Raw genomic sequence first — 57196 nt, forward strand, 5'->3', positions numbered from 1 at the left:
TACGAGCTTCTTGTGAAGCCGGCTTCTCGAATCGGAGGATCTGGGGGCTCGAGATCCTGCGATAAGCCAGAGTATGGGACCGCACCGCAGGTGAGGGCCTTCGCCCACAACCCCTCAGCACCGTCATCGGTTTGTCTAGCTGTCGGGCCCTACGACGTTAAGGTGCGAGGCACCGGAAGGGGATTTGGCCGCGGTGGGCCTCTGAGACGCAGTTGGGCGTGTCACACCCTCCCACAGCCACCTGGAATCCCGCGGAGCACCTCACTCGCTACCTTCGCAAACAGCGCCACGACATCTTCGAGGCCACCCGCTTCAACAGACCCAGGCGACGCTGAGTAGGCAAGAGCGACTCAGCCGGCGTTGAGCCCGATGCGCGCCAGGGCTTTCGCTGCGTCCACCTACGATGCCAGCTGCAAGTGCGACGAGACACGCGCTCGGCAGCGAACGTCATCTATATGCACCGTAGTGCACTCGAAGTGCGACGGTTCACGACTGCGGGGAAGGCCGTAGTGACCCCTACCTATCGCCGCCGAGCCCCATTCGAGGCAACACCTGTTCGTGAACCATCTTTACGACAGACGACTCCGTGTAGCGGCTCATGACCTCCGAGGCGATGCCTCTGTACTCCGCGACAGCAAACGGGTCGAGAGCGCGAAGATCCCGAAGTGCGGCCGCTAGGCTGGCTGGGTCGTGGCTTTCGGCAACGCCCGCGACACCCGTGCTTCTCAAGATAGACAGCGCTTCGTAAGGACCGGCTGATGGCGTCGTTGCGAGTAGGCAACCCTCGGCTAGCGCTTCCAACTGGGCCATCCCGTACGCCTCGTAGCGAGAGGCCGATATATATATGAAGCACCGACTCATCAACTCACGGAAAGCCTCACTCGGCACGAAACCGTGCCAATCGACGTTCGGCGGACAGGCGATGCCGTGGTCGCGAAGGAAACGTAGCCCGTCCGCCTCATCGACTCCGACAACGTGAAGTATGTCTTCCTGTAGTCCGAGCAGGCACCAAGCGCTTACGATCGTATCAAGTCCTTTGGTCCAAGCATGTGGACCGCTCGCATAGCATAAGGCGTCATTGCTCCGCTCACCTCCTGCGCACAACGATGGCTGTATCGCGATCGGCAACGGGGACACCTTGGAGACTGGCAAGTCCTTCCTGCTCACGACATCATGTAGGGATGTAGGAGATAGCATGAGCGCTCGCGAAAGCACTCTTCGCTCAAGTCTTCTTTGAACGAAGTTCCGTAGGCGCGGCCTATTCTCCCGCACTAGTGCGTCGAAGCGCACCGCAGATCGGCTGAGGCGGCTACTAGGCTGCAACAGGGCACTCATCGAGGTAGAAAAGAGGTACACGCGCGGCGAGACGAATCGTAACGACCTGCGGACCGCCCGTGACATGGCGATAACCTGGACATAATCGATTAGAGGATAGGCTATCTCGAACTGTCGTAGGGCGCTGTAGTCCGGCGTTGTTGATGCCACTGAGACTCCTGAAGCGCCGAGCATCTTCTCAAGCTGATCCTCGCAGCGCACCAGGCCCGGAGTGCTAGAGGCGCGGACAAAGAGAACGTCTACCTCCTCGCGCTCCTTCTTACGCATTCGCCTCAACCGTCTCGTCGTACAGACTCTCGAGCGCTTGTGTTTGCGCTTGGACCTCGAACTCGCGAACGACCCGTCTCGCTCCAGCCACGCCAAGCGTCGATCGTGTCTCAGGGTCTGTAAGCAAACGATGCAACGCCTCGGAAAGCGCTCTGATATCCCCTTCCTCTACCAAGATGCCGGTCTCGCCGTTCGCGACCGCCGACCTGACGCCTCCGTGTGCGTAAGAAACAACGGGAAGCTGATGGAGGGCCGCCTCGAGAAAAACAAGCCCAAAACCCTCCGAGTCCCCGGACCTCGCCGTCCTTGAAGGAGCGCAGAACACCGCAGCTTCACTCATGGCTCGCGATACCCCGGCGGAGTCTTGGGAGCCATGGAAGGTGGCATTGACCCCAAGACGGGCTGCCAACACCTCCATCTGGGCTCTCAAGGGGCCATCACCGACGATGTTCACCTCAACGGAGTGGAATGAATCAGGTAGACGAGAAACCGCCATTAGCAGGTCGGCTAGACCCTTCTTCTCCACCAAGCGACCGACGAACAGCACACCCCGCCGGTGAGAAGCTGGTGCGGAGGAGAGGCCGCTCGGTACTCCTATATGCCTAATTGCAATCTTCTCTGGGGGAGCGCCGAGAGCGACCAGCTTCTCCGCCACAAAGTCTGAAACTGCAATCAGCCTACTTGAATACCTGAAAAGCTCACCAATTCGCCGTCTGTAGCTTACCGCTGCTAAGGAGGACTCATAGGGCAATGAGGTCACATCGTAACCGTGGAACGTGACAACCAGAGGAATGCGCTCGCGCGCAACAAACGGACATATCAGGGTCGCGTCGAACCCAAAATGAGCATGTACGAGCTGCGGATCAGACTGGCGAATTAGGCGATCGAGCGTGCCACTCCTTCGGATGAATTTTACGTGAAACTCATGACGCGGGTTGTGATCTCCCAACACCCAGGAAGCAGCTCTCACGTTTAACGGAGCGTCCGTCCTGGATAGGCCACCCAACGTCGGAGTCCAACGCCTCATCGACTCGACCTGATTCTTGATAAAGGTCTCGGACTGAGGCAATAGCTTGGCCCGCCACACCAGGACGCGCGGTCCTGTAACGGTCACGGGACCTGGGCGTGAGAGCTCGCTCGTCCCTCGTCGCCCGCATCGCCCGGTGCAAGAGTGGCAGTGAGAGACTTTGGAAGCCCAAGCCAGCGCTCCCAGAGAATACGGGAGCCCGGGAACAAGGCCCGCATTTCAGTGCCCGACACCAGCTCGATCATAGCTGCCTCTAGCACCGCGTCGCGCTCTGAATCACGAGATCGCCCAGTGGTGTACCCCAACGGCCAACGCTGGACTAGAGTAGCTCTAGTCTTGAGAGGAAGGAATTGCATCCCGGGAAACAAGAAATGGGGCTCGACTGGGAAGTAGCGGTAGGGTGTCTGGACCCAGTGAAACGGAGCCATCGAGCGGGCCGTTAGAGCCAATTTTGACCGTTGGAGCGGCCCACCGACGTGCTCAATGAGCGAGTTCGAGTACACAAGATCGAAGCTTTGTCGTTTTATTGCTGACGGTGGATCACAGGCGTCGCCCTCGTAAGAGGTGACGAAGTGTGGGAGGTCGGTATGCGAAGTATCAAAGGGATTCACGATCGTCACATGGCTTGGGCGAGCCGGCGCAGTTGCCCAGAAGCCCGCGGTTCCACCTAGATCTAGGACTCGCATATCATTGAAATCGGGGAAAGCAGAGGTGAAACGTTCCCACCGCCGCGTTCTAGCTCTCGCAGCAACCGAGTTTGGATTCTTATCGTCGGCCAAGAATCGCGTAAAGCCTCGCGCAAGAGTCACCATTACTCCTCCTTCAGAGAGCAAGTGCTTCATTGGTTGGACGTTCCACATGCTTGGACTTGATCGTGGCCTCGTCGCCTCCTGTTCTCACATGCCCGGCGCCAAGACAAATGACAAGCACAAGCCACGAGAGGCTGTCGTACCTATTCAATCCCAACGCCGACTCCAATACGCCCCCGAATGCGACGAAGCCGAGCAACATTAGGCCGTCGATCCTCGCCGGACCAGGTCGGCGGAGGAGAAGATACGTGAAGACGCTGACAAGGACGAGGCCAAGGAAGCCAGTCGAAACCAGGATATCGAGCCACTGATTGTGCGGCGAGTACGCGCCACCCTCGTAAATCACACCAGCGATGGCCTGGTCCTGCCATCCCGAGTTCCCCCACCCAAAGAGCGGCCGCTCGGCAACCATCTGCTGCGCCGTTGTCCAGAGGGCTCCCCTCGCGGTGTAGTCGTCCGGCTCTACCGTGGTTAGAGGGAGGATTAAGCCAACGCCGACTCCAGTGAGCACCATGGTCCCGGCAAGAAACGTACCGAGTCTCGAGCCTGAAAGTGCCGCCCATGAGCAGGCAGCAATAAGAAGTGCAAGAGACGCGGCGCCAAAGATCGCAGCTCGACTCCCACTCAGGAGGATCGGCACGAAGAGACAAAATATTAGCGCAAGCCGTGCACGCCCTCGAGTCGCAATGGCCACGCACGGAAGTCCAGCTAGTAGAACGAAAGCGAAATTGTTATCCGTCGCGGCAGGCCCTTCCAGGATCAAGCCCGCAACGGAGCACTTGCGTTCCGGACAAGGCGAGACGGTGCCCCCGTAGTTCACCAGCATCACCACAGTCGTCGCCAAGAGGTAACTCGTGACGAACATCGTTGCGCCGAATGCGGCCGAGCGCATTCTCGACTGTCCGAAGGTCGAAGCTGCAACGAGGACCAAGACTAGTGTCGCAGCCGTGACGACACGGCCAACCATCCCGTTCCACAAATCGCCAAGGAGCCCGACAACGCAAATAGACGCGAGCACCAACGGGGCCGGGCTAGATCTCAGCGCTCCCCGCTCCCTTGCGAGCCGCCAGCACAGAAACCCCAAAGCGATAAGGGCACCAACAATTCGCTCGAGTTTTCCTAGCGCGGTCCCGATCGTGCCTAGCTGCACCAAGGTCGTTCCGGACGCATCCGTTGCTGAGGTGAACTCATTGAGAGCCTTCGATGCCACGATTGAGATGTTGGTCGTCCAGGCAATCAAGAATACAAAGATCGCAGGAGACATTGCGAAGGGATCGCTCGAGCGTGGCCGAGCTCCCCAAGTCGCCCAGACCGCCACTACCGAAGCAACGAGGAAGAACGTCGTTATTGGGAGTTGGTACAACGCGGTTCCCTCCCCAGCTCGCCGCCGATTACCAGGCGTTCCTAGCGCGTTGCGCCCGGCCGTTGTGCTCTCCGATCGCTCCTCGTCGCTGAAGTTCGCTCAATAGACTCGTTACTCGGGCCTGCCAGGAGTGCCGGACAATCACCTGCTGTCGAGCATGTGCCCGAGCACCGCGGTCCTCAATGAGCTGAAGCGCGTCCTCTATGGCTGTCTTCAGCGACTGCTCGTCTCCCGGCGTGAACAACGCACCGACACCATTAGCCACCAACTTCTCCGCATCCGGGTAGCGAGACGCGACCAGCGGGATCCCCATAGATTGGTACTCGTACAATTTCTGGGGCGAGTGGTACATCTCGCCGATCTTCATCTTCTGCTGCCCGCTATACGCAAGATCGAACCCCGCAAGAAGAGACGGCACCCGATCCCAGGCGACATGACCTGTGAAGTGGACGGCATCTCCCACACCACATTCTGCGGCTAGCTTGCGGAGCGACGCTAAAGCTGGGCCCTCGCCGACGATTGTGGCCGAGAGCGGGACCGTTTCACGAATGTCCGGCAGCGCTCGAATTAGCGTGTCCAACCCCGCCCATTCGGTCACGTACCCAACGAACCCTATTGTAGGAGCGGGCGCTCGTCGGTCTGCGCTCGCGACCGAAGGGTCGAAGCGAGAGGGGTCTGTGCCATTAGGGATGACGAAGACGTCGTCAGCATCTCGCCCCGTCGCATCGACAATTATCCTCTTCAAAGCCTCACTGACTACGACCACAAGATCGGCGTCTCGATATGCTTTGATCTCACTACGGCGTGCGAGTCGGGTAAGCGCGAGCGACTTGCGTTCCTCGGATGCTTCATACCAAAATGGGCCGTTGCTTTCGATAATCCAAAATGCGCCTTTGCGACGGAAAGGAGCTCCCAAGTTCTGAAAGCTCGCTTGCCGTTCGTAAAGCACGTCCACGGAACCAAGTGCGTTGCGCGCCCGCCTCCTGAACAGAGCCCCTAGCGCGATCCTAGCGAGGTCCTGTGTCGCACGTCGGGCTAAGGAACGACTACGCAGACTTTGGGATTTGACACTCGGCGATCCAAATTTGGGGTCCTCGCCGGCGAGATACGTCCGCGGTTTGATCCCGGCGTGTCGAAGACCATCGAGGAAGCCCACCACATGCGCTCGGGGGCCGATTGAGGTTGAGTCCGGATGAGTCGAAACCCGTAGGGCCCCGCAAACGTATCCGAATCGCATATCGCTCCAGCGGGGGTCAACCTCAACGTCCGCGAACTCCCGTGAGTCGCCGAGCGAGAACGTTTGCTTCGATGCTAACGACTCGTTGGACATGGCGATTACCCCCCTGGCCGGAACAGGCGGCGGCCCAGTATACAGAGGCCAAGCAGTGCGACCCTAGGGCCACCAAGATCCTGACGATCCGTGTGCGGTTCAAATTGTGAGCGACGTGCTGTTGGGGCGACCTCTTTTGCGGCAAGCGCCACACCGGTTCACACCGTCTTCACGAACTCCGGCCGTCCAATCGCCCGTGTGGGAGTCCGCGTGCTGGACATGTCGCGTCTTCGAGGCAATGTATCCGAACACGATCGCCACAAAGATCGCCAAGAAGACGGCGTCCCGCAAGAGGTACCGGCGCCAAAGCCGACGGAAGTCGGTAGCGAGCCGATAGAGCGCCTCGGTCCCAGTCCTCTGGAAGATGCGTGGTGCTCGGGTCTGAGCGCCAGAGAGAAAGTCGATCGTTGCTCCCGCCCCAACAAGGACGGAGCCAGGAAGATCGTTGCGGTGCCGGTCGATCCACAGCTCTTGCTTGGGCGCACCCAAACAAACAATCACGATGTCAGGCCGGAACCCTTGAAGTGACTTTACCAGCCTGTCGTCCTCGTCATCCCCGAGCTTAAATCCCATGAGCGGGCTGTCGACGAAGATGTGAGGAAGGTCTGGGTGTCGTTCGGCTAAGTTCCTAGCTGCTGCAGCACCACGTCCGGGGGCGCCGCCGATCAAGGCCAACTTCAGCCCCTTGACCGCGGCCAGCTCCACCAGAGCCTCAGTAAGGGCGACCCCGGTCACACGGGCGGCATCGGTCGTCCCGGTCCACCTCGAGAGGAGCGCAAGCGGGGCTCCGTCAATCGTGACGACGTCTGCGCGTTCGTATGCGGAACGAAACTCCGGGTTCTTCCTCACCATCATCAGATGGTCGACATTGCAAGTAAAGACGCTAAGTCCGGAACGCGCACCGGCAGCGGTCGCCGTTGCATGCTCCGCGGCCTCGGCCTCTGAAGAGAAGACGTTCAAGTCGAGGTCGAGCAGGTGGTGACTCTTCGGAGCTGCCACCAAGTCAGCGAAGGACCGAGGGGCCGGAACGATGGCCGAGTAGTTGGTGGCGTTCAACTCGCGGAGTGAAGCGTCCATATCCGTTGTCATGAGGGCAGGAGCCACCTGTCGTTCGAGTATTGATTGGGCAGGAGGTCGTGAAATGGATCAGTAGGCGCCGCGGCCGCGGAACACCGCGCCGACCGTCTTCCAGAGGATCGAGATGTCGAGAGCGGCAGACCAGTTCTCGACGTAGCGCAGGTCGAGGCGGACCGACTCTTCCCACGTGAGGTCGGAGCGACCGCTGACCTGCCAGAGGCCGGTGAGGCCCGGGCGGACGTAGAGCTTGCGCAGCGCGTCCTCGGTGTAGGTGGCCACCTCGCGCTGGAGGGCGGGGCGGGGGCCGACCAGCGACATCGAGCCGCCGACCACGTTGAACAGCTGGGGGAGCTCGTCGATCGAGAAGCGGCGCAGCACCCCGCCGATGCGGGTGATGCGCGGGTCGCGCTTCATCTTGAACAGCGGGCCGGCGCCCTCGTTGGCGGCGACGAGCTGGGCGACCTGCTGGTCGGCGTCCACGACCATCGAGCGGAACTTGATCATTCGAAAGGTCCGGCCGGCGCGGCCGACGCGCTCCTGGCGGTAGAACACCGGCCCGCCGTCCTTGCGGATCAGCACGGCGACGGTGAGGAACACCGGAGCGAGGATCAGGAGCAGCGCGGCGGCGGCAGCGCGGTCGAAGAGGTTCTTGGCCATGCGGGCCGGGCCGCCCCAGCGGGGCTCGGTGAGGCGCAGCAGCGGCAGGCCGTCGACCGGGGCGACGTGCAGTCGCGGGCCGGTGATCTCCATGAGGCCCGGGTCGACCACCAGCTCGACGCCGGCGCCCTCGAGGTCCCAGGCGAGGCTGTGCAGGCGCTTCGGCGTCCAGCCGGGCGTCGGGGCGACGGCGACGACCTCGATGCCGAGCTCGTGCACGTGGCGGGCGACGTCGTCGAGGTCACCGACCACCGGCACGCCGGCGATCTCGCCGGCGCCGGTGGAGGTGCAGGCCGCGGTGACGGTCCAGCCGTGGTGCGGCACGCGGCGGGCGCGGGCGACGAGGTCGGCGACCGCGGCCTCGGAACCGACGACCAGCACCGACGACATGCAGCGGGCGTCGCGGCGGGCGCGGTGCAGCACGCGGCGCACGGCGTAGCGGCCGAGCAGCAGGCCGGCGCCGGTGGCGGGAATGACTCCGAAGATCCAGGGGCGGACCGCGTCGATCTTCAGCGCCATCCCGGCCAGCGCCAGGACGACCGCGGCGATCGCGGTGCCGCGGAGCACGCGGTTGAACTCGTCGGCGCCCTGGCCGAGGACCCCGCGGTCCCAGGCCCGGTAGCCGACGAGGCCGCCGAGCACGAGGGCGGCGGCGACGGCGTTGAACTGCGTGGAGGGCCCGAGGCCCCAGCCGCCGATGATCGTGGCGAGGGCCGAGACGAGGGCGATGACCGTGAGGTCGGTCGCGACGACGATGCGGGTGAGCCGGCGCTGCCAGCGTCGCGAGCTCGGGCGGACGGTGACGGAGGCCGTGGGATCGGCGGCGGAGCGAGGACGCGGCACCGATTGCTCAATCGATTCCGTCAATCCGATGGCACTGCTCACTGTGATCCCCCCGGATGTCACGGATGGTGAACGACCATCCGCCCCTCTGACCCCGCGGTATCGGCTGTGTGTGAACCGGCCCGCGTTCTTGTGCCGCTATCGCGTGATCGCTCCCAGGTCGTTACACACGCCCTGCGCCCGTTCCCCGGCGTGTCGCAACGACACGCGCGGTTTGATGACGCGCGTTCACCCGTTCAGCTCTGTGTGGCCTGGATCGCAGCGCCTTTGCGTAACGTTCCGGGCGGCGACGATTCCGGGCGCCCCGGTCGGGCATTCACCCAGCTGGGGCTCGCGCGTCGTGCTTCCGCCGCCCTCGCTTCGGCGTCAGCGGACGCCACTGGGCACGCCACTGCTCCATCCGGGCGAGCAACCGGCATCACCTCACCTTCACGGCGAAAGGTCGGTGAAAGCGGAACCGTGTCTGCTCTGCGTCACGGGCTGGTGAGCCGGCGGCAGGAGGGAGCGACGCGATGTCGATCGCCTCGAGCCGCCGACCCGGGTCCGGGGCCACGGGCTGCGATCCGTCCCGGCCTGACGAGGGGGGTACGTCAGGGCGGCGGGAGCAGTCCGAGCGGACGGGCGTCCGGCGGGGTGGGGGGACCACCCGCCGGGCGCCCCTGCCCCGGCTTGACGTAGCGGACGAAGCCGCGGGCGGCGTCGGCCCAGGGGGCCCAGCCGAGGCCGTCGGCGACGGTCGCGGCCTGACCGAGGAGCCTGCGGGCCTCCGTCCGGTCGCCGAGGACGGCGGCGGCGAGGCCCTGGTACAGCGCGAGCGGGCCGAAGGTGGCCGAGCCGATGCCCACGACGACCAGCGCCCCGGGGTCCGGGGGCAGGTCGCGGCGGACGACCTCGGCGGTCGGGACGTCGCCCAGCGCGAACGCCGCGCAGGCGGCCAGGCAGAGGCCGGGCCGGTCGAAGAGCCGGCCTTCACGCCCCTCCCGCTTGTGGTGCCAGTCGGCGAGGTGCCCGGCCGCGGTGTCGAGGTCCTCGCCGACGGCGGCGTCCACCGCGGCGGCGGCCGACCACGCCGCGACCAGCGGGTACATGGCGGCCGCGCCGGCGGGCAGTCCCTGGAGCGAGGGCAGGGTGCGTCCGAGCAGGTGACGGACCAGCAGGTGCACCCCGTAGGCGCCGACGGCGTCGGGCAGCCCGAGCTCCTGGCCGCGGTGCAGGGCGGCGAGTGCGGCGGCGTCGGCCTCGTCGGTGTCGCCACGGGCCAGGGTGAGACCGGCGTCGAGCAGCGAGACCATCCACATCGTGCGCGGCCGGTGACGGTCGACGGCGAGCGGCTCGAGGGCGCGGCGTGCCGCGACGGCGGCGTCCTGCCGGCCGGTGGCCAGGAGCGCGGCGATGCGCAGCTCCTCGGCCTCGAACCAGAGCGCGTCCGCGCCCTCGGCGTCGGCGAGCGCGGCGGCCTGTTCGCAGACCGCGAGCCGCTGGGCGGCCGGCACGGGCGCGTCGACGAGGTGGTTGGCCTCGAGGACGCGGACGCCGGCGAGCAGGCCCGGGTCGCCGAATCCCGTCGCGGCGAGCTCCAGCAGCTCGGGCAGCGCCGTGGGGTCGTCGACGTCCCCGTGGAGCTGCTCCTCCTCCAGAATCAGGCTGCGCAGCACCTCGGCGCGCTGTCGCTTCGACAGCGGCAGCGCCCGGGCGCGCCGCAGTCGCCGGGCGCGTCGAGGGCGCCCGGCGACGCTGATGCCCATGGCGTCGTGCCCGACGGCGGCGACCACCGCGTCGTCGACCTCGCGTGTGTCCGTCGCGGCAAGGCCCTGCTCGGCGGTGGCGCTGGCGACGGCGTGCTCGACGACCTCGTCGAGCACCTCGTCAGCCTCGTCGTGTCGGCCGAGCGCCTCGAGCACGAGACCGCGGTGCAGCGTCACCGAGCTGGGTCGCGACGAGTCGAGCACCGCGTCGAGCTGGACGAGGGCTTCCTCCATCGCGCCCTGGCGGTACGCCGCGATGCCGGCCCCGAGACGGGCGTCGCCGAGCTCGAGGGTCGGGAGGAGCGGGCCGGCGCCCACGGCGTGGCGCAGCAGAGTGAAGGGTTCCGGCCGGCTCTCGGTGACGAGGACCCGGTAGCGGGCGTGGTGCAGCGCCTGCGCGCTCGCCGGCGGGACGGCGTCGAGCACGGCGTCGCGGGTGAGGGCGTGCCGGAAGGCGAAGCCGTCGCCGGTGGCGGCCAGCAGCCCGCGGTCGACGGCGCTGCGGAGCTGCTTCGACAGCGCCCGCGGGGCGACGTCGAGCAGGGCGCCGAGGTCGGCGAGCGAGAGCGGGGCGAGCACGGCCAAGCCCTCGAGGGCGTCGCGGGCATCGGGCTCGAGGCCGGCGAGCTGGTGGTCGAGCAGGGGCCGCAGGCGCGCGGGGATGACGGTGGCGAGCTCGTCGACCGCCTTGTCCCCGTCCGGAGCGTCCAGGCCGGAGAGCGACTCGATCACCGCGGAGACGTGCAGGGCGTGCCCGCGGGTGCGCTCGTACAGGGCCTCGGCGACGCGCGCGGCGCCATCGGGCGCGAGCCCCGGCAGGTGCCGGACCACCAGCCGGCGCACCGCGGCGGAATCGAGCTCGCTGAGGCGCACGTCGCTGACGCACTCCAGCAGGGCGAGCTCGGCGTGCGTCCCGCCCCAGATCGGGTGAGCCTGCGCGTCGGGCTCGCGGGCGGCGACCAGCAGCGCCACCCCGGCGGGCAGGCCGAGGCGGGCGAGGCCGCGCAGGGCGGCGAGCGTCGCGGAGTCGGCGAGGTGGAGGTCGTCGAGGGTCAGCAGCACCGGACCGGGCCGGGCGGTGAGCCGGTCGAGCAGCGCGCGCCCCGGAGCGGGCTCCCCCGGAGCGACCGGGGGGACGCCGAGGTCGGCGAGCGCCTCGGCCCACGCCGTCCACGGCGGCGCGTCGACGTCACAGGAGCCGCCGCCGACGGCCGCCCCGTTCATCCACGCCTCGCGGCGAGCGGCGCGCAGGAGTGCGGTCTTGCCGATGCCGGCCTCGCCGGTGATCAGGCGGATCGCGCCCGCCTCGGGCGCCTCGAGCAGCGCGCGGACGGCGGCGAGCTCCTCCTCCCGGCCGACGAGCGTGGGTCGCGGCTGGCGGGCCGGGGTGGGGGCGAGCAGCCGGAGCGTGAGGTCCTCGATCTCGGCGCCCGGCTCGACGGCGTAGTCGTCGCGCAGCGCTCGGCGCGTGGCGGTGAGGATCTCGAGGGCCTCGCTCGTGCGGCCCTGGCGGTGCAGGCCGGACGCGGCGATGACGGCGAGCCGCTCGCGGGAGCGGTCGGCGGCGAGGTCGGCGACGACGAGCTCGACGGCCTCCTCCGGGCGGTCGAGGTCGAGCAGGGTGGCGCCCATCCGCTCGATGAGGCGCAGGCGGCGGTCGACGGCGCGCACGCGCTCGACCTCGAGGCGCTGGCCCACCGGCGTCCCGGCGAAAGGCTCGCCGCGCCACGTCGCGAGCGCCCGTGTGCCGCGCTCGAGCACGGTGTCGCGCGAGGCGTCGGCGGCGAGAGCGGCGGCGGCGTCGTCGTGGAAGCGGTGCAGGTCGATGGCATCGCGCGGCAGGTCGAGCCGGTAGGTCTCGCCGATCGGGACGATCGGAAGCCGCGTCCCCTCGTCCGGGGCCTCGCGTCGGAGCCGGCTGACCAGCACCTGCAGCGCACCGTCGGGCCGCTCGGGGAGGTCCTCGGCCCAGATCTCGTCGATCAGCGCCGGCACCGCCACGGTGCCCCGGCACGCCGCGGCGATCAGGGCCAGGAGGGTGCGCAGCCGCCGCCCCGGCCGTCCGATCTCGCCCGATGCGCCCTCGATGGCGACCTCGCCGAGCACACGGATACGGACATCCGAGGACGACGACGGTGACATCGAACCCCCAGGGATACTCACAGTGACGGCGACACAGGACATTACGTCCTTCGAGGTCAGAAGCAAGGACGAGGTCCGGCCCGGAGACCTACTGTTGGTCACACAGATACCCGGTGAGGCCCTCGGCCGACTCATGGAGCGCTTCGACGGCACCGTGCTCTCGCACTCCGGGATCGCCGTGAGCATCGACGAGGACGGACGCCCCCGGCGCGACGGTCCCGCGAACGGCATCGCCAGCGCCCTGGCCGACAACCTCCGGTATGACGTCGGTGGCATCCGGTGGGACAGGTTCGAGGAGTTCTGGCCGAGCCGCGATTTCTACACCATCGCGATGCCGGACGCCCTGCGCGATCGGGCCCTCGACCACCTCGATCGCTTCGAGCCGACGCCGGGCGAGGAAGGGGCCTTCTCGTTCCTCAAGCTCGTCAACGTGGCCGCCGGCCTGCGGTCCGTCGAGCTGTGGGCGACCGACCGCGACCTCAGCGACCGCCTCTACCGCGCCTGCTGTGACGTCGCGACCTCCTGGGCGGCCACCTCCACATCACCGAGCTTCTACTGCGCCGAGCTCGTGGCCACCGCCTACGGACGCACCTTCACCCGCGCCGAGTTCACCCCGCCCCCGGCCCAGGGCCTGCGTCGGGACATCGGGGAGCCGGGGTGGGCGTCGACCGTGATGGACCGTCTGCAGCGTCGCGTCGACGACCTCGAGGACGCCGACGACCGGTCCGCCGCGACCATGCTCGCCCTCCTGTCCTCCGAGGACTGGGACTTCGTCGTCGACGCCTCCACGGCCATCGCCCAGTCCGGCGGCAGGGCGATCGGTGACCTGCTCGACGGGATGGTCGACCGCGTGCGCTCGTGGGTGCGCGGGGACGAGGAGGCCGACCCGGGCGAGGAGCCCCGCGTCCCGGAGGCCCTGCCCGACCCGCGCCCGATGCCGGGCCTGCCCGACCCCGACTCCCCGCTCCCCCACGGCCTCGTGACCCCGCGGATGCTCTGGCAGGTCTTCGGGCGCGACGAGTTGTGCCGCGTCGAGCAGCCCTCGCCCCTGAATCACTGAGTGACCGCGACGCCGTTTGGATCTCGCTCTGCGTGGTCGATCTACCCATTCAGCGTATGAAAGCCTCGTGAAAGCACGATCGGTGACCGTTCATCTGTAACAACGTGTTGCTACCTCCCCGATGAGGTGAACACACCGAACGTCCACGGGCCCCGAGATCGCTGTGCGTTCCCGGGCGACCCGACTCACCTGGGGGGACCAGATGGTCAGAGCCGACCGACGCCGACCGCACACCCGATCGCGAGGTGCCGGCCGACTCGGTGCCGGGGCGCTCGCCGTGGTGGCCTCGGCGGTGCTCGTCGCCGCCACAGCCCCCAGCGCTGTGGCGAGCCCGGGCCCCACGAACAGCAGCGTCATGACCGAACTGCCGACCTGGGCGCAGGCCTCCCGACCGCTCGCCACGGCCTATCCGACGTCGACGCTCACCACCGGCGTCGCGGTCGACCCGGCGACGGGGACCGTCTTCCGGGTCGACCCGTGCGGTGACCAGCTGCTGATCTTCGCTCCCGGGCCCGACGGGAGCATGCGCCAGATCGCGGCCGTGCCCACCGGCTCCGGTCCGGTCTCGGCGGTCTTCGATCCGGGCTCGGGCAACGTCTACACGGCGGACCAGCAGGGTCGGTCGATCACGACGGTTTCCCGGGTGGGCGACGGCTGGAGCGCGACGCACACGACGACCCTGGACTTCGCGCCGAGCACCGTCGCCGTGGACGGCTCCGGCACCGTGCACGCCACGGCAGGGCCGATCCACCGTCCCGATTGTGGCGTCGGCAACGGAGGCACCTCCGGTAGCGAGGGCTCGTCCGGGAGCGGCGGGAACGACGGCGACGTCCAGTCGGTCGAGAGCCGAGCGGGCTCCGAAGGCTCGAGCGAGAACGGGTCCGACTCCGATGGCCCGGACTCGGGCCACCCCGGACCGGGGCACGGCGGACCAGGAGGACCCGACAGCCCGGGAGGACCCGACCACCCCGGAGGACCCGACCACCCCGGAGGACCCGACCACCCCGGAGGACCCGACCACCCCGGAGGACCCGACAACCCCGGCGGACCCGACAACCCCGGCGGACCCGACAACCCCGGCGGACCCGACAACCCCGGCGGACCCGACAACCCCGGCGGACCCGACAACCCCGGCGGACCCGACAACCCTGGCGGACCGACCGACCCGAACGCGCCCGGCCTGACCGAGGCGCAGCGCCTCGCCGCGTTCACCACCCAGGTCCGCGGTTCGGGCTTCGACCAGCGATCCGCGTCGTTCGACCCGGACGACTACGAGATCACCTATGGCGACGGATTCATCCGCGCCAAGGACGCTTCCGGCCAGAACATCGAGTTCTGCTCCGGGACCTGCACGGACGTTGCCGTGGGCGCCGCCGGCGTCAGCGGGGGTGACGGCGAGGACGGCGGCATCGGGTACTGCATCGGCACCTGCACGAACGTCGCCACCGGCGGCCGGGGCGGCAACGCCGTCACCAACGCCGACGGCGTGACGACCTATCCTGCGGCCGCTCGATTCGCGGCGCTGGCTGTGGACGACGAGACGACGACCGCGGGCAACGGCGGCAACGGCGGCACCGCCTACTGCCGCGGGACGTGCACCAACCTCGCCAACGGCGCGGACGGCGGCAACGCCGAGCGGACCGGCGCGAACGGCGCCTCCGGATTCCTGGCGGGCGAGGACGGCACCGACGCCCCGCTGGTGCGCGCCAACGGCGGCAACGGCGGGAGCGGCGGGACCGCTGTGTGCCAGGGCACCTGCACCGGCGTGGCGAACGGCGGCGACGGCGGCGACGCCACCGCGGTCGGCGGCCGGGGCGGCGACGGCAGCGACGTCGCGCTCGTGGCCGTGGACCCGTTCACCGGGGTACGGCTCACCTCGACCTATGGCGATGGGGGCGCGGGCGGCGGCGTCCTGGCCACCGCCGGCCAGGGAGGTGCCGCGGGCAGCGGGACGTGCACCGCCGGATGCGCACCGACGGGCGGGGCCGCGGGGGCCGCCGACGCCACCGGCGGTGAGGGCGGCAACGGCGGCGGTGGCGTCGGAGGCGACATCGTGCTCGGCGGCGAAGGCGGGGACGGCGGCAACGCCACCGCGTACTCCTACGGTCCCGACGTGATCCCGCTCGGCGCGGCCATGGCGTCCGGCGGCGCCGCCGGCGACGGCGGTTCGGTGACCGGCAGCGACGCCTCCTCCGGCGACGGAGGTGGCGGTGGCGGCGCCTTCGCCATCGGCATCAACCCCCTCGCCGTCGGCGGCGACGGCGGGGACGCGGGCACCGCCACGGGCAGCTTCGTGCGAGAGCGTCCCTCCGACGGGGACAACGGCGGCGGCTCCGCCGGGACACGGGGTCCGAACGGCACGGCTCGAGGCGGGGACGGCGGTCAGGCTGCGAACCTCAATGGGGCCGGCACCCCTGAGACGGGCGGCCTCGGCGGCGGCGCGACGGCCGACGGCGACGATTCCACCGCCGAGGGAGGACGCGGCGGGGACGGTGGCGACAACTCGGGAACGGGCGGCGGCAACGGCAGCTCTGGCGGAACCGCCGGCGTCTCGGGTGAACGATCGGAGGCCACGGGCGGGCGCGGCGGAGACGGCGGCGACAGCACCACCGACCAGGGCGGCTACGGCGGCCAGGGCGGCTTCGCCTACAACGAGGACGCCTCGTCCTCCGCGCAGGGAGGCAACGGCGGAGACGGCGGGAACGGCGACAGCAGCCGGGCCGGGTCCGGCGGCGAGACCGACGGTCCCGGCACGAACTCGAACGGCAGCGCCGGTTCCTGACGGGGTGTGATCCCGACGGCCCCGGCCTCCTGGTCCGCCCGGAGGCCGGGGCCGTCGCACGTGTCGATCTTGGGCAGAGCGTGAGGTCGTCGTGGGCCAGTACCTCGGTGGTCCGCTGCGCCCTCCCATTCGGCGTAACCCTTTGGCCTCAACGAGTGCATTCGTAGTCGTTCGAGCCAAGGAACTGTCACCGTCCCCTGATGGGGGGAAACACACAGATCGCGGACCGGGGCGTGCTCGCACGGGTCCGACGTCGGCTCCATCGGCTCAACGACAGGACGCGCGAGAAGAGCGAGCAGGTGATGAGCGCGCTCGGGGTGCACCACAGCGAGGAACGGCTGATCGCCGACGCCGCGAACTACTGGGCCGATCGCAGCGACCCGCGCTGGCTCGACGACTCGCACTGGTGTGGCGGGCGACTGATCGACGAGGGCCGGTTCGACCAGATCGGGACCGACCACCTCGCGCTCTTCGACCAGCTCGCCGCCATGGTCGGCGGACGCCCGCAGCTCGGCCGCGTGCTGGAGTGGGGCGTCGGGGGCGGCGCCAACGCGGTGCGGTTCGCGCCCCGGGCCGACAGCTTCGTCGCGCTCGACATCAATCCCCATTCCACGACCGAGGCCGCGCGCGTCGTCAAGGACCACTGCCACACGCCGGTCACGGAGGTCGTGGTGGACGTCGCGGCGCCGGACGTCGTGCTCGACGAGGTCCCCGCCGGGAGCGTCGACCTCTTCCTCTGTCTCTACGTCCTCGAACTCGTCCCGAGCCCCGAGTACGGCCTGCGCCTGATGCGCCTCGCGGCCGCGATGCTGCGTTCCGGCGCCCTGGCCTTCGTGCAGATCAAGTACAGCACCGGAGCGACGGACACCTGGTCGCCACGGCGCAACTACCGCTTCCACAACGCGAACATGACGACCTACCGCCTCGACCACTTCTGGACCGCGATGGACGACATGGGCCTGCGGCCGGTGGGCATGACGCTGGTGCCCGAGAGCGCGCTCGACCAGCACTACGGGTACGTGCTGATGCGACGCACCTGAGGTGGCTCAGGCGCGCCGGAAGAACCCGTCGAACTGCAGGATCGTCCCGTCGTGGGGGTCGTGGAAGCCCGGCTCGAGCCCGACGAGCTCGAAGCCGAGGCCGGCCAGGACGTCGAGCACCTCGCGCATCACGGGCGCACCGTCGTAGAGCTCGCGGACGCTGAGCTCGGCCTCGATGAGCACGACCCGGTCGAGGAGACCGCGGGTGCCCTCGAGGACCGAGAGCTCGTGGCCCTGGACGTCGAGCTTGAGCATCAGCGGACCGGGCACCGCGGCGATCTCGTCGACCTCGTCGAGGCGGACGAGGTCGACGTCGGCCACGCCCACCATCGTCGCGCCGGGCGCCGCGTGCTCGTGCGCCTCGGCCATCGTGTGCAGGCTCGAGCTCGCCGAGTTGCCCGCGACGTTCAGCGTCGCCGACCCGGAGGTGGCCGAGGCGGCGACGGGGAGGCACGACCACCGACTGTCGGCCGCCGCAGCCGCCTGCAGCTCGGCGAACGCCGCGGGCAGAGGCTCGAACGAGACGATGTGCCCGTCGAACCCCCACTGGCGCAGGGCTGTGGCGTACTGACCGGCGTTGGCTCCGACGTCGAGCACGGTCCGGGCACCGGACGCCTCGATCAGGGCCTGCCGACGCCGCTCCGTCGGGCGGTACCGGGCCACGTCGACGCCGACGCGTCGGAACAGGGACTTGGTGGTGTCGGCGAGGGTCATCGACGAGCCTTTCCGGCGGGGTCTCGGGTCGGCGGGTGCCGGCGGACGACGTGCGCGCGCACGCCGAGGTGGACGACGATCCAGAGCTGACTGACGACGAAGCCCGCAGCCGCCCACACGGGCCCGCCGACGACGGCGAGCCCGTAGGTCGACACGAGGCCCAGGGCCAGCCCGATCGCGACGGCGCGGGCGACGACGCCCTGGTGCCCGCGGTTCTGCAGGACGAGCGCGAGGCCCTGGTTCACGGTCGACACCGCCGCACCGATCGCCAGGACGGCGAAGGTTCCTCCCGACGCCTCGTACTGCGCGCCGAGGATCAGGGGGATCAGTGGCGGGCCCACGAGGGCGGCGACCAGCGGGGCGAGGCAGATGCCGGCGGTCACCCGGCCGATCCGGCGTTCCTCGACGCGCAGATCGGTCTCGTTGTCCCCCGCCCGGGCCAACCAGGGCAGACCCACCAGGGCCAGGGCCGACGAGAGGAACAGCAGCGGCCCGAGGAGCCGACCCGCTCCGGCGTAGATGCCCGCCGCGGCCGGTCCGCCGCCGAGGGCGACGAACGGGGTGTCGAGCTGCTGGCCGATCGAGGCCAGGGCCGCCAGCCCGAACGACACCGACCACCACTGAGCCCGGGCCAGCTCGCTCCACGGGGCGCGGCCGGCGGGGGGCCGCCCGAGGAACAGCCGGTCCACGACGGCCTCGATCGCGAAGCTCGACGCGAGCCCGATCGGCAGCGCCAGCTCGGTGACACCGACCAGGAGGAGCACCACGACGACGACCAGCCCGCCGAGGCGGCCGAGGAGCTGCGCCGTGGCGGCCTGCGCGAAGCGCTCCTGGGCGCGGAGGAGGGCGTTGGCGGACTGCGCCTCCCAGACCAGCGGAGCCACCGCGCCGAGCACGAGCCCGGTCGCGAGGTCCGGGGCGATCATGACGCCCGCTCCCGTGCTGACCAGAGCCAGTGGGAGCAGCACACGTCGTTTCGACCGGTGCACCGCGCGGGCGGCAGCCACGTCGAGGCGGCCTCCGGCGGACTCGCGGACGAGGTAGCTCATGAGGCCGAGGTCGAACACGGTCGCCGAGACGACCGAGATGGCGAAGCACGTCGCCACGATGCCGAGGGCTTCCGGGGTGATCGCCCGGGCCGCGACGACGTAGGTGAGACCGAGGAGGACCTGACCGGCCACGAGCGACCCGGCGACGCCGCCGACGCGACCGACGAGCATCCGGGCGGCCCCGGGGCCGCGACCGGAGACCGTCGACTCGGGCATCACACCATCCTGCAGATCCGGACCGGATCGATCACCGGCCACGGGCGAAGAGCACCTCGTTGATGGTCCGCAGCAGGACCTTGGCGTCGAGCCAGAGCGACCAGTTCTCGATGTAGAAGTTGTCGAAGCGCGCGCGATCCGAGATCGGGGTGTCGGCGCCGCGCAGGCCACTCACCTGGGCCAGACCGGTGAGCCCCGACGGGACGCGGTGGCGATGGCCGTAGCGCGGCAGCTCGGAGGAGAACTTCTCCACGAAGTGCGGGCGCTCCGGGCGGGGCCCGACGAGGGTCATGTCGCCGCGCAGGATGTTCCAGAGCTGGGGGAGCTCGTCGAGCGAGGTGCGGCGCAGGACCCGGCCGACCGGACCGACGCGCTCGTCACCCACGACCGACCACTGCGTGGCGGACTCGCCCTCGTCCGCGGGCCGCATCGACCGGAACTTCAGGCACTCGAAGAGCTTTCCGTCACGTCCCACCCGCGCCTGCCGGAAGATCACGCCCGGCCCGCCCTCGAGGTGGACCGCCAGTGCGCAGATCACCATCACCGGGGCGAGGACGACCAGCACGGTCGCGCTGACGACGACGTCGAAGACCCGCTTGAGCGTCCAGCTGACGCCGTCGAGCGGGGGCGTGCGGATGCGCATGATCGGCACCGAGCCGATGTGGTCGCCGGTGCCGGTCTGCGTCACGAAGGCGGGCAGCCGCGGGACGATCAGCAGGTCGCAGCCGGCGCACTCGGGGCTGCGCACGCGGTCGAGCAGCTCGGCCTCGTCGAACTCGCCGCCCGCGACGAGCACCACCTCGATGCCGTTCTCAGCCACGATCCGCTCGAGATGGGCCAGGGCGCCGACGTGCGGGGCGAACGCCGACGCCGCCGGGTCGTCGCCGTCGTCGAGGTAGCCGGCCACCGACAGGCCGTAGCGCGGGTGGCGTTGGAGCAGCTCGATGACGTCCGCCGCGAGCGGCCCGCCGCCGACCACGAGCGTCCGGTGCGCGACCACGCTGCGCTTGCGGGCGGCGAGGATGAACCGCGTCGTCGCTACCCGCCCGAGCACCACGAGGCCCAGACCCGGCAGGACGATGAGCAGGAACGTCTCGACGCCCTCGCCGTCGTGGCGCAGCGCGAACACCGACGACACGAGGGCCGCGGCCACCAGCAGGCGAGCGATCACGCCCGGGATCTCGTCGAGCACCGAGAGGTGCAGGCGCGCGCGGTAGCGCCCCCCGCCGGAGAGCAGGGCCAGCGCGATGGCCGTCATCGCGAGCACGGCCTTCGCGTACTGCGGGAGCCAGAGCACCGGTGCCGCCAGCAGCACGGCGTCCACCGGGAGCACCAGCATCCAGGCCTGCCAATGCACGGCAGACCGGAAACCGAACAGCGGGCGCGCCTCGGCGGGCGGGCTCGGCGCGTCGTACGTCGTCACCGCTGCGGTTCGATCCGGGATCACCGGCAGGCGGGCTTCCTCGTCCTGCGCGTCGCTCCGGGAGTCGGTGTCGGTCGCTCCTGCAGCCACCGGACTCACCACGTCACCGTCCTCGCGTCACACGGGGTGTCCGGCGGCCGGGGGAACCGTGGATCATCACCCGATTGAGCGAACGGCAATCTACGTGCAGATCCACCAATGGGTGAAGCCACTAGTCAGATCGGTGACAGTGTGCTGAACCTGGCGGCGTAGTCACCCGATCGCGTTGGGTGAGAACTCCTGCTCAGGGATGTACGCCCGGCGAAGCCACTATGACGATCGTCTCCCCCGCGGATCGAGCACCCGGGCCGCGGCACGGTGCACGCGGGAGTCGGGATCGGTGGACGCCGCCATGATCACGTGGTGCCGCAGCCACGTCAGCGGCCACCGCGCGAGCCCCCGGACGACGTCCTCGCGGCGCACCACGTCGGCGTGGTCGCGTCGCACCCCGCGGACGAACGCGCGCTGCGCCCGCAGGTTCCGCCGCCGGGCCGCCCCGCTCTCGGAGCCCGACGCCAGTCGGAACCGGGAGAGCGTCTCGGGCAGCCCGTAGAAGTCGCCGACGGTGGTCAGCCGGACGGCCAGTGCCACGTCGAGCACGAACGGATCGTCGGTCGGGAAGCCCCCGACCTGCTCGAAGGCCGAGCGCCGGAAGAGCATGTTGCCCGGCCCGCCGAGCGGGTTGCCGCCGTGGCGCACGACGCGGCGCACGACCGCCGACCGGTCCTGACGGCCCACGAGGTCGGGCGTCCGGAGGGTGCGGTCGCGGGCGACGACGCGGTCGTGGTCGTCGACGAGGTGGTGCCGGCTCGACACCACGGCCACGTCGGGCTCCGCATCCAGGACGGCCACCTGACGCGCGAGCGCGTCGGGCTCGATGAGGTCGTCGGCCATGAGGACCTTCACCAGCGGGGCGCGCGTGGCGGCGACCGCCGCGGCGAAGTTGGCGATCATCGGCACGGTCTCGGCGTGCCGGACGACGCGGAGCCGGGGGTCGTCGAAGGAGTCGACCACGGCCGAGGAGCCGTCGGTGCTCGCGTTGTCGATGACGACGAGCTCGAAGTCGGTGAAGGTCTGCGCGAGGACGCTGTCGATGGTCCGGCCGACGTAGTCGGCCTTCTGGAAGAGGGGGATACAGACCGACGCGATCGGCGGTGTGATTTCGGCCGAATGTGGTGTCACGCGTTGGTCATTTGTCTTGACATCGGCCTCGTGATCCACACATCTATGGTGCCGACGGTCGCAACAGGGGGCAATCGGCTGCGCCGTCAGTGTGGTCCAGGTTAACTCGGGGGGAGTAATCGGAGCTTCGCAGAGTGCTGATGACGCAGCGGTCGCGCCGCGACGACCCGAGCCGGCTGGACGTGCTGGTCCTGGGCATGCACTACCCACCCGAGCAGACCGGCAACGCCCCCTACACGGCCGGGATGGTGGCTGCTCTCGCCGAGGCCGGACATCGCGTCCGCGTGGTCACCGGTTACCCCCACTACCCGCAGTGGGAGGTCCATGACGGGTACTCCGGCCTCCGCTTCCAGGACGCCGACGGGGGCGTGCCCGTGACGCGGGTGCGCCACCCCGTCCCCCGCGTCCCCAGCGCCGCGCGCCGTGCTGCCATGGACGCCACGTTCACCGCGCACGCGGCGACCGTCGGGCGCCAGGGCGCGCGGCGTCCCGACGTGGTCGTCGCCGTGAGTCCCGTCCTGCTCACCGTGCTCGCCGGGCTGCGGTGGCGTCGCCGTGGCCGGACCGCGCTGGGCGTCGTCACCCAGGACCTGTACAGCCGCGCGGTCAGCGAGACCGGCATCGCCTCCGCCGGCGCGGGCCGCGCCGCCGCAAAGCTCGAGGGCTGGCTGCTCCGCCAGGCGGACGGTGTCGCGGTGGTGCACGAGCAGTTCCGCGACGGTCTCGCAAGCCTCGGCGTCGACCGGGACCGGGTGACGACGATCCGCAACTGGGCGCACGTGGCAGCCGGGTCCGGTGAACGCGCCGCGACCCGTCGGGCGCTCGGGTGGCGTGACGACGAGGTGATCGTCCTGCACGCCGGCAACATGGGGCTCAAGCAGGGCCTCGAGAACGTCGTGGACACCGCCCGACTCGCGGACGAGCGCGGTGCGCCCGTCCGGTTCGTCCTCCTCGGGGACGGCAACCAGCGTGCCGCCCTCGAACAGCAGGGCGCAGGCGTGGGGCGCCTGCAGTTCCGCGATCCGCTGCCCGGCGACCACTTCTCCGACGCGCTCGCGGCCGCCGACGTCCTCCTGGTCAACGAGGCCCCGACCGTCGCGGAGATGTCGGTGCCGAGCAAGCTCACGTCCTACTTCACCGCAGGGCGCCCGGTCGTCGCGGCATCGTGGGAGCGCAGTGCCGCGTCGGCGGAAATCCGCCGATCGGGGGGCGGTGTCCGCGTCGACCCCGGGAGCCCGCAGGATCTGCTCGACGCCGTGCACGGTCTCGCCGGGGACCCCGCGCGCATCGACGCCCTGGCGACGGCCGGTCGCGTCTACGCAGAGGAGCACCTCGGCGCCGCCGCCGCACACCGTGACTACCAGCGCTGGGTGGAGGGCCTCGCCGCCTCCCGGACGCACCAGGGGGAACCGACATGACCGACCCGCTCGCCGACTGGGACATCGGCCGGCCCCTACCGCGCGACGCGCGCGTGTTCGTCGCCGGCTCGTCGGGGCTCGTCGGCTCCGCCGTCGCGCGCCACCTGCGCGCCGCGGGCTTCACCGACGTCGTCGGGGTGCGCTCGGCGCGGGTCGACCTGCGCGACGCCGACGCCACCGCCCGCTTCCTCGACGAGACGCGGCCCGCCGTCGTGGTCGACGCCGCCGCACGCGTCGGGGGGATCGCGGCGAACGCGGCCGAGCCCGTCGAGTTCCTCCACGACAACCTGCGCATCCAGGCCAACCTGCTCGACGCCGCGCACCGCGTGGGCGTCGGCCGCCTGCTGCTGCTCGGCTCGTCGTGCATCTACCCGAAGTTCGCCGACCAGCCGATCCGCGAGGACTCGCTGCTCACCGGCGCGCTCGAGCCCACCAACGACGCCTACGCGATCGCGAAGATCGCCGGGATCATGGGCGTGCAGTCCTACCGCCGCGAGTACGGCCGGTCGTGGATCTCCGCGATGCCCACGAACCTCTACGGGCCGGGCGACAACTTCGACCTCGAGAAGTCGCACGTGCTGCCCGCGCTCATGCGCAAGTTCCACGAGGCCCGCGTGTCCGGGGCGCCGACCGTGACCGTCTGGGGCACGGGAACGCCGCGCCGCGAGTTCCTCCACACCGACGACCTCGCCGCCGCGTGCCTGCACCTGCTCGAGCACTACGACGACCCGTCGCCCATCAACGTCGGCGTCGGCGAGGACGTCCCGATCGCCGACCTCGCGTCGCTCGTCGCCGACACCGTCGCCTTCACCGGCGACATCGTCTACGACACCTCCCGCCCCGACGGCACGCCGCGCAAGCTGCTCGACGTCTCGCGCCTGCTGTCGCTGGGCTGGAAGCCGACCATCGGGCTCGCCGAGGGCCTGGCCTCGACCTATCAGTGGTTCCTCGACCAGCAGGGGGCGCAGCGGTGAAGCGTGCGTTGATCACGGGGATCACGGGGCAGGACGGGTCGTACCTGACCGAGTTGTTGATCTCGAAGGGTTATCAGGTGCACGGGATCATCCGTCGCTCCTCGACGTTCAACACCGGCCGGATCGATCACTTGTACCAGGATCCGCATGAGCGCGATCAGCGGCTGGTGCTGCACTACGGGGACCTGACCGACTCGTCGCGGTTGGTGACGTTGATCGAGAAGATCCGTCCCGACGAGGTGTACCACCTGGCGGCGCAGTCGCATGTGCGGGTGTCGTTCGACGAGCCGGAGTACACCGGCAACACCACCGGGGTCGGCACGACCAGGTTGCTCGAGGCGATCCGGATGGTGGGGGTCGACACGAGGTATTACCAGGCGTCGTCGTCGGAGATGTTCGGGGCGACCCCGCCGCCGCAGAACGAGGACACCCCGTTCTACCCGCGCAGCCCGTACGGGGCGGCGAAGGTCTACGGCTACTGGATGGCGCGGAACTATCGCGAGGCCCACGGCCTGTTCGCCGTGAACGGGATCCTGTTCAACCACGAGTCCCCGCGGCGTGGGGAGACGTTCGTGACCCGCAAGATTGCGCGCGCCGCGGCCCGGATCGCCGCGGGGGTCGAGGAGAACGTGTATCTCGGCAATCTGGACGCCGTCCGCGACTGGGGCTACGCCGAGGAGTACGTCGAGGGCATGTGGCGCATGCTGCAAGCCCCGGAGCCGGCGGACTACGTCCTGGCCACCGGCACCGCCACCACCGTCCGCGAGTTCACCCAGTACTGCTTCGAGCGGGTCGGGCTCGACTGGGAGAAGCACGTCAAGTTCGACGAGACCTACCTGCGGCCCACCGAGGTCGACGCCCTCATCGGGGATGCCTCCAAGGCCCAGACCGAGCTCGGCTGGAAAGCCCAGACCATGCCCGAACAACTCGCCCACCTCATGACCGACGCCGAGACGGCCGCCCTCGGGTCGTGACGGGCTGAGCTCCGGGACGGGGCAGGTCGTCCCTGCGAGGGGTCAGCTCCCCGACCCGGACCCGTTCGATCCCGACGGGGTGTGACCGTTCGTCGACGGCACCGCCGTGGTGTGACCGTTGCCGCCGGCCGTGCTGCCGGCCGATGCGCCCGCGGCGGCGACCTCGCCCCCCGTGGTCGTGCTGTCCTCGACAGGGCCGGCCGTGGTCGTGGCCCGCGTGGCGCGGCGGCGGGGGCGCGGAGCCGGGGGCTCGGTCGTGGACGGGTCGTCGGCGTTCTCGCCGGTCGTCCCGTCGGCGTCCGGGGTCGGATCCGGGGCGGCGGTGATGCGCTTCGCCGTGGTGCGCTTGGCGGGCGTCTTCTTGGCCGTCGTGGTGCCGTCGGCGGCGGACTCCGCGGGCGTCTTGCGGCTGCGCACGCGGACCGTCGGGTGGTCGGTCTGCGCCGCGTCGCCCGTCGCGGCCTCGCCGGTGCTCGACGCGGTGGTCGACGCGGTGGTGCGGGTCCGACTGGTGGTCGAGCGGGCGCGGGAGGGACGCTTCGACGCGGAGGGCGCACCCTCGGCATCGGAGGCGATCGCGGTGGTCCGGCGCGGCCGCCTGGGCTTCGGGGCGGGGTCCGACGTGGGCCCGGTCTCGGGCGTCGGCTCCGGCTCGGGCGTCGTCTCCTCGACCACCGGGGCGGGCTCCGCCGCCGGAGCCGGCGTGCTCGGCGGCCCGGCGGGCAGGGCCAGCACGGGGCGGCGGCCGCCGGGGGCGTCGCGGACGTCGACGGCCCAGGTCAGGACCGCTCCGAGCACGACGGCGCCGGCGAGACCGAGCGCGGAGGCCGCCACGTCGATGTCGTCGGGCCGCGTGCTCCCGCGGCGGCAGACGAGCACCACGCCGTCGGCGTGACGGGCGATGTCGACGGCGTCCGCCGCGTCGGTGACCGGCGGGGTGTCGACGAGCACGTGGTCGTAGCGCTCGCGCAGCGTCTGCAGCAGCGACACCAGGCGCGGGCCCACGACGAGCTCGCTGGGACGCGACCCGGGTGAGCCGGCGGTGACGACGTCGAAGCCACCCCGCGACCAGCGCTGGATCGCCGCCGCGGGCTCGAGGCGCTGCTCGAGGACCTCGCGGAGCCCCACCTGCCCGTCGAGGGACAGCGTGGTGGCGAGCGACGGGCTGCGCAGGTCGGCGTCGACGACCACCACCGAGTCGCCGGACGCGGCGAACGCCACGGCGAGGTCGACGGCCGTCGTCGAGGTGCCCTGGTCGGACCCGGTGCCGGTGAGCACGAGGCAGCGGCGCTCGCCGGCCACCGAGCGCAGGCTCGCGCGGGTCCGCCGGTAGGACTCGGCGCGGGCACGCTGGCGGCGGGCGCGGCGGCCACCGGCGCCGACCGACGGCTCGGAGAGCAGCGCGGGGTGCTTCGGGGGGCGGCGGAGGGCGGGGACGGTGCCGAGCACGGGCGCGCCGAGCCGCTCGCTGAGCGTCTCCGAGGAGTCGATGGCGTCCCGCAGCGCTCGACGCGCCAGCGCCACGCCGATGCCGACGACGAGGCCCACGAGCAGCGCGACCGCGAAGAGGATCGTCGTCCGCGGGCCGGACGGCTCGTCGGGCGTGGTGGGCGGGAGGATCACCTCGGCCGTGGCGATCGGCCGGTTCACCGCTCCCCCGGTCGACTCGATGGCGCCGACCAGCCGCGTGAACGCCGTGGCCACCGCGCCGGCCACGAGCCGGGCCTGGTCGGGCGAGCGCTCGGTGACGTCGAGGGACAGCACCACGGTCTCGGTGACCGAGCTCGCGCTGATCGCGCCCTGGATCTCGTCGGGGGCCGGGCTGCCGCCGAGCAGCGCGGACGCGTCGATCGCGACCCGCTGCCCCTGCAGCAGCTCGGTGTAGGACTTCACGCGCTCGGTGGAGAGCTGGGCGCCCGAGTAGGCGTCCGTGGACGACGACTCCTGCTGCGCCGACGCCACGTAGAACACGGCGGACGACGTGTAGGTCCGGGGCAGGAGGAGGTCGAGCAGCACCGCGCCGAGCAGGCACAGCACCAGCACACCGGCGATGAGCTTCCGGTCCTCGCGCAGGACGGTCCAGTACTCGCGGGCGCTCATGGTCGGTCTCCTCCGAGGGCCGCCACGGGTTCGGGCGGGATGGTGGATGCAGGTTCAGGGCCCGTCGGTGCCGGACGACCGGCCCACCAGCGGTGCCATCGGGCGAGGGCGGGCGCACCGGGCTCGGCGCGTTCGGCGGCGGTGAGGCCCTCGGCCGCACAAGCGAGGGCGACGAGCGCGAACGCCCAGGTCGACGCGGCCGCGGGCTGGGAGAGCAGGAGCGTCAGGAAGACGACGAGGGCGACGGGCACCGCCCGGCCGACGGGCTGCGCACCACGGCCGGGGGCGATGAACGCGGGGACGAGGACCGCCAGCGACACCAGGACGACGAACGGGAGGCCGTTGACGGCGACGTCGGAGACGAGGTTGATGCCGGCCTGCTTCTCGCTGCCCAGCCCGCCCAGCGGCGACTCGGTCAGCGCGCGGATCCCGGCGTCGGTGGCGTCCTGGCGCTCCGCGAGCGAGGTCTCGTTCGACGTCTGCTTCGCGCTCAGCCCGAGCACGGGCGCGTAGAGCGCCACCCAGGCGGCGCCCGCGATCGCGCCCAGCCCGCCGATCTGGCGCAGGAAGCCGCTCAGGGCGACGCCGCCGCGCGGACGCAGGAACACGTCGAGGGCGAGCACCACGACGAAGACGCCGAACCCGGCGGTGGACAGCGTGCCGGCGAGCCCCGCGAGGAGGAGCACCTTGACCCAGCGTGCCCGGTAGCCGACGGCGTCGGTGAGGAACCACGTCGCGGCACAGGACATGGCCAACCAGCCCGACTCACGACCGAACCCCGTCAGCCGAGGCACGTCGATCCCGAAGACCTCCGAGGTCGAGTAGCTGATCGTGAACGGGAAGTACACCGGTTGCGGCCCGACCGCGCCGACGGGCACGGACGTGATCTGGCCGGAGCCCAGGCCGGCGACCGCCCAGACCAGCGCGGTGACCACCCACGAGGCGCACACGAGGACGACGACGATGACGAAGCCGCGCGCCACCGCACGCCGCGTGCGCGGGTCGGCCAGCACGACGGCGAACGCCACCAGCGAGCCGATCGTCAGCACGAAGTCCTGGAAGAGGTCACGCACGCGGTCCGGGGCGAACGCCGCGGCGCCGTGGCCGACCATCCACAGGTAGGCGAGGGCGAGCACGCCGACCAGCAGCGGGACCGCCGGCACCGGCCGCGAGGGCACCCGCTCGCGGCGCAGCAGCGCGGCGACCGCGGCGAGGACGGCCAGGGCGCAGCCCACCAGTGCCGTGCTCTCGCCGAACACCCCGGGACGGAGCAGCGGGAGCGTCAGCAGGACCAGCCCGGCGGGCACCGGCGCGGGGAGGGTCGGCGCGGTCAGCGAGCCCCACAGGGTCCGCGTCCGCGCCGTCATCCTCGTCTCCCTGGCTCGTCGAGGCCCGCTCGTCCGTTCAGCGTAGCCAGGAGGGTATCGATCGGGTCAACGTCGTGATCGAGCGGGTTGCGGATCTCACTCTCGGTCGCCGAGTAGCACACCGACGAAGTCCTCCGTGCCGAGGTCGGCCCCGGCCTTGCGGGCAGCGGCCACGTAGTGGTCACGCTCGGCGAGCAGGCGGTCGAGGGCGTCGGCGACGTCGGCCGGGTCGTCGACACGGGCCTTCACTCCGCAGCCGGTGGCGTCCAGGACCGTCGCGATCCATCCCCGATCGGGCCCGAGCACCGGGACGCCCCGGGCGCAGGACTCGGCGACGATGCCGCTCGGGGCGTCGTTGTCGTGCAGGACGGCGGCGACGTCCAGCGAGCGCAGCGCGGCGTCGAACTCGGCGTCGTCGAGGAGACGGTCGTCGACGGCCAGCCGGCCCTCGGCGCGCAGCCGCGCCGCGGCCGGATCGGTGGCGAGGGCGTCGCGCACGTCGGGCTCGCAGCGTCCGGCGAGGACGACGTCGACCTCCGGGCGCGTGACGCACGCACGCAGGAGCACCGGCACGTTCTTGCGCGCGCTGATCACCCCGATGATGCCGACGCGCACGCGGTCACCGGTCCTCGGCGGATCGATGGGTTCGGACGGCGGCGCGACGGGATCGCGGACGGGGGTCACGCCGGGGAAGCCGGGCCGCCGGGTGACGACGCCGAAGGCGTCGGTGAGGAAGTGCACCCGCACCCCGGGCAGCCGGCGCAACGCCGCGACCAGGGCCGGCTTGAGCGCCATCCCGACCGTCGCCGCCTCGGGCCCGCCGGGCAGCGCGGTGCGCATCAGCAGGACCGTGACGCGAGGACGGCGCGGGCGCGACCGACCGAGCGAGCCGCGCACGAGCGCGCGCAGCAGCGGGCGCACCGCCTTGTCGCCGTCGGGCACGACGAGGTGGTCGGCCCCCCGGGCGGTCGCGGTGTCGAGGGCCTCGGCGATGGCGGCGCCGTGGTCCTCGGCGTCGAGCACGACCGTCTCGGCGCCGGCGCCTCCGAGGTACTCGGCGAACTCCGGGGCGCCCGCGACGGACGACGAGACGAGCAGCAGGCGCTCGGCCGGGGGAAGAGCATCGAGGATCCACCGGACATAGTGCAGACGGTGACCCAAGGGCTCCAGTTCGACGACGGCCGTAGCCCCAGAGTGATGCACGTTGCTCCATTCTAGCTACGCCTGCCGCGCAGCGTTACCGTCGCAGGCAGCTTAAGGATGAGGCGAGGTGTTGATGGAGATCGCGTGGCTCACCGACGCGCAGGCTCCCTACCGTGAACCGCTGTTCACCGAGCTCGCACGGCGCAGCGACCTCACGGTGCACGTCCTCTTCACGGAGGAGCCGGAACGGCACTTCCGCTACCGACCCCACCCCGGGTACGCCTCGGCCCTCGTGCCCTGCTGGCAGATCCCCCGGAAGGGTCCCCTGGCGAGCCTCGACTCGTACCAGGCGATCCTGCGGCCCGGCGCCACGCACCCCGTGCTCGACGCCGACGTGATCGTCATCCCGACATGGGCCCAGCTGGCCAGCGCCTGGACGATGCTGCGCGCGGTCCGCCGCGGCGTGCCCTACGTGATCTTCTCCGAGAGCACGCTCACCAGCCGCCGCTTCTCGAGCGGGCCCGTCGACCGCCTGCGGCGGTGGCTGTTCACGCACGCCGGTGCGGTGGTCGTCCCCGGCCCCGCCGCTCGCGAGGCCTCGATCGCGTCCGGCGTCGCCCCGGAGCGCATCGTCGAGTCGGTGAACTCGGTCGACCTCGGCCTGTTCGGCGGACGCACGCGCGAGTTGCGCGCACAGGCCGGCGAGACCACGGGACCCGGCGCCGAGGCGCACCGCTACGTCTACGTCGGCCAGCTCATCGCGCGGAAGAACGTCGGCGCGCTGATCGAGGCGTTCGCCCGGCTCGACGGCCGCCCGGAGCTCGACGTCGTCGGCGACGGGGCCGAGCTCCCGGCCCTGCAGCAGTCGGCCCGGGACCTGGGCGTCGCCGACCGCGTGCGCTTCCGCGGCTTCCTCGACGAGGACGGCGTGGTGGCGATCCTCGCGACCACACAGACCCTCGTCCTGCCCTCGCTCGAGGAGGTCTACGGCTTCACGCCGCTCGAGGCGCGCGTCGCCGGGCTGCAGGTGGTCGTGTCCGACAAGGCCGGGATCGCCGAGAACCTCCGCGACGTCGACGGCGCCTGGATCGTGCCGCCGGACGTCGACGGCCTGGCCCACGGGCTCGAGGGCTCCCGCCGGGCGTGGACCGGGTGGGCGGCGGACGTGCCCGCCGACTCCGCCTCCCCCGAGCGCTCGGCCGACGACGTCCTCACCGCCGCCAAGATCGCCTCAGGAGGCGCTGCGCGCACGTGAGTGTCTCGGGTCGCCGGAGCGACCCGGAACACTCACGTGGCGACGCCGTTGAGGACGTTGCCGGCCACGACGACGGTGCCGGTGCCGCGGAGGGCGAAGGTGTCGTCGACGTCCGGTCCGTCGACGCGGTTGCCGGTGATCGCGCCGGCGGGCACGCCGTCGAACGCCACGGCACGGATCCCGGCGCCGCACCGCATCACGTTGTCCGCGACCACGACCTCGGTCGGCGGGTCCAGCGGCCGCCCGCCCGCGGTCAGGCCCTCGCCGCCCGGCAGCGCCCCGACCAGCGGGATCGGCTGCGTGTTCATCGTCGCGTCGTGCCGGTTGGCGCGGACGGTCACGCGGCGGGCGCCGGCGATGATCTGCACGTGGGCGAACTCCTGGAGCCCGCAGGCCGTGAACGTGTTGTCCTCGACGAGCACGTCGGTGGAGAAGTCCTCGACGTGCACGGCCTCCATCCGGTAGCGCTCCACCGTGCAGCCGCGCACCACGACGTCGGCGCAGTAGGCGATGCCGACCGCGAAGCCCGGGGAGTCGTTGTCGCGGAAGGTGCAGCCCTCCACACGCACGTCGCGGAACGAGCCGAGGGGGCTGTTGAACTCGAGGTCGGTGTTGGCGTTGCGCACGAACGTGCTGCCCCGGACCACCGTCCGCTGGGTCACCGCCCGCGACTGGTTCGCCTGGTAGAGCCCGTAGGTCGTGGTCGCGACGGCGGTGTCGGTGATCGCGAGGTCGGCGCTCGTCCCGTCGGCCGTGCCGAGCTGCAGGCCGTGGGCGAACGTCGTCAGGGCGTCGGTGTGCCCGATGAGTGCCGAGCGCGAGAGCCGGAACCCGTCGGCCCGGCCGAGGCGCACGAGCACGGTGTCGACGTCGACGAGGCGCTCGAGGACGAGCCCGTCGAGCGTCACCCCCGGTGCGTCGACGAGCAGCCCGACGAGGGCGTCGCGCAGGCCCGGCCCCGGCTCCGGCCGCAGGAACGACCGGCCCGGCTCCCCCGCGACGACCACGCCGGGCGGCACGCGCAGGGGCTCGCCGAGGACGAGCCGGTAGGTCCCGGCCGGCACCGCGACCGTGCTCGGCCCGGCGCCCGCCTGCTGCAGCGCCGCCCGGAAGGCCGCGGCGTCGTCTGCGCGTCCGTCGCCCCGAGCGCCGAGGGCCCGGACGTCGACGACCGACCCCTGCCGCAACGGGGCCCCCGACGGCGTCGGGACATCGCCCGGGATGCCGGGGACGGGTGGGGCGGCGGCGCCCGCACAGGCCGCGGGGGCGGCCGCGGCCACCAACCCGGTGGCGGCGGCGAGCCGGAGGGCACCGCGGCGCGACCACGCCCGGCCCGAGTCGATCACGGCACCAGTATGCCGACGAGACCCGGCCGTGTGGGTCGTCCGCATTCCCCCGCGCGGCGCGTAACGACCTCCCCCGGCCCGCCGACAGAGCAGCGAGACGTTCGAGGACGACGGGGGTTGCCTGCGATGACGATGATCCTGACGGCGGTGGCCGGCGCGACGGCCGGTGCGGCGGCGTGGCTGATCGCCCCCTGGGCGAGCATGGCCGTCCACGGCACCGTCGACGAGCGGACCTGGGCCGCGCAGCGCTGACGACGCTCGGTCGCCGTCCGGGCCTCACGGTTCGGTCTCGTCCGCCCCGCGGGGCGACGCCCTCCGCCACGATGCTCACAGCACGTGGTGTGCGAGGTCTCCGGGGGGAGTGCCGACGATGGCGAAGCGCGGACGGGGAACGGCGGTGGCCGCCGGGATCCTGGTCGGAGCGGCACTGGGATGGGCGCTCGCGCCCGTGGTCGCCATGGCGCGACACGGCACGCTCGACCAACAGACGGTGCGGGCCTGGCGGGAGACCCGGCCGCGAGCCGTCCCCCGGTATGACGAGCTGAGCGTCCCGGCGCCCCGCAGGGGCGCCGGGACGTCGACCACCGAACCGGTCGCTAGGGCTTGAGCACCCGCGCCCGCTCGACGCCGGCCGCGTCCATCTCCTTGAACTCCATGCGCCGCCGGCCGGCGAGCCTCCTCTCGTACCGGTCGACGTAGGGCAGGAAGCCCGCCCGCTCGCAGCCCTTGAGGCTCGCGACGTTGTCGACGCCGACGAAGGTGACGACGTAGCGCGCACCGAGGTCGGCGGCCTTCTCCGCGATCATCGACATGCCCGCGCTCATGATGCGCTTGCCCTGGTGGCGCACCGGCGTGAACGCACCCTCGAGCAGCGCCTCGTCCGGACCCAGCACCGGGAAGATGCCGTGGAAGAACGACTGCACGTCGTCGTTGTCCTCGGCGGAGAACAGCCACTGGACGTAGCAGGGCTCGTCGTCGGCGTTGACCGCGACGTACGGGCTCCCGATCCCCTCCTCGAGGAGGCGACCGCGGGTCTGCCGCTCCCAGCGCTCGGCGGAGTCGACCTCGGCGTGCGTGTCGAGGATGTGCTCGACGTCGTCGTCGCGCATGGCGCGCACCGAGATCGGAATCTTCGCGACCGGGGTCTCGTGGGGGACCGCCAGGTCCCGCTTGAGCCCGTAGGAGTGCGACGTCGAGTACGCCCGCTTGCCGACGGAGCGCATCGTCGGGACGAAGGTCCCCGACTCCAGCGTCGTCCTGGCGAACCGGGCGTAGCGCGTGAGCGTCGTGCCGGCGCTCGAGTTGTCCTGCACAGCGAAGTCCTCACCGTTGGGGAATCGGCCATGGTCGCCGATCGCTCTCCATCGAGCGACCACCACCCGGGGTGAGACGCGTACCTCAACGGAGGGTTCGCCTCCCGGCCCCTGATGTCACCCGATCAGGCGAAAGATTTCGCGGGTTGACGTGATCGAGCTAACGATCCGTGTCGATCAGACGAGAATGGGTCGAGCGCCGGCGGGGAGCCGGCTCAGCACCCTCGGGGGGTCCCATGTCCAAGCACTCGGCTCCGCACACCGGCGGCGGCACCGGCGACCCCGTCGTGCTGATCCGCCCGGTCGCCCTGAGCGCCGCCGACTACCTCGGTCGCCTGCGCAACGCCGCGACGACCCTGGTCCCGATCACGGTGCGGGGTCGGCACTCGCGGGGCTGACGCCCCCGGACCCGCCCCGACCGGACCGTCAGGCCGGCAGCACCCTGCCCGCGTGCTCCGTCCCCGCGTGGAGGGGACCGGCGTCGTTGACGGCGAGCAGCAGCGGCACCGGTCCGCTGGTGTCGATGCGGCACACGGCGGCGTCGACGAGGAACATCCGCCACGCGATCTCGATGCCGACCCCGAGAGCCCAGCTGATCGCCGCCTTGATCGGCGAGACGTGGCTGACCACCACCACCTCGCCCTCCGCCGCCTCGGCCGCGAGGTCGACGCACGCGGCGGCCACGCGGTCCCGCACCGCCACGAGCGACTCGCCGCCCGCCGGCACGTACTCCGGATCGGAGCGCCAGGCGTGCCAGGCGTCGCCGTCGAGGGCCGTCATGGGCTGGCCGTCGAGCTCGCCGTAGTCCATCTCGGTCCACCGCGTGTCGACCTCGACGGGCACCTCGGCCCCGAGGAGCGCCGCGGTCTCGCGGGCCCGGACGAGCGGGCTGGTCACCAGCCGCGTGGGCCGCGGGAGCCCCGCGGCGAGGGCGCGGGCCTGCCGCCGTCCGGTCTCGGTGAGCGGCGGGTCGGCCCGGCCGCACATCAGCCCGCGGGCGTTGGCCTCACTCTGACCATGGCGGACGAGGGTGAGCACCTACGCCACGGTAGTGCCGCCGGAGCGGGCATCCGCCGCGCATTCGGGCGACGAGCAGCGTCCGCGAGCAGCACCAGGGCGCCCGGGGCGCAGGAGATCAGGGCGAGGACGCCGTAGACGACGGCCGTCGCGAGCCCCTGACCCGGGGCGAGGCCGACGGCCGCGAAGGCGACGGCCGCCACCGCCTCCCGCGGCCCCCAGCCGCCGACCGTGAGGGGCACCGACATCGCCAGGAGCGCCACGGTGACGAGCGGGAGCAGCTGACCCAGGGGTGCGGTGACCCCGGCGGTGCGGGCGGCGACGACGAACAGCGCGAGCAGCCCGGCGAGCGCCACCAGCGACAGCAGGACGACGGCGGGCGCGGTGCGCCACCGGCCGAGGCCCTCGCGGACGTCGCGCATCGCCGTGGCGAGCCCGAGGCGCCACCGCGCCGCGCGGCGGGCGGTCCAGAGCCAGCCGACCACGCCGGCGACGAGGAGGACGACGCCGGCCGCGACGAAGCCGAGCCCGGGGCCGACGACGGCGTGCACCACGGCGGGCTGCGCGAACAGCACGGCGGCGCCGACGGCGACGACCACGACCTGGCCCGCGACACGCTCGATCACCACGGCCCGCGCGCCGCGCCCGTCGCCGGGACGGTGGTGGCGCACGGCGCGGTGCACGTCGCCGAGCACGCCGGCGGGCAGCAGCGAGTTGAGCAGCGTCGCGCGGTACGCGTCGGCGGTGGCCTCGCCCAGCGGCAGCGTCAGCCCGACGCCGCGGGCGACGACGCACCAGCGGGCGGCGCCGGCGACGGTGGTGAGCGCGCCGAGCAGGAGCGCGGCGGCGACCACCGGCCCGGAGATCCCGGCGAGCGCCTCGACCACGCCGCCGGCACCCAGGCGCACGACGAGCAGGACGGGAAGGCCGAGGCCGACGACGAGCCGGATCACCGTGCCGAGGTTAGGCATGCGGCGACGCGCCGGGAGCACGTTCGGGGAAAGAGACGGGACGGCTTCGGGACTGGTACGGGGAGCGGGGACGTCGACGGTCGGGGGTGGGGTCGAGCAGGTCACGGGCGCGGGGAGCGGCACGTCGAATCAGTCCAGTGGGGAGCTGGGGAGCGGGTGGTCCGGGGTCGTGCGGGGGTCGGGCGGTGGGGTCAGGGCGGTCGGGTCAGGGGAGGGCCAGCAGGTCGAGGTGGCCGACGTGGACGCGCAGCCGGCCCTGCTCGGCCGCGTCGAGGCGTCGGTCGAGGTAGGCGTCGGCGTGCCGCGCGAGGTCGGGGTCCTGCGCGACGGCCGCCGACACCCAGCCGTGCAGCCAGGCGACGACGAGGTCGACGTCGTCGAGCCCGAGCTGCCAGGGGCTGACCCGGGAGACGACGTGGGCGCCGCGACGGGCGAACGCCCGCTCCGCGACGTCCGGGGCGGAGGGGCCGAGCAGCCGGCGTCCGTCGACGACCCGCTGCTGGTGGGCGTCGAAGGCCGCGGCCATGGGGACGTCGCGCGCCTCCGCGGGCTCGAGGCGGACCTGGCCGACGACGCTGAGCGTCAGCAGCGCGGCGCAGCCGGCGCCGACGCACGCGGCGGCGACGGCCTCGACCTCCTCGGCGGTGAGCACGTCGAGCAGGGCCGACGCGGTGACGAGGTCGATGCCGGCGAGGTCGTCGGCGGTGAGCGTGGTGACGTCGACCGTGCGGGTCTCGGCGGTCACGGGCGAGCCGTCGCGGGCCCGGTCGGGGAGGTTCGCGGCGGCGTGTTCGAGCAGGTCGGGGTCGCGGTCGGCGAGCACCCAGTGCTGCGGGCCGGGCAGGCGGGGCGCGAGCCAGCGCGCCATCGACCCCGTGCCGGAACCGAGGTCGAGGATCCGCCCGACCGCGGGGTGACCGGCGCGGAGGTCCTCGACGAGGTCGATCGCGCGGGCCTCGGCGTCGGCGGGCTCGCGCAGGGCGAGCCAGTCGGGCGCCGCGGGGGCGCCGGGCCGGGAGTGGCCCGGGGCGGGGTGGCGGGGGCTGGGGAGCTCCCCGCTCAGCTCGGGGCGCGCAGGTCCGCCAGCACCTGCTGCACCCGTCGCGAGGTCTGCGTCCACGTCGAAAGAGTGCAATGCCGAGATCTCGCTGAGATCCGTCGCCCATTGCGATGCACCTCATCGGCGAACCAGCGGTCTAGTCCTGCGACGAGTGCGGGAACATCCTCAGCAGAAACTAAGATTCCGGCCCCGTTGAGGGTCTCGGGCAGCCCGCCGGCGTCGCTCGCCATCACGGGGATGCCCCGCGCGAGCGCCTCCGTCACCACCATCCCGTACGTCTCCACCCGCGAGGGCGCGACGAGGAGATCGGTGGCGTCCCATGTCCTGTCCAGTGCAACGCCCCTCAGGGGTCCGAGGTGACGGATCCGGTCGCCCAGTCCGTGCCGGGCGATGCTGGCACGCAGGTCGGCGACGAAGGCGGGGGCGCGCCGGGTGGGGCCGACGAGGTCGAGGGTCCACGGGTGCTGCGGCAGCGCGGCCAGCGCCTCGACGAGCAGGTCCTGCCCCTTGGTGGGCGTGACGGCGCCGAGGCAGAGCAGGCGGTGGACGCCGTCGGTCCCGGTGGCGAGCGGGGCGGGATCGACGCCGGGGACGGCGACGACGACCCCGTCGACGCCGTGCCGCTCGTGGAGCCGCCGCGCCGCCCAGGGACTCGTCGCGAGCACGGCCCCGGCGACGCGCAGCACCGCGCCCTCGCCGGCGTCGAGGTCGGGCGCCTCCTCGCCGAGGGGTAGGTGCACGAGCACGGCGAGCGGACGGCGAGCGGTGTGCGGGACGACGATCTCCGGCACCCCGCACGCCACCAGCCCGTCGAGCAGCACCGGGCCGACGCCGTCGGCGAGCACCGCGTCGAGCTCCCGGCGCGCCGCGTCGTCCGGTCGCGGCCAGGTGCCCGCGACCTGGGCGTCGCGCACGGCCACGCCGTCGGTCCGCAGCCCCTCGATGACCCGCGCGTCGTAGACGTCCCCGCCGCTGACGAGGGCGGGGTCCGCGACCGGTCTCACGAAGGTCACCGCACGCACCGCCCCAGCATGCCTACGGTGCGGGACGTGAGCCTTCCGCCCCTCGCCGCCGAGGACCACGTGTGCGCGCCCTGCGGCTGGCGCTTCGCCGACGTCTCGGTCGAGGAGGCGGCGTCGGTCGCCGCGTCGGTGCCGGGCCGCGTGCGGGCGGCGGTGGCGGCCATCCCGACGGAGCGCCGTCACGGCCGGCCGCGCGAGGACGTGTGGTCGGTCGCCGAGTACGTCTGTCACCTGCGCGACGTGGCGATGGCCTTCACGATCCGGCTGCACCGGGCGCGTACCGAGGACCGGCCGGCCCTGGAGCCGGTCTACAACGACCTGCGCGTGCGCCGCTTCCGCTACGACCGCCACGACGTCGCGGCGGTGCTCGACGAGCTCGACCTCGTGACGCCCGGACTGCTCGACGAGGTCGCGCGCTACGGCGCTGCCGACTGGGACCGGACCGTCACCCGGCTGCCCCACGAGGAGCGGACCGCCCGGTGGCTGCTGCGCCAGGCCGCCCACGAGGGCGTCCACCACGTCGCCGACATCGCGGGGTGCGCTCCGCGCATGTGAGCACTTTCGGGTGCTGGAGCACCCGGAAGTGCTCACATGGGGCGCAGCCCCACCTCAGTGCGGGGGACCCGGCGGCGGGGTGAGCCGGGCGTGAACGCGCGTCCGTCCCCCGATCGAGTGGGCGGAAAGCGCGCCGGAGGATGCGTCGACCGTCCTGGTGCGGGTTACCCGGGAGGTGACCGACGCCGTGGGCTCCCCCATGACCATCGCCCGGGACACCGTCGTGAGACGGTCCCCGCCGATCCACCACGGCCGACCGTCGACCCCGACGACTTGGAGTCCCCGATGGCCCGGCACCGCCGGACGTCCGACCGTGCCCGCACCGCGCGAGCGGTCCTCGCACCGATCGGACTGGCCGCCGTCAGCGCCGTGGGAGCCTCACCCCTCGCGCTGGCCGCTCCCGCCCCGGCCGCCGTGGGTCAGGGCGACGCCGTCCCCTGCACCGACACGGCCGACGTCTGCGTCGACCTCAGCGAGCGCACGGCGTGGCTCGCCGACGACGGCGTCGCGACCGGCGACGCCATGGCGATCACGTCCGGTTCGCCCGAGGACCCGACGCCCACCGGGACGACGACGGTGCAGCGCAAGGAGCGCCACCACGTCAGCCAGGAGAACCGGGACGCGCCGATGCCGTACTCGATCTTCTTCGACGACGAGGGCCGGGCGTTCCACAGCGGCGACACGGCCGGCACGTCGCACGGGTGCATCCACCTCGAGGTCGAGGACGCCCGCGCGGTGTTCGCGGCTCTCGACATCGGCGACGAGGTGCAGATCCGGAGCTGAGTCGCCGACGCGCCTACGAGAGCGTCAGCTCGTAGCCTGCCGACGCCACGTGCGACTCGTGCAGCGTCACGGTGATGCCCGCGAGGCTCCGGCCGCCGTCGCCCAGGCTCCCGTCGCGTGCCCGGGCGGCGAGGCGCTCGGCGATGACCTTGGCGAGGTACTCGGTGGTCGTGTTGACGCCCGCGAAGTCGGGGTGCTCGTCGAGGTTGCGGTAGGTCAGGTCGGCGAGGGCCGTGTGCAGCTCCTCGGTGGCCCGGCCGATGTCGACGACGATGTTGTCGGCGTCGAGCTCGGGCCGCCGGAACGTCGCGTCGACGACGAACGTCGCGCCGTGCAGCGCCTGCGCCGGTCCGAACACCGCCCCGGTGAAGCTGTGGGCGATCATGATGTGGTCGCGGACGGTGACGGCGAACATGCGGACTCCTCGTCGACGGGTACGCGCCCCATCGAATCAGCCCGCTCAGATCAGCGCGGCGACCACCGCGACGGTCAGGCCCACGGCGAGCACGGTGAGGAAGAGCCAGAGGTCGCCGAGCAGGCGTGCGCGCCAGGAGGCGTCGGGCGACGACGGCGCGGCGACCGGCAGGGAGCGGACCTCGGGCACCGGCGCGTCCGGGATCCGGGAGATCACGCGCACCGGCCGGGGGACGCGGCCCGTGGCGGGCGCCGACGAGGTGGTCACGGACATGACGGTCTCCCGAGGACGGAACGACGGAGGGTAGCGATGAGGCCGCCCTGCCTGGTGCTCACCGACACAGAGAACCTGGCCACGTGACTGTAGGCAACGTCCGTGTCGTCAAGCGGACCGGGGTTGGGCCGAATCGGTGACAGGGCTCGACGCACAGTCGTCGACGCGTCACTCGCGCCGAGCCGGGGACGACTAGCTGCAGCAACCCCCGCCGCAGCAGCCGCCGCCACCACCGCCGGGGGGCGAGGCCATGGCCCGCGGCGTCCCGGTCGGCTGGGCCGTCCGGGCCTTGCCGCCGAGGCCGACGGTGTTCAGCAGCTTCACCGTGTCGTCGTGACCGGTGGGGCAGGGCGCCGGGTCGCTCGCCGCGCTCATCGGCCGGTCGACCTCGAACGTCGACGCGCAGGTTCGGCAGCGGAACTCGTAGCGCGGCATGGTGCGCAGCCTACGAACGGGGAGTTCGCGCGCATAGAAGCAGCGAACAGCGCGTTCGCTGCGACCTCGCTGCGACCTCGCTGCCATCTCGCTGCCACCGGGCCCGTGCCCGCCGACTCTTCCCCTCGTCCGAATCCTGCCTCTATCCTCTGCGTGAGGCGAAACGCTGTTCCATGAGACGAAACATGGAGGTGCCGTGGACGAGGTGGTCCGCGTCGGCGCGGCGGAGCTCGAACGATTCGCGTCACGGGTGCTCGAGGGCCTCGGGACGCCCGCCGACCTCGCGGCGGTGGTCGCCGGATCGCTCGTGGGCGCCGACCTCGCCGGACACGGCTCCCACGGTGTGCGCCGACTCGAGCCCTATGCCGCCTTCGTCCGCAGCGGCCAGATCGTCGCCGACGCCCGGGCGAGCGTGGAGACCGCGGACGGCGCCACCGCCGTCGTCGACGGGCACTACGGCTTCGGCCAGCCCGCCGCCCGGCGCGCGGTCGACGTCGCTGCGGAGCGGGCCGCCGAGCACGGCACGGCGATCGTCGCGATCCGGCGGTGCAACCACGTGGGCCGGCTCGGGGAGTACGTGGAAGACCTCGCCCGGCGCGGCCTGGTCGCCTCGGCCTTCTGCCACGCCGACGCCACCGTCGCCCCGTTCGGCGGGCGGGGGCGTCGGCTGGGCACCAACCCGATGGCCTGGGCGGCCCCGGCCGGCGACGGCGCCCCGCCACTCGTGCTCGACTGGGCCACCTCGGCGTCGGCCGAGGGCAAGCTCGCCGTCGCCCGCGCCCGCGGCGAGCAGGTCCCGCCCGACGTGCTGGTCGACGCCGCGGGAGCGCCGAGCACCGACCCGCAGGACTTCTACGACGGCGGCGCCCTGCTGCCCTTCGGCGGCCACAAGGGCTATGCGCTCAGCCTGATGATCGACGTGGTCGGCGGGCTGCTGACCGGGGCCGGCGCGGCGTCGCTGCCCGGCTACGACGGCACCAACGGCACGGTGCTCGTCGCCCACGACGTCACGCGCTTCACCCCCCTCGCCCGGTTCACCGAGCAGGTCGAGGCGCTGCGCGAGGAGCTGCACGCGACACCGCCGGCGCCCGGGTCGGACGGCGTCCTGCTCTCCGGCGAGCCCGAGGAGGCGGCCCGGCGCCACCACCTGGCCCACGGCGTCGACGTGCCCGCCGGCACCTGGACGGCGCTGAACGATCTCGTCCCGCACACCGCAGGAGAGCAGCGATGACCACGTCCCAGCCCGAGTCCCACCCCGACACCACGCCCGACGCACCAGAGGCCGCCACCCGGGGCCCCGCGCTGCGCCGGGTCGTGTTCGGCGCCCTCGTCGGCACCGCGCTCGAGTGGTACGACTTCTTCATCTACGGCACGGCCGCCGCGCTGGTGTTCAACGTGCTGTTCTTCCCCCAGAGCGACCCCGTGGTGGGCACCCTGACGGCGTTCGCGACCTTCGGCGTCGGCTTCGTCTTCCGCCCGCTCGGCGGGATCGTCTTCGGGCACATCGGCGACCGGATCGGGCGGCGCGAGACCCTCATCCTCACCACCCTGATCATGGGTGTGTCCACCGGCGTGATCGGCCTGCTGCCCACCTACGAGACGATCGGGGCCGCCGCACCGGTCCTGCTCGTGCTGCTGCGGATCCTGCAGGGCCTCGGCGCGGGCGCCGAGTTCGGCGGCGCGTCCACGCTGCTCGCCGAGCACGCCCCGCCCGAGCGCCGCGGCTACTACACCTCGTACGCCCAGACCGGCGTGCAGGTCGGCCTCGTGCTGGGCACCGTGTCGTTCCTGCTCGTCGCGCTGCTGCCGCAGGAGGATCTGCTGTCGTGGGGCTGGCGGGTGCCGTTCCTGCTGAGCTTCCTGCTCATCGCCGTCTCGCTCTACGTGCGCCTGCGGGTCGAGGAGTCGCCGACGTTCCGGGCGATGCTCGAGCGCCGTCAGGTGGTCCGCATGCCCGTGCTCGAGGCGCTGCGCGACTACCCGCGCAACATGCTCATCGGCATCGGGGCGCACATCGCCGACACCGCCGCGATCTACCTCTTCGCGACGTTCACCGTCTCCTACGCCACCTCGCGGCTGGACATCCCCCGCTCGACGGTGCTCACCGGCGTGATCGTGTTCGGACTCGTGGTGATCGTGCTGCAGCCCGTGTGCGGGGCGCTGTCCGACCGGATCGGGCGCAAACCGCTCAACGTCTTCTCCGTGGTGTTCCTCGCGGCGTTCATCTATCCGTTCTTCCTGCTGCTGGAGACCCGCGAGCCGCTCCTGGTGGTGCTCGCCCTGGTCGTGGCCACCGCGTTCGGGGTGGCGCCGATGATCGCCGTGCAGCCCGCGTTCTACAGCGAGCTCTTCGGCGCCCGGGTGCGCTACAGCGGCTTCGCCACGTCCCGCGAGGTCGGCGCGGCGCTCGCCGGGTTCACCCCGCTGGTCGCGACGGCCCTGCTCACCCCGGAGGGCGGCGCCGGATGGGTCGCGGTGTTCATGGTGGTGCTCTGCGCGATCTCGCTGGTGGCGTTCCTGGCCGCGCCGGAGGGCAAGGACCGCGCCATGGGCGATCCCGGCCCGGCCCCGGCCCGGGAGAGGTGACCGACGACGGGGTGCGCCCGGCCCGCGTCCGCATGCTCCACCTGGGCGCCGGGGCGTTCTTCCGGGCGCACACCGCGGTGTTCACCGAGGACGCGCACGCGGGCGAGCCCGCCGGCGAGCGGTGGGGTATCGCCGCGGTCGCGCACTCCTCGCCCGCCGTGGCCCGCGCGCTGCGGGCCCGCGACGGGCGCTACGGGCTGCTCGAGCTGGGCGGCGGGACCGCGCGGGGCCGGGTCGTCGGCGCGGTCCGCGAGGCCCACGTCGCCGCCGAGGAACCGGCGGCGGTGCGGGCGCGGCTCGCCGACCCCGAGGTCACGGTGGTGACCGTGACCGTCACCGAGGCGGGGTACCACCACGACCCCGTCACGCGGCGACTGCGCGCGCACGACCCGGACCTGCAGGCGGACCTGGCGGGCGACCCGCACCGCACCGCGGTCGGCCTCCTCGTCGCCGGTCTCGGCGACCGCGCCGCGGCGGGGGCGCCGGGCCTGTCGGTGCTCGTGTGCGACAACGTCGACGACGGCGGCCCGCTGCTCGCCGGGCTCGTCGCGGAGTTCTGCGCCCGCACCGGACGCGGGGCGCTCGCGGACTGGGTCGCCGAGCACGTCCGCTTCCCCACGACCGTCGTGGACCGCATCGTGCCGGCGCCGGACGAGCGGGCCCGCGCGCGGGTGCGCGAGCACCTCGGGTGGGCCGACGAGGCGTCCGTGGTCACCGAGACCCACCGGCAGTGGGTGATCACCGACGACCTCGTGGCGCCCCGGCCGGCGTGGGAGCGGGCCGGCGCGCTGCTCGTGCCCGACGCCGCGCCGTGGGCCCGGGCCAAGCTCCGGCTGGTCAACGCCCCGCACACCGCGCTCGCCCTGCTCGGCGGGCTGCGGGGCCACACCACGGTGGCCGGGGCGATGGCCGACGACGAGCTCGCCGCCGCCGTCACCGCCCTGCTGGACGAGGAGCTCGTCCCCACCGTGCCCGCCGTCCCCCGCCTGGACCCGGTCGCGACGGCCCGGAGCTCGCTCGCCCGCTTCGCCGACCCGGCCCTCGCCCATCCGCTGGCCCAGATCGCCGCCGACACCTCGCTCAAGATCGGTCCGCGGCTGCTGGCCCCGGCCCTCGAACTGCGGCGGGCGGGCCGTGCGCCGACGGGCATCGGCGCCGTGCTGGGCGCCTGGGTGTACGCCCTCCGGCACGCGACCGACCTCCCCCGCGACCCGCACGCCCGGCGTCTGGTCGCGGCCGCCACCACCGACGACCCGGTGCGCGCGGTCCTCGGCCTCGAGGACCTCGTCCCGGCCGAGCTCGGCCACGACCGCGCGTTCCTCGCGCTCGTCACCGAGGCCCACGACCGGCTCGTCACCGACGGCACCCCGCGAGAGGACACGTCATGGACCTGACCGGCACGGTCGCCGTCGTCACCGGCGGCGGCACGGGCATCGGGGCGGCGATCGCCGAGGCCCTGGCGCGCGCAGGGGCCGCCGCCGTGGTCGTGGGGTACACGCGCTCGGTCGACGACGCCCGCGCCACCGTCGCCCGGCTGCGGGAGCTCGGTGCCGACGGCTCGGAGGCCCTCGCGCTCGACGTCGCCGACGACGCGGCCGTCCGCGCCGCGGCCGAGCACGTGCTGGCCTCGCACGGGCGGGTCGACGTGCTGGTCAACAACGCCGGGACCACCGTGCCGGTCTCCTTCGACGACCTCGAGGGCGCCACCGACGACATCTGGCACGACGTGCTCGACGTGAACCTGGTGGGCGCGTTCCGCTGCGCCCGGGCGCTCGGGCCGGCCCTGCGCGAGGCCGGCGGCGCGGTGGTCAACATCGCCTCGGTCTCGGCCTACCGGGCGGGCGGCTCCTCGATCGTCTACGGCGTCAGCAAGGCGGCGCTGCTGCAGCTCACACGCGGGCTGGCGCGCGCGCTCGCCCCCGAGGTCCGCGTCAACGCGGTCTCGCCGGGCACGGTCGCGACGCGGTGGCAGACGGGCCTGCACGGCGAGGAACGCTTCGCCGAGCTCGCCGCCGCCGAGCGTGCCCAGGCGCCGCTGGGGCGGACCGTCGGGCCCGAGCACGTCGCCCAGGCCGTCGTCGGCCTCCTGCACATGGACCTCGTCACCGGGGAGGACGTCGTCGTCGACGCCGGCCGGTGGCTGACGTCCTGAGAGCCCGCCGCGACCTAGGCTGGCCCCGTGCCCCGACCGTCCGGCAGCAACGCGGTGGAGAAGACGCTCGCCGTCCTCGACGCCCTCGGCGAGCACGAGCGCATCGCCGACATCTCCGACGCGACCGGGATCCACAAGTCGACGGTGCACCGCATCCTGCAGGACTTCACCCGCCTGGGCTTCGCGCGCGTCACCGACCAGGGCACCTACCAGGGCGGGTCCCGGATCCTGGGCCTGGCCGGGCGGGTGCTCGCGCGCAGCGACGCCGCCGAGCGCGCCCGCCCCGAGCTCGTCGCGCTGCAGCGCGAGACCGGCGCCACCGTGCACCTGGCCCTGCTCGACGGGCACGAGGCGGTCTACGTGGCCAAGGTCGAGAGCGCCAAGCCCTACCGGATGGCCTCGCGGGTCGGCATGGCGATGCCGCTGCACTGCACGGCGATCGGCAAGGCCGTCCTCGCCGGGATGACCGACGCCGACGCGGCGGCCCTCCTGGCCCGCGCCGACCTCCCGGCCCGCACGCCGAACACGATCACCGACCCCACGGCGCTGATCGCGCACCTCGCCGAGATCCGCGCGCGCGGATGGTCGGTCGACGACGAGGAGAACGAGGCCGGGGTCCGCTGCGTCGGCGCCGCGGTCTTCGACCACACCGACCGCGCGATCGGGGCGGTGAGCGTCTCGCAGCTGATCACCGACCCGGAGAGCCTCGCGGCCGACGAGGTCGGTCCGCGGGCGGCGGCGACGGCGCGCGCCGTGTCGGAGCTGCTCGGCGCCCCGCGCTGAGCGACGGGCCGGCTCAGGAGGCGCGCGGGCCGGCCGCCAGGGCCGCCCGCGTCTCGCCCAGCGTCGGCACCCGGCCGGTGCCGCCCGCGCCCGCGAGCGACAGCGCGGCGGCCGCCGTGCCCAGCCGTGCGGCCTCGAGGAGCGGGTCGCCCGCGGCCAGGCGCGCCGCGAGCGTGCCGGCCAGCGCGTCGCCCGCCCCGGTCTGGTCGACCACCAGCGGCACCGGGACCGCGTCCAGCCACGTGGGTGCGCCGCCGTCCGCGGCGGCCACCAGGACGCCGTCCTCGCCCCGGGTCACCACCACCGCCCCCGCGCCGAGGCCGAGCACGTGGGCGGCCACCGCGGCCGGGTCGTCGTCCCCGACGAGCGCCGCGGCGTCGCCCGGGCACGACGGCGTGACGACGCTGCAGGACGGGGCGATCCGCTCGAGGACCGCCCGCGCGCGCTCCGGGGTGGTCAGGCGAGCGCGGAAGTTCGGGTCGTAGACGACGCGTCCACCGGCTCCGGCCACGGTCCGCGCGGCGTGCAGCACCGTCTCCTCGGCGCTCGGGGAGAGGGCGGCCGTGATGCCGCTGACCAGCAGCACCCGGGTCCGCTCGAGGGCGGCGGTGTCGAGGTCGTCGGGGACCAGGCCCGACGCGGCGCTGCCCTGGCGCAGGTAGACGAACTCCGCCGCGCCGCCCGGGTCGAGCGCCGAGACGTAGGCCCCGGTCGGGGCGTCGTCGACCACGCGCGCCAGCGGGGTCACGCCGAGCTCGGCGACGCGGGCCACGAGACGCGCGGAGAGGGCGTCGGCGCCCACCCGGGTCAGCAGGGCGGTGTCGGCACCGGCCGCCGCGGCCGCGGCCGCGGCGTTGAGCGCGTCCCCGGAGAACGACAGCGAGAAGTCCGACGCGGTCTCCAGGGGCTCGCCGGACGTGAGCTCCAGCAGTGGCTCGCCGACGACGAGGACGTCGTGTCCCCCGTCTGCACCCACAGGGCTCACCGGGCGCCCCCGACCAGGGCGCCCAGCCGCTCGGCGGTGCCGGCGGGATCGGCCTCGAGCGCGCGGAGCAGGTCGCTGCCGACCCCGACGGCGTGGGCGCCGGCGTCGAGCCACGCGGGGACCGCGTCGAGCCCGATCCCCCCGGTGGGCAGCACCCGGGCGCCGGGCAGCACGGGGAGCAGCGCCCGGAGGTAGTCCGGCCCGACGGGCGCGGCCGGGAAGAGCTTGGCCGGGCCGTGCGCCGCGGCGGCGGCCAGCTCGCCGGGCGTGAACCCGCCCTCGACCAGCGGAACGCCGAGCTCGTCGGCGGCGGCGCGGACCGCGGGGGCCGGCCACGGGGTGACCAGGAAGTCGACCTCGAGGTCGTGGGCCCGCCGCACGTCGTCGGCGTCGCGCACCGTCCCGAGCCCGAGGCAGAGCTGCGGGTGCGCGAGCCGCGCGCCGGCCAGGGCCTCGGCCCACCCGGGCGTCGATCGGGTCAGCTCGATCGCGGGCAGCCCGGCCCCGACGAGCGCGTCGACCTGCGCCCGGGCGCTCGCCGCCGAGTCCGACCGCAGCACCGGCAGCACACGGGCACGCCCGAGCACGCCGATCCACTCCTCCCGCGTCCCGTGAGACGAAACGGCGTGTTGACTCACAGGACGAGGGTAAGTGGGCGGTCGCGGGGTTGTCGAGATCGCGCCTCAGTAGGAGACCCGCACCCCCAGGCCCGGGCGCTCGCCCGCGGCGAGCGCCGGGAGGACGGTCGGGAGGTCCTCGAACGCGCAGGTGTCGGTGATCAGCGCGTCGAAGCGCGGGTCGGCGAGCAGGCGCAGGGCGAGCCCGAGGCGATCGCTCAGGCTCCAGCGAGGGCGGCGCGCCGGGGCGACCTTCCCCACCTGGCTGGCACGGATCGTCAGTCGCCGCGAGTGGAAGGCCTCGCCCAGCGGCACCCGGGGCGCACGCTCGCCGTACCAGGACATCTCGATCACCTCGCCCTCGTCGCCGAGGAGCTCCAGGGAGCGCGCGAGCCCGGCCTCGGTGGCGCTGGCGTGCAGCACGAGGTCGCACTCCCCCGCCGCGGCGTCCGGGGTCGCGAACCCGACGCCCAGCGCGTCGGCCACCGCGCGCCGGGACCCGTCGACGTCGACGAGCTCGACGCGCACCCCCGGGAACGTCGCGAGCACCCCCGCCACCGACGCCCCGACCATCCCGGCGCCGATCACGGCGATGCGGTCGCCCACCCGCGGCGCGGCGTCCCAGAGGGCGTTGACCGCGGTCTCGACCGTGCCGGCGAGCACCGCACGCCCGGGCGGGACGCTGTCCGGCACCTCGACCACCATCGATGCCGGCACCACGAAGCGCTCCTGGTGGGGGTGCAGGCAGAACACGGTCCGCCCGGCGCCCGGGCCCTGCTCGACGACGCCGACCGCGAGGTAGCCGTAGATCACCGGACCCGGGAAGTCGCCGGCCTGGAAGGGCGCGCGCATGCGCTCGTACTGGCTCGTCGGCACCTCCCCGCGGAACACCAGCGTCTCGGTGCCGCGGCTCACGGCCGAGTGCAGGGTGCGGACGACGACGTCGTCGGGACCCGGGTCGGGCAGCGGGACCTCGACGATGCTCCCCCGCCCGGGTGATTCGACCCGGAACGCCCGTGTCGTGCCGGTCATCGACGACCCTCCTCACTCCGCGACGATCACAGGGACGCCATGCTGGCACGCGTGCAGAGCGAGCACGGCCCGTCCGCGATCCTGACCGTCGAGCTCCTCGGCGGCGCGCTGGCGAGCGCGGGCCTGCTCGGGGTGCTCGCCGAGGGCTTCGGGCTCGGCGCCTTCGGGGTCGTCGTCGGGGCCGCGGCGGCCGCGGCGCTCCTCGCGGTGCTCGCCGGCGCCGGCGTGCCGGCCCTGGGGCCGGCGGGACGGGTGACGCTGGCCCGCGGCGTGCTCGTCGTCGGCGTCACCGCGCTGGTCGCCGACCCGGTGTCGACGCCCGCGCTCGTGGTGCTCGCGGGCGTGGCGCTGCTGCTCGACGGGGTCGACGGCCAGGTCGCGCGGCGCCGCAACGTGGCCTCGGAGTTCGGCGCGCGTTTCGACATGGAGCTCGACGCGTTCCTGCTGCTGGTGCTGTCGTGGCACGTCGCGGGCCAGCTCGGGTCGTGGGTGCTGCTCATCGGGCTCGCCCGCTACCTGTTCGTCGCCGCGGGCGTCGTGCTCCCGTGGCTGGGCGGGGAGCTCGAGACGAAGTTCTCCGGCAAGGTCGTGGCGGCGGCGCAGGGCATCGTGCTGGTCGTCGCGGCCTCGGAGCTGCTGCCCCTCGTGGCCGCGCAGGTCCTCGTCGGGGTCGCCCTCCTCGCGCTGCTGTGGTCGTTCGGCCGCGACGTCGTCCGGCTCTGGCGCAGCGCCGACACCCACCCCGTCCGCGTCCGTCGCGGCCTCGCCGCGGTGGTGACGGCACTGGCCGCGCTGCTGGTGCTCGTCGCGCTCCTCACCCCCGGCGACATCGCGCGCCTCGTACCGCAGTCCGGCCTCCGCATCCCGTTCGAGGTCCTCGTCGCGCTCGTCGTGGCCGTCCTCCTGCCCCGGTGGGCCCGGCTCGTGGCCGCGTGGATCGCCGGCGTGGTGCTCGGCCTGATGCTGGTGCTGACGCTGTTCGACCTCGGCTTCTCCCTCACGATCGCGCGCCCGTTCGACCCGGCCCGCGACGCGGTGCTGCTCGCCAACGCCTACGACTTCGTCGCGGAGACGTCCGGTCCCGTCGTCGGCGTCGTGGTGGCGGTGCTCGTGGCGCTGCTCGGGGTCGCACTGCTGGTCGGCACGGGCGGCGCGGTGGCCCGGCTCGCGCGGATCGCCGCCGACCACCGCTCCGGCGCGCTGCGGCTGGCCGGGGTGCTCGCGGTGGCCTGGATGGTGGCCTGGACGCTCTCGGCGCAGCTCCTGCCCGGGGTGCCGGTGGCCTCGCGCGACGTCTCCATCCGCGCCGTCGACCGGGCCGTCGCGATCGAGGACGGCGTGCGCGACCAGCAGGCGTTCGAGCGCGAGGCCTCGGTCGACGCCTACCGCGACGTGCCCGGCGACCGCCTGCTCACCGCACTGCGCGGGCGCGACGTCGTGATCGTCGCGGTCGAGAGCTACGGCCTGTCCGCCCTCGACGACCCCGCGATGGCGGGCCCCGTCCGGGCCGTGGTCGCCGACGGCGAGCGACGTCTCGGCGCCGTCGGGTACGGCGCGCGCACGGGCGTGCTGACCTCACCGGTCGCCGGCGGCGGCAGCTGGCTCGCGCACGCCACGCTGCTCTCGGGGCTGTGGATCGACGGCGAGCAGCGCCACACCGACCTGACGTCGTCGAGCCGCCTCACGCTCTCGCGCGCCTTCCAGGAGGCCGGCTGGCGCACCGTCACCGTCCAGCCGGGCACCACCGGCCCCTGGCCGGAGGCGGCGTTCTTCGGCCTCGACCGCGCCTACACCCACGACGACCTCGGCTACCGGGGCCCGCGCTTCAGCTGGTCGCCGATGCCCGACCAGTACCTGTTCTCCGCGTTCGACCGCCTCGAGCGCGGCCCCGGGGCGCCCCCGACGATGGCCGAGCTCGTCCTGACCTCGAGCCACGGCCCGTGGGCGCCGCTGCCGCGCACCGTGCCGTGGGATGCGGTCGGCGACGGCAGCGTGTTCGGCCCCGAGGAGCCGCAGCACTCGTTCCAGTCGATCGTCACGACGAACTCGGACGAGGTCCGCGACGACTACCGGCGGTCGATCGAGTACACGCTCTCGACGCTCTACGACTGGGCCGAGCGCCAGGCCACGGCGCGTCCCGACCGCGCGCCCGTGCTCGTCGTCCTCGGCGACCACCAGCCCTCGCCCGTGGTCACGGGGCCGACGGCGAACCGGGACGTCCCGATCTCGATCGTCAGCCGCGACCCGGCCGTGCTCGCCGCCGTGGACGACTGGGGCTGGTCGGACGGGCTCACCCCGGACCCGGGTGCTCCCGCGTGGCGGATGGACACCTTCCGCGACCGCTTCCTCGACGCGTACGGGCCGCGTCCCTGACGCTTCTCAGGGAGGGTCGGCTCAGTGCAGGTCGCCGACCTCGAAGCGCCCCGACGCGTAGCTGATCACGGTGCCCTTCTCGACGTGCGAGAGGAGATGGGCGAGCGCGTCGCGGCACTTCCCGGCGGCGTCGAGGTCGTCGAGGTGGCCGGTGACGTCGATGTTGTCGTGGCGTTCGGTCTCGACGGCCACCATGAGCCCGCCGTTGGGGTGCGGCGTCGTCTTGACCGCGACGACCTCCGACGCGCGGTAGAGGTCGCCGTCCTCGGCACGGATCCAGCTGGGCTTCGCCATGCCCGGATCGTGCCTGCCCGCGACGAGATCGTCACGCCTCTGCTCTCACGCCTCGGCTGTCACGCCCTCTGCGGGACGCCGCCAGGCCGAGGACAGCAGGCCGCTCGGGTCGCGGGGCATCGGGCGGGGCGCGGGCTCGGGGCGCTCGGCCAGGCCCGTGAGCGCGTCGGTCAGCTCGCCGGTGTCGACGCCGAGCGCGGCGAGCATCTCCGCCGCCTGGCCCCACGGCCGTGCGAGCAGCGCCGTGAGCAGGCCCGCGGCGCTGACGACGCCGTCGCTCGCCCCGGCCGCGAGGACCTCGGCGATCGCCGGCCCCGCCACCGGCACGTCGTCGCCGCCCTCGTCCACGGGCTCGGACAGCGAGGCCGACGCGACCAGCGTCATCGCCGCCCCCACCGTCGACGCGGTCACCCCCGCCTCCGCGAGGAGCTCGCGCTCCGGGCCCTCGGCGCGTACCAGGGCGAGCAGCAGGTGCCCGGTGCCGAACGCGCCGTGGCCCCGGTCCGCGGCCTCCGCCCAGGCCAGCGCGACGATGCGCTCGGCGTCCCCGGCGACGGTCGGCATCGGCAGGTCGTCACGGCCGCCCGCGTCGTGCTCGGTGTCCGTGCTCGTCACATCCATCGGGCGGTCGAACGAGACGTCGAGACCCCGGAGGGCGTCGAGGGCCTCGGCCAGCGCGTCGTGGATGGGCGTGGAGATCCCCATGACCCGAGGTCTCTAGCGCGTCCCGGCGCCCGGCGCGAATCTCGCCGGCGTCGTCCGCGCACGTCCGGGTCCCGGCCCGCACCGCTGGTCACGACGGCGGGCCACGGCCGCGATCACCCCGTGATCCCCGTGACGGACGTGGGGGACGCCGATCACGGGCCGTGCCGTCGGCGCCTGCGCCACGCGGGACCGCCGCCCGTCCGGCGGAATCGGCGACGACACGCCGCCCCGAGGGAGATGCTTCGCTCGTCGAAGCGTCTCAGTCACCGGTCTCGACCCCCTCGTGCACGGCGTGGTCGTAGTAGCGCAGGACACCGCGCGCGCCGTGGGCGGCGAAGCCCGCGGTGGGGTCGGCCGGCTCGTCGGGGACGCCGGCCAGGAGGTCGCGCAGGTGCCGGTCGACGAGACGGTCGAACGCCTGCCAGCGGGCGACGGCGGCGGCGACGTCGGTGCCCGCGTCGGTGGCCGCGTCGGTGGCCGCGTCGGCGGGCTCGCCCCGGAACGCCCGCTCCGCCTCGGCGACGGCGTCCGCGAGTGCCGCGCGCGCCGTCTCGTCGACGCCCTCGAGGTCGTCGGCGGCCTCGAGCACCAGGCGCGCGGCCCAGAGGACGTCGTCGACGTGGTAACCGAGGAAGCGCCGGCGCCGGGACACGTCACCGAGACCCGGCCAGCGCTTGCGCGCCGCCTGGCGAGTGCGTCCGGTGACGGCGGCGAGGTCGGCCAGGCTGGCGCCGAGCCACACCGCGGCCTCCGCCCGTCCCTCGACCGCGTCGGCCGCCGCCGCCCGCACCGCGGCCTCCACCATCAGCGCCGACCGCAGCTCGGCGACCGCCCGGTGACGCGCGGCCCGCTCGCCCCCGCGGTCGTCGGGCTTGCCGCCCGGGTCGGCGACGTCCACCTGTCCGGCCGCCTCCACGACGGCCCGCTCCACTGACAACTCCAGGTTCACAGGGTCGAGGATGCCAGAGCCGTCAACCCATGGTTCACAGCACGACCATGATCACGGAAAGTACCCGTAGGCGGTAGGTCGGTACCGCGCTAGCCTGAGCGAGTGAGATCGGTGGGGCGCCATCTCACGCTGAGCAATGGTGGGGGAGACGATGGCCAGCACGATCACCGCCGAACGGCGGCCGACGGCGGAGCGCGGGCGCGCCGCGCAGACGTCCGAGCTCCTGGCCGGACTCGCGGCGCTGCCCTCCCTGTGGGAGATGACGCCGGCGGAGGCCCGCGCCGCGCAGGTGCTCGGCAAGCCCTGGGACACCGCCGAGATCGTGGAGCTCGCCATCGCGTGGGTGGGCACGGGGCTCGACGTCCCGACGCTCACCGACCTCGCCGGCCGTGACTGGGACGACCCCGTGCTGCCGACGCTCTTCGACATCGTGCTCGACGACCTCGGCGCCGGGCGCCCGGCGTCGAGCACCGCCCGGCGCCGGGTCGCCGCCTACCTCGCGCGGCGCGCCGTGGCCCACGTCCCCGCGCCCCGCCGCACGGGCTGACGCCGGCTCACCGCTCGACACCTCACCGCCCGACACCTCACCGCTGGCGCGCCTCACCCACGAAGCCGGTGCGCGGCCCCTCGTCGTGCACGCGCGTCATCACGACGGCGTCGGTGCGCAGGGTGGTCCCGTCGCCGAGGTCGAGCGTCGGGTGGGACTCGCGGGCGTCGAGGTGGGCGACGATGCGCGCACGCAGCGCGGCCGCCTCGTCGTCGTCGAGACCGGTCACGGTGTGCTCGTGACCGCTGCGCAGGGCCACGTACAGGCTGGAGCTCATGGCTCCAGCGTGATCCCCACGAGCGCTGCCCGGGGCGGTGTTCGCGCAGAGCAGGACGGGCGCCCGGAACCCGGCACCCGTCGTCCCGGGTAGTGCTCCGTTCGGGGGACTGACCCACTAGGGTGACCGCGTGCCGTGGGGTGAGCGGTCGGACACGCTCCGCGCCCGCCGGCGGTGCCGGCCCGCTCCCTGATCGTCGCGCTCCCCCGTTCGTCCCCCGCCGTCCCCCGCCGTCCCCCGCCGCCGAGGAGCTCCCCCGTGACCGGAGCGCAGGACCAACCCGACACCCCACCGACCGAGGCGGCTGCGTCTCCCGCGCGGCGACCGCCCTGGCGCCGGCCCCTGGTGTGGGTCGCGCTCGCCGCGGTGCTCGTCGCCGTGGTGGCCGCGACCGTGACCCTCGGCGTCACGTCCGCCACGGCCGACAGCTCGACCGGCATGCTGCGCGTTGCGCACCTGTCACCCGTGACGCCCGCGGTCGACATGTACGTCACCGGGCCGGACCTGCCCGAGACCCTCGTCGCCCCCGGCGTGGCCTACCGGGGGACCTCGCCGTACCTCACCGAGCCCGCCGGGACGTACACGCTCACGGCCCGCCCGGCCGGCGCGAGCCACACGACCCCGCCGGCGGTGCGGGTGTCCGTCGAAGTGCCCGCCGGCACCGCCCAGACCGCGGCGTTCGTCGACTCGGCGACGTCGGGCAGCCCGGAGCTGCAGGTGCTCGACGACCAGACCGCGCCGGCCGCGGCCGGATCGACGCAGGTCCGCGTGGTGCAGGGCGCGAACGGGGTCGGTGCGCTGGACATCGACCTCACCGGCGGCCCGCCGCTCGGGCGCGACCTCTTCTACGGCTCGACCACCCCGTACGCCACGGTGCCCGCGCGGACGTGGGAGATCGACGTCCGGTCCCGCCTGGGGTCCACGAACACGACGACGGTGCCGCTGTCCGACGGCGGGGTCACGACGCTGTTCGTGGGACGCGAGCCCGACGGCCAGCTGATCGTCGAGGCCGTGCCGGACGCCGCGACCGTCGCCGGCGTGCCCGGCCCCGGCACCGAGCCGACGTCGTCACCCGCGACGCCGCGCCCGACCCCTGACCCCGAGACCCCGCTGCCGACGCCGCCGCGCGTCCCGCCGGTGCCGCGCGGCGGCACCGGGGCCGGCCTCGGCGGCCTGGCCGCCCCGACCGGGCTCGGCACGATCAGCTCCGTCGGCGCCTGGTTCGAGAGCTGGTTCTCCGAGGAGCCCGACGTCCCGCCCGCGCCCCGGATGCCGCTGACCGCGGCGCTCGCGGCCCCCGAGGGCCTGCGTCCCACCGGGATGCAGATCCCGTCGGTGGGGCTGGCGGCGCTGAACATCGCCGACCTGCGGATCGACTACCGCGGCGCCCTGCAGGTGCCGACCGACTTCGGCCAGGTCGGCTGGTACACCGCGAGCGCGGTACCCGGCGACCCCGGACCCGCCGTGTTCGCGGGCCACGTCGACACCCGGCGCGGGCCGGCCGTCTTCGCGCAGCTCGACCGCCTGCGGCCGGGCGACATGATCGAGGTGCCGCGCTCGGACGGCGAGACCGCGCGGTTCTCGGTCGACAGCGTCGAGTACTACCCGAAGGACACGCTGCCGTCGGACCGGATCTACGGTCCGTCGACGACACCCCAGCTGCGGCTGCTCACGTGTGGCGGCCCGTTCGACGAGGACACCCTGTCCTACCGGGACAACGTCGTCGTCTTCGCCTCGGTGCGCTGAGGCGGGAGGAGGAGGAGCCGTGGATGCCATCGACGTGCTGGTCGACGCCTTCGGGCGCGCCCGCAGCGACGCCACCCGGGCGGTCGACGGGCTCACCGCCGACGACCTGGTGTGGCGGCCCGACGACGAGGCCAACCCGATCGCCTGGCTGGTGTGGCACCTGACCCGAGTGCAGGACGACCACGTCGCCGAGCTGGCCGGCACCGAGCAGGTGTACACGGCCGACGGCTGGGCGCGTCGCTTCGACCTACCGCTCGACGACGCCTCGATCGGCTACGGGCACACCAGCGAGCAGGTCGCGTCCGTCCGCGTCGACGACCCCGCCCTGCTCACCGGGTACCTCGACGCCGTGCACGAGCGCACCGTCGCCTACCTGCGGACCCTGCGCGACGAGGACCTCGACGAGGTCATCGACGACCGCTGGGACCCGCCCGTCACCCGCGGGGTGCGGCTGGTGAGCGTCGTCGACGACGACATCCAGCACGCCGGCCAGGCCGCCTACCTCGCGGGACTCGCGCCACGACGTCGTTGAGATCCTCACCACTTCCCCACCGTCGGGAGGACTAGTCTGAGCGCCCGGTGATCGCCGTGCGGGGGTGTGGGGGGCAGATGCGTTCCGAGTGCGACCGGTGGGCGCGGGGGCTCGCCGCCCTGACGGTGGCGGCGGCCCTGCTGGTGGTGGCGGGGTGCGACGGCACGCCCCGCGCGTCGGCCGCGCCGTCGAACAGCCTCGGCGTGGGCTTCACCCACACCCAGTTCAGCGCCGTCGACGGTGATCCGCGGGCCACGCAGCAGGTCGCCGCCGTCCTCGCGGCGCAGCCGATGCCCCAGGCGCAGCACATCATGGGGTTCGGTGCGGGCAACCCCGAGCCGTCGCCCGGTCAGTACGACTTCGCGAGCCTCGACGCCCGCATGGACTTCATCCGGCGTAGCGGCGGCACCCCGGTGATCACCCTGTGCTGCGCGCCGGACTGGATGAAGGGCGGCGCCGAGGGCAGCACCGACTGGAGCCGGCTCGAGGTGGCGCCCGAGCCCGAGCACTACCAGGACTTCGCCGACCTGGCCGCCGAGATCTCCCGCCGCTATCCCGACGTCCGCCACTACCAGGTGTGGAACGAGTTCAAGGGCTTCTTCAACGAGCGCACCAAGACCTGGGACGGCGAGGCGTACACCGAGCTCTACAACCGCGTGTACGACGCGCTGAAGGAGGTCGACCCCGGCAACCAGGTCGGCGGCCCGTACATCGAGATGACCGCGCCTCCGCCGGGCGTCGACACCGGACCCTCCGAGCTCACCGGACCGTGGGGGCTGGTCGACCAGCGCATCCTCGACGCCTTCGACACGTGGAACGAGCGCAAGAACGGCGCTGACTTCGTCGTCGTCGACGGGCACACCACCACCGAGGAGGGCGCCCCCGACGACGTCACGGCGCTGACGAAGATCGCCGCCGTCAACGGGTGGATCCAGGGGCGGACGTCACTGCCGCTGTGGTGGGCCGAGTGGTACGTCGAGCCGGACGCCGCGCGCTGGGCGCCGGAGAAGCGGCTGGCCCAGCGCACGGCCGGGCTCGTCGAGTTCGCCCGCACCGGGGTCGACACGTCGTTCTACTGGAACGCCGCGCGCAACGCC

At 72.8% G+C, this 57196-nt stretch carries 51 protein-coding genes (1 of these 51 running past the window's edge); 21 read left to right on the forward strand and 30 right to left on the reverse strand.

Going from position 1 to position 57196, the window contains the following annotated elements; translation table 11 throughout:
• Window positions 1–516 precede the first annotated feature (516 nt).
• From PH191_RS30060 to PH191_RS08125, 7 genes are all read right to left on the reverse strand, one after another.
• Complete coding sequence (locus tag PH191_RS30060) at window positions 517–1602, reverse strand: glycosyltransferase (RefSeq protein ID WP_420791768.1); 1086 nt, start codon at window positions 1600–1602, stop codon at window positions 517–519.
• Entirely contained in the window at window positions 1595–2629 is a 1035-nt protein-coding gene (locus tag PH191_RS08100) for a glycosyltransferase (RefSeq protein WP_274194692.1), read from the reverse strand. The genes PH191_RS30060 and PH191_RS08100 overlap by 8 nt, the downstream gene beginning before the upstream one ends.
• Window positions 2630–3451: 822 nt before the next feature.
• Entirely contained in the window at window positions 3452–4648 is a 1197-nt protein-coding gene (locus tag PH191_RS08105; RefSeq protein ID WP_274194108.1) for an O-antigen ligase family protein, read from the reverse strand.
• Window positions 4649–4829: 181 nt separating this feature from the next.
• The gene (locus tag PH191_RS08110) at window positions 4830–6131 is read right to left on the reverse strand and encodes a glycosyltransferase (RefSeq protein ID WP_337994047.1); all 1302 of its coding nucleotides are present in this window, start codon (window positions 6129–6131) and stop codon (window positions 4830–4832) included.
• A 99-nt stretch (window positions 6132–6230) separates the two neighbouring features.
• Window positions 6231–7235, reverse strand: a complete 1005-nt coding sequence (locus PH191_RS08115) for a WecB/TagA/CpsF family glycosyltransferase (RefSeq protein ID WP_274194109.1) — start codon at window positions 7233–7235, stop codon at window positions 6231–6233.
• 42 nt (window positions 7236–7277) lie between these two features.
• Window positions 7278–8708 carry a sugar transferase gene (locus tag PH191_RS08120; protein ID WP_274194110.1) on the reverse strand — a complete coding sequence of 477 codons (1431 nt, stop codon included), beginning with the start codon at window positions 8706–8708 and terminating at the stop codon, window positions 7278–7280.
• Between the two features lie 590 nt (window positions 8709–9298).
• Entirely contained in the window at window positions 9299–12595 is a 3297-nt protein-coding gene (locus PH191_RS08125) for an ATP-binding protein (protein WP_274194111.1), read from the reverse strand.
• Window positions 12596–12689: 94 nt separating this feature from the next.
• On the opposite strand from PH191_RS08125, the gene PH191_RS08130 reads away from it, so the two are divergent.
• The 3 genes from PH191_RS08130 (at window position 12690) to PH191_RS08140 (ending at window position 17477) form a co-directional block, all read left to right on the forward strand.
• A complete protein-coding gene (locus PH191_RS08130; RefSeq protein WP_274194112.1) occupies window positions 12690–13655 on the forward strand; it encodes a hypothetical protein in 966 nt (321 codons plus the stop codon).
• A gap of 355 nt (window positions 13656–14010) precedes the next feature.
• Window positions 14011–16437 carry a YncE family protein gene (locus PH191_RS08135; protein WP_274194113.1) on the forward strand — a complete coding sequence of 809 codons (2427 nt, stop codon included), beginning with the start codon at window positions 14011–14013 and terminating at the stop codon, window positions 16435–16437.
• 200 nt (window positions 16438–16637) lie between these two features.
• A complete protein-coding gene (locus PH191_RS08140) occupies window positions 16638–17477 on the forward strand; it encodes a class I SAM-dependent methyltransferase (RefSeq protein ID WP_274194114.1) in 840 nt (279 codons plus the stop codon).
• Between the two features lie 6 nt (window positions 17478–17483).
• On the opposite strand, the gene PH191_RS08145 is transcribed toward PH191_RS08140, so the two are convergent.
• From PH191_RS08145 to PH191_RS08160, 4 genes are all read right to left on the reverse strand, one after another.
• Window positions 17484–18191, reverse strand: coding sequence for an FkbM family methyltransferase (locus tag PH191_RS08145; RefSeq protein WP_274194115.1), 708 nt, complete (start codon window positions 18189–18191; stop codon window positions 17484–17486).
• A complete protein-coding gene (locus PH191_RS08150) occupies window positions 18188–19456 on the reverse strand; it encodes a lipopolysaccharide biosynthesis protein (protein ID WP_274194116.1) in 1269 nt (422 codons plus the stop codon). The genes PH191_RS08145 and PH191_RS08150 overlap by 4 nt, the downstream gene beginning before the upstream one ends.
• A gap of 31 nt (window positions 19457–19487) precedes the next feature.
• Window positions 19488–20969: a sugar transferase gene (locus tag PH191_RS08155; protein WP_274194117.1), complete on the reverse strand. Its 1482-nt coding sequence runs from the start codon at window positions 20967–20969 to the stop codon at window positions 19488–19490.
• 219 nt (window positions 20970–21188) lie between these two features.
• Window positions 21189–22100: a glycosyltransferase family 2 protein gene (locus tag PH191_RS08160; protein WP_274194118.1), complete on the reverse strand. Its 912-nt coding sequence runs from the start codon at window positions 22098–22100 to the stop codon at window positions 21189–21191.
• Between the two features lie 140 nt (window positions 22101–22240).
• On the opposite strand from PH191_RS08160, the gene PH191_RS08165 reads away from it, so the two are divergent.
• The 3 genes from PH191_RS08165 to gmd are packed head-to-tail and all read left to right on the forward strand — an operon-like array spanning window position 22241 to window position 25466.
• Window positions 22241–23518, forward strand: coding sequence for a glycosyltransferase family 4 protein (locus tag PH191_RS08165; protein ID WP_274194119.1), 1278 nt, complete (start codon window positions 22241–22243; stop codon window positions 23516–23518).
• Window positions 23515–24492, forward strand: coding sequence for a GDP-L-fucose synthase family protein (locus PH191_RS08170; protein WP_274194120.1), 978 nt, complete (start codon window positions 23515–23517; stop codon window positions 24490–24492). The genes PH191_RS08165 and PH191_RS08170 overlap by 4 nt, the downstream gene beginning before the upstream one ends.
• Window positions 24489–25466, forward strand: coding sequence for a GDP-mannose 4,6-dehydratase (gene gmd, locus PH191_RS08175; protein ID WP_274194121.1), 978 nt, complete (start codon window positions 24489–24491; stop codon window positions 25464–25466). The genes PH191_RS08170 and gmd overlap by 4 nt, the downstream gene beginning before the upstream one ends.
• 42 nt (window positions 25467–25508) lie before the next feature.
• Here gmd and PH191_RS08180 read toward each other — a convergent pair whose 3' ends face one another.
• From PH191_RS08180 to PH191_RS08190, 3 genes are all read right to left on the reverse strand, one after another.
• A complete protein-coding gene (locus PH191_RS08180; RefSeq protein ID WP_274194122.1) occupies window positions 25509–27566 on the reverse strand; it encodes a tyrosine-protein kinase domain-containing protein in 2058 nt (685 codons plus the stop codon).
• Window positions 27563–28933, reverse strand: coding sequence for a hypothetical protein (locus tag PH191_RS08185; RefSeq protein ID WP_274194123.1), 1371 nt, complete (start codon window positions 28931–28933; stop codon window positions 27563–27565). Before PH191_RS08185 ends, PH191_RS08180 begins: the two co-directional genes overlap by 4 nt.
• Window positions 28934–29029: 96 nt before the next feature.
• The gene (locus PH191_RS08190) at window positions 29030–30094 is read right to left on the reverse strand and encodes a glycosyltransferase family protein (RefSeq protein ID WP_274194124.1); all 1065 of its coding nucleotides are present in this window, start codon (window positions 30092–30094) and stop codon (window positions 29030–29032) included.
• A 115-nt stretch (window positions 30095–30209) separates the two neighbouring features.
• On the opposite strand from PH191_RS08190, the gene PH191_RS08195 reads away from it, so the two are divergent.
• Window positions 30210–31331, forward strand: coding sequence for a glycosyltransferase family 4 protein (locus PH191_RS08195; protein WP_274194694.1), 1122 nt, complete (start codon window positions 30210–30212; stop codon window positions 31329–31331).
• Window positions 31332–31363: 32 nt separating this feature from the next.
• Here PH191_RS08195 and PH191_RS08200 read toward each other — a convergent pair whose 3' ends face one another.
• A complete protein-coding gene (locus PH191_RS08200; RefSeq protein WP_274194125.1) occupies window positions 31364–32677 on the reverse strand; it encodes a right-handed parallel beta-helix repeat-containing protein in 1314 nt (437 codons plus the stop codon).
• Window positions 32678–32803: 126 nt separating this feature from the next.
• Here PH191_RS08200 and PH191_RS08205 point away from each other — a divergent pair, with 126 nt between their 5' ends.
• The gene (locus tag PH191_RS08205; protein WP_274194126.1) at window positions 32804–32929 is read left to right on the forward strand and encodes a hypothetical protein; all 126 of its coding nucleotides are present in this window, start codon (window positions 32804–32806) and stop codon (window positions 32927–32929) included.
• 344 nt (window positions 32930–33273) lie between these two features.
• Here the strand turns inward: PH191_RS08205 and PH191_RS08210 are convergent, their stop codons facing one another.
• On the reverse strand, window positions 33274–33990 hold the full coding sequence (locus tag PH191_RS08210) for a GNAT family N-acetyltransferase (protein ID WP_274194127.1): 717 nt from the start codon (window positions 33988–33990) through the stop codon (window positions 33274–33276).
• Window positions 33991–34226: 236 nt separating this feature from the next.
• On the opposite strand from PH191_RS08210, the gene PH191_RS08215 reads away from it, so the two are divergent.
• Window positions 34227–34388 (forward strand): hypothetical protein, encoded by a 162-nt coding sequence (locus PH191_RS08215; RefSeq protein ID WP_274194128.1) that lies wholly within the window; start codon window positions 34227–34229, stop codon window positions 34386–34388.
• Window positions 34389–34416: 28 nt separating this feature from the next.
• Here PH191_RS08215 and PH191_RS08220 read toward each other — a convergent pair whose 3' ends face one another.
• From PH191_RS08220 to PH191_RS08235, 4 genes are all read right to left on the reverse strand, one after another.
• The gene (locus tag PH191_RS08220) at window positions 34417–35028 is read right to left on the reverse strand and encodes a histidine phosphatase family protein (RefSeq protein WP_274194129.1); all 612 of its coding nucleotides are present in this window, start codon (window positions 35026–35028) and stop codon (window positions 34417–34419) included.
• Window positions 34977–35960, reverse strand: coding sequence for a lysylphosphatidylglycerol synthase transmembrane domain-containing protein (locus PH191_RS08225; RefSeq protein ID WP_274194130.1), 984 nt, complete (start codon window positions 35958–35960; stop codon window positions 34977–34979). The genes PH191_RS08220 and PH191_RS08225 overlap by 52 nt, the downstream gene beginning before the upstream one ends.
• 223 nt (window positions 35961–36183) lie before the next feature.
• The gene (locus PH191_RS08230; protein WP_274194131.1) at window positions 36184–37098 is read right to left on the reverse strand and encodes a class I SAM-dependent methyltransferase; all 915 of its coding nucleotides are present in this window, start codon (window positions 37096–37098) and stop codon (window positions 36184–36186) included.
• Window positions 37038–38042: a glycosyltransferase family 4 protein gene (locus PH191_RS08235; RefSeq protein WP_274194132.1), complete on the reverse strand. Its 1005-nt coding sequence runs from the start codon at window positions 38040–38042 to the stop codon at window positions 37038–37040. The genes PH191_RS08230 and PH191_RS08235 overlap by 61 nt, the downstream gene beginning before the upstream one ends.
• A 45-nt stretch (window positions 38043–38087) precedes the next feature.
• On the opposite strand from PH191_RS08235, the gene PH191_RS08240 reads away from it, so the two are divergent.
• Window positions 38088–38615, forward strand: coding sequence for a DinB family protein (locus tag PH191_RS08240; RefSeq protein WP_274194133.1), 528 nt, complete (start codon window positions 38088–38090; stop codon window positions 38613–38615).
• Between the two features lie 369 nt (window positions 38616–38984).
• Complete coding sequence (locus tag PH191_RS08245) at window positions 38985–39398, forward strand: L,D-transpeptidase (RefSeq protein WP_274194134.1); 414 nt, start codon at window positions 38985–38987, stop codon at window positions 39396–39398.
• A gap of 13 nt (window positions 39399–39411) precedes the next feature.
• Here PH191_RS08245 and PH191_RS08250 read toward each other — a convergent pair whose 3' ends face one another.
• The 3 genes from PH191_RS08250 to PH191_RS08260 all read right to left on the reverse strand — a co-directional run bounded on the left by PH191_RS08250 (window position 39412) and on the right by PH191_RS08260 (window position 40521).
• The gene (locus tag PH191_RS08250; protein WP_274194135.1) at window positions 39412–39813 is read right to left on the reverse strand and encodes a 6-pyruvoyl trahydropterin synthase family protein; all 402 of its coding nucleotides are present in this window, start codon (window positions 39811–39813) and stop codon (window positions 39412–39414) included.
• A 45-nt stretch (window positions 39814–39858) separates the two neighbouring features.
• Window positions 39859–40086, reverse strand: coding sequence for a hypothetical protein (locus PH191_RS08255; protein WP_274194136.1), 228 nt, complete (start codon window positions 40084–40086; stop codon window positions 39859–39861).
• A gap of 192 nt (window positions 40087–40278) precedes the next feature.
• Window positions 40279–40521 (reverse strand): FmdB family zinc ribbon protein, encoded by a 243-nt coding sequence (locus PH191_RS08260; protein WP_274194137.1) that lies wholly within the window; start codon window positions 40519–40521, stop codon window positions 40279–40281.
• A gap of 196 nt (window positions 40522–40717) precedes the next feature.
• Between PH191_RS08260 and PH191_RS08265 the strand changes: the two genes are divergently transcribed.
• From PH191_RS08265 to PH191_RS08285, 5 genes are read left to right on the forward strand one after another with little or no spacing between them, the layout of a single operon-like run.
• Complete coding sequence (locus tag PH191_RS08265; protein WP_274194138.1) at window positions 40718–41752, forward strand: Ldh family oxidoreductase; 1035 nt, start codon at window positions 40718–40720, stop codon at window positions 41750–41752.
• On the forward strand, window positions 41749–43107 hold the full coding sequence (locus PH191_RS08270) for an MFS transporter (protein WP_274194139.1): 1359 nt from the start codon (window positions 41749–41751) through the stop codon (window positions 43105–43107). The genes PH191_RS08265 and PH191_RS08270 overlap by 4 nt, the downstream gene beginning before the upstream one ends.
• Window positions 43104–44501, forward strand: a complete 1398-nt coding sequence (locus tag PH191_RS08275) for a mannitol dehydrogenase family protein (protein WP_274194140.1) — start codon at window positions 43104–43106, stop codon at window positions 44499–44501. Before PH191_RS08270 ends, PH191_RS08275 begins: the two co-directional genes overlap by 4 nt.
• Window positions 44492–45259 (forward strand): SDR family NAD(P)-dependent oxidoreductase, encoded by a 768-nt coding sequence (locus PH191_RS08280; protein WP_274194141.1) that lies wholly within the window; start codon window positions 44492–44494, stop codon window positions 45257–45259. The genes PH191_RS08275 and PH191_RS08280 overlap by 10 nt, the downstream gene beginning before the upstream one ends.
• Before the next feature lie 27 nt (window positions 45260–45286).
• Window positions 45287–46042, forward strand: a complete 756-nt coding sequence (locus PH191_RS08285; RefSeq protein ID WP_274194142.1) for an IclR family transcriptional regulator — start codon at window positions 45287–45289, stop codon at window positions 46040–46042.
• 13 nt (window positions 46043–46055) lie between these two features.
• On the opposite strand, the gene PH191_RS08290 is transcribed toward PH191_RS08285, so the two are convergent.
• The 3 genes from PH191_RS08290 to PH191_RS08300 form a co-directional block, all read right to left on the reverse strand.
• Window positions 46056–47018: a sugar kinase gene (locus PH191_RS08290; protein WP_274194143.1), complete on the reverse strand. Its 963-nt coding sequence runs from the start codon at window positions 47016–47018 to the stop codon at window positions 46056–46058.
• 5 nt (window positions 47019–47023) lie between these two features.
• Window positions 47024–47614 carry a bifunctional 4-hydroxy-2-oxoglutarate aldolase/2-dehydro-3-deoxy-phosphogluconate aldolase gene (locus tag PH191_RS08295; RefSeq protein ID WP_274194144.1) on the reverse strand — a complete coding sequence of 197 codons (591 nt, stop codon included), beginning with the start codon at window positions 47612–47614 and terminating at the stop codon, window positions 47024–47026.
• A gap of 96 nt (window positions 47615–47710) precedes the next feature.
• Complete coding sequence (locus PH191_RS08300; RefSeq protein WP_274194145.1) at window positions 47711–48676, reverse strand: zinc-dependent alcohol dehydrogenase; 966 nt, start codon at window positions 48674–48676, stop codon at window positions 47711–47713.
• Window positions 48677–48727: 51 nt separating this feature from the next.
• Between PH191_RS08300 and PH191_RS08305 the strand changes: the two genes are divergently transcribed.
• Window positions 48728–51049 (forward strand): CDP-alcohol phosphatidyltransferase family protein, encoded by a 2322-nt coding sequence (locus tag PH191_RS08305; protein ID WP_274194146.1) that lies wholly within the window; start codon window positions 48728–48730, stop codon window positions 51047–51049.
• 21 nt (window positions 51050–51070) lie between these two features.
• Here PH191_RS08305 and PH191_RS08310 read toward each other — a convergent pair whose 3' ends face one another.
• The 3 genes from PH191_RS08310 to PH191_RS08320 form a co-directional block, all read right to left on the reverse strand.
• On the reverse strand, window positions 51071–51343 hold the full coding sequence (locus PH191_RS08310) for a hypothetical protein (protein ID WP_274194147.1): 273 nt from the start codon (window positions 51341–51343) through the stop codon (window positions 51071–51073).
• A gap of 45 nt (window positions 51344–51388) precedes the next feature.
• On the reverse strand, window positions 51389–52048 hold the full coding sequence (locus PH191_RS08315; protein ID WP_274194148.1) for a Clp protease N-terminal domain-containing protein: 660 nt from the start codon (window positions 52046–52048) through the stop codon (window positions 51389–51391).
• A 259-nt stretch (window positions 52049–52307) separates the two neighbouring features.
• Window positions 52308–52997: a hypothetical protein gene (locus PH191_RS08320; RefSeq protein WP_274194149.1), complete on the reverse strand. Its 690-nt coding sequence runs from the start codon at window positions 52995–52997 to the stop codon at window positions 52308–52310.
• A 151-nt stretch (window positions 52998–53148) separates the two neighbouring features.
• Here PH191_RS08320 and PH191_RS08325 point away from each other — a divergent pair, with 151 nt between their 5' ends.
• A complete protein-coding gene (locus PH191_RS08325; RefSeq protein WP_274194150.1) occupies window positions 53149–53544 on the forward strand; it encodes a hypothetical protein in 396 nt (131 codons plus the stop codon).
• A 37-nt stretch (window positions 53545–53581) separates the two neighbouring features.
• Here the strand turns inward: PH191_RS08325 and PH191_RS08330 are convergent, their stop codons facing one another.
• Window positions 53582–53821, reverse strand: a complete 240-nt coding sequence (locus PH191_RS08330) for a hypothetical protein (protein WP_274194151.1) — start codon at window positions 53819–53821, stop codon at window positions 53582–53584.
• A gap of 258 nt (window positions 53822–54079) precedes the next feature.
• On the opposite strand from PH191_RS08330, the gene PH191_RS08335 reads away from it, so the two are divergent.
• The 3 genes from PH191_RS08335 to PH191_RS08345 form a co-directional block, all read left to right on the forward strand.
• A complete protein-coding gene (locus tag PH191_RS08335) occupies window positions 54080–55567 on the forward strand; it encodes a class F sortase (RefSeq protein WP_274194152.1) in 1488 nt (495 codons plus the stop codon).
• A gap of 19 nt (window positions 55568–55586) precedes the next feature.
• Window positions 55587–56099 (forward strand): mycothiol transferase, encoded by a 513-nt coding sequence (locus PH191_RS08340; RefSeq protein WP_274194153.1) that lies wholly within the window; start codon window positions 55587–55589, stop codon window positions 56097–56099.
• 77 nt (window positions 56100–56176) lie between these two features.
• Window positions 56177–57196, forward strand: partial view of a GH39 family glycosyl hydrolase gene (locus PH191_RS08345; protein ID WP_274194154.1) — the 5' portion only. The gene runs 255 nt beyond the window's last position; 1020 of the gene's 1275 nt are visible here — the first part of the coding sequence; it begins with the start codon at window positions 56177–56179; the stop codon falls past the right edge of the window.

It is taken from the genome of Actinomycetospora callitridis, from assembly GCF_028737265.1.
In the GTDB taxonomy this organism is placed as follows: Bacteria; Actinomycetota; Actinomycetes; order Mycobacteriales; family Pseudonocardiaceae; genus Actinomycetospora; species Actinomycetospora callitridis.

Excerpts from the sequence above, each read along its gene's own strand:
- PH191_RS30060 (WP_420791768.1), bottom strand. The coding sequence starts at position 1,602 with ATGCGTAAGAAGGAGCGCGAGGAGGTAGACGTTCTCTTTGTCCGCGCC.
- PH191_RS08100 (WP_274194692.1), bottom strand. The coding sequence starts at position 2,629 with ATGAGGCGTTGGACTCCGACGTTGGGTGGCCTATCCAGGACGGACGCT.
- PH191_RS08110 (WP_337994047.1), bottom strand. The coding sequence starts at position 6,131 with ATGTCCAACGAGTCGTTAGCATCGAAGCAAACGTTCTCGCTCGGCGAC.
- PH191_RS08125 (WP_274194111.1), bottom strand. The coding sequence starts at position 12,595 with ATGTCACCGTCGTCGTCCTCGGATGTCCGTATCCGTGTGCTCGGCGAG.
- PH191_RS08135 (WP_274194113.1), top strand. The coding sequence starts at position 14,011 with ATGACCGAACTGCCGACCTGGGCGCAGGCCTCCCGACCGCTCGCCACG.
- PH191_RS08140 (WP_274194114.1), top strand. The coding sequence starts at position 16,638 with ATGGGGGGAAACACACAGATCGCGGACCGGGGCGTGCTCGCACGGGTC.
- PH191_RS08145 (WP_274194115.1), bottom strand. The coding sequence starts at position 18,191 with ATGACCCTCGCCGACACCACCAAGTCCCTGTTCCGACGCGTCGGCGTC.
- PH191_RS08150 (WP_274194116.1), bottom strand. The coding sequence starts at position 19,456 with ATGCCCGAGTCGACGGTCTCCGGTCGCGGCCCCGGGGCCGCCCGGATG.
- PH191_RS08165 (WP_274194119.1), top strand. The coding sequence starts at position 22,241 with ATGACGCAGCGGTCGCGCCGCGACGACCCGAGCCGGCTGGACGTGCTG.
- PH191_RS08170 (WP_274194120.1), top strand. The coding sequence starts at position 23,515 with ATGACCGACCCGCTCGCCGACTGGGACATCGGCCGGCCCCTACCGCGC.
- PH191_RS08180 (WP_274194122.1), bottom strand. The coding sequence starts at position 27,566 with ATGAGCGCCCGCGAGTACTGGACCGTCCTGCGCGAGGACCGGAAGCTC.
- PH191_RS08185 (WP_274194123.1), bottom strand. The coding sequence starts at position 28,933 with ATGACGGCGCGGACGCGGACCCTGTGGGGCTCGCTGACCGCGCCGACC.
- PH191_RS08195 (WP_274194694.1), top strand. The coding sequence starts at position 30,210 with ATGGAGATCGCGTGGCTCACCGACGCGCAGGCTCCCTACCGTGAACCG.
- PH191_RS08205 (WP_274194126.1), top strand. The coding sequence starts at position 32,804 with ATGACGATGATCCTGACGGCGGTGGCCGGCGCGACGGCCGGTGCGGCG.
- PH191_RS08215 (WP_274194128.1), top strand. The coding sequence starts at position 34,227 with ATGTCCAAGCACTCGGCTCCGCACACCGGCGGCGGCACCGGCGACCCC.
- PH191_RS08250 (WP_274194135.1), bottom strand. The coding sequence starts at position 39,813 with ATGTTCGCCGTCACCGTCCGCGACCACATCATGATCGCCCACAGCTTC.
- PH191_RS08255 (WP_274194136.1), bottom strand. The coding sequence starts at position 40,086 with ATGTCCGTGACCACCTCGTCGGCGCCCGCCACGGGCCGCGTCCCCCGG.
- PH191_RS08260 (WP_274194137.1), bottom strand. The coding sequence starts at position 40,521 with ATGCCGCGCTACGAGTTCCGCTGCCGAACCTGCGCGTCGACGTTCGAG.
- PH191_RS08270 (WP_274194139.1), top strand. The coding sequence starts at position 41,749 with ATGACCACGTCCCAGCCCGAGTCCCACCCCGACACCACGCCCGACGCA.
- PH191_RS08280 (WP_274194141.1), top strand. The coding sequence starts at position 44,492 with ATGGACCTGACCGGCACGGTCGCCGTCGTCACCGGCGGCGGCACGGGC.
- PH191_RS08300 (WP_274194145.1), bottom strand. The coding sequence starts at position 48,676 with ATGACCGGCACGACACGGGCGTTCCGGGTCGAATCACCCGGGCGGGGG.
- PH191_RS08310 (WP_274194147.1), bottom strand. The coding sequence starts at position 51,343 with ATGGCGAAGCCCAGCTGGATCCGTGCCGAGGACGGCGACCTCTACCGC.
- PH191_RS08315 (WP_274194148.1), bottom strand. The coding sequence starts at position 52,048 with ATGGGGATCTCCACGCCCATCCACGACGCGCTGGCCGAGGCCCTCGAC.
- PH191_RS08325 (WP_274194150.1), top strand. The coding sequence starts at position 53,149 with ATGGCCAGCACGATCACCGCCGAACGGCGGCCGACGGCGGAGCGCGGG.
- PH191_RS08330 (WP_274194151.1), bottom strand. The coding sequence starts at position 53,821 with ATGAGCTCCAGCCTGTACGTGGCCCTGCGCAGCGGTCACGAGCACACC.